Source organism: Nitrincola sp., from assembly GCF_048264025.1.
Taxonomy (GTDB): Bacteria; Pseudomonadota; Gammaproteobacteria; order Pseudomonadales; family Balneatricaceae; genus Nitrincola.
This window is the reverse complement of record NZ_JBLXDN010000029.1, coordinates 1-43,796: the sequence shown is the minus strand read 5'-3', so window position 1 is coordinate 43,796 and position 43,796 is coordinate 1. Positions and strand designations below refer to the sequence as shown.

Here is a 43,796-nt window from a genome sequence, read left to right as displayed (position 1 = left end):
GGTTCTACTGGTGATCGTACTTTAATACCTTCGGGTTGTACTGCCGATTATTGCGTTCCTCCTGAGGTCCCTAACCATTGCCCTGATTCCGGTACTTTTGCTGGTTATATCAGTGCAGCATCTGCTGTTGGCACTAGCGCATCTTTAAATGGTTGTTCTGTTACACCCAATTACGTTGATGTTGAATGTAAATCGGATGCGTATGAAACGTTCCCTGATGGTTCTATATGTCGTCAAATACAGGGTTATCAATATACTGGTGATCTATCTCAATCCGGTGATGTTGAAATTAATCCTGATGATGTAACTGAAACTGATCCTCTGGAACCTGCTGGAGTTCGTCCTTCCACTTCTAATACAGATATTTTTCAAGATTCTGAAACACTTCCTGATGGTACTCAGGTCGACACAAAAACAACTACTACAACTGAAAATCGTGGCTCTGGTCATGTTGCTGAAGAGACAACAACAACTAAAACTCACAAGTTTTCGAATGGTATTACGTATACTGAAGTTACTATAGAAACAACTGTAACCGCACCTGATGGCTCTAAAACTGTCACAACTGAAATAAACACAACTTATACCGCAAATCCTGTTACAACTGTAAATATTACTAAACCGCTTGGTCCTGTCCATGAAACCAGTTCAAATCCTGTCAGCTCGTCTACGACTGTAACAAAAACCGAAACATATGATTCTGATGGTAACCAAACTGGCAGTAGTACAACGGCCAGCGGCTCTGGTGATGGTTTGGGTGAAGATGATGGAGAAGGTTCTGAATATTGTGATGAAAATCCAGATGCTCCTTCATGTATTGAATGGGCTCCTGAAGGTGAAGGGGGTAGTTTTGATATGGAAGGCTATGATGCTGAAATAGCTGAAGCAAAGCAAAATCTAACCGATCTTATAACTGATATTAAAGCAGAAATATCAGAACAATTTTATTTTGATGCTAATGGCTCTTCTTTGTCATGTGTTGCTTTCGTGAATTTTAATGGTATGTCAAAGCAATTTTGTTTATCTGATTATGCAAATCCACTGAGTAAAATTGCTCAGGCTATTTTATTGATTGCGTTAATTATCGCTTTAGTAGTTATTTTGAAATAATGAGGTGATACATGATTGAATTTTTTAATGCTGTATACGAATGGCTTAACAGTGGTATTTATGGATTTTTTACTGAACTATCAGCCTATTTTATAAAGCAGTCAGTTTTAGGTTATTTTCAGTTTTTATATGTCATGATCCCGTTTGCATGGGGTATTGCTCAATCTATTTTAAATGATCTGAACTTATCCTCTCACTTGAATTCTGCGTTTTCGTCTCTGGGCTCTGATGTTCTTGGATATCTCACATTTTTTAATATACCTGAGGCTTTGAATACTGTTATTTCTGCCTATGTCACTAAATTTGTTCTCAAATTCATTCCAGGTGTTTAACTATGTCGATTACTATTCATCATGGTGCTAATGGATCTTTTAAAACTGCAGGTGTTATTAATGATTATTTCATACCCGCAGCTTTAGAAGGTCGCACTGTTGTTACTAACATTCGCGGCGTTTCACGCTCCCGAACTTTGCTTAATTTGCCTGATGCTTCTGAAGATTTGGATGTTATTTATATAGACACTGATACCTCCGAAGGTCGTTGGAAGATTGCTACATGGTTCCATTGGGTTCCCCTCGGTGCCTTGCTTCTTTTTGATGAAGCTGGCGTTATGTTTCCTAAAATTTGGACTAAAACCGATACTGAAAAACTGAACTATCCAGGTGGTGTCGACGCTGCATCTGATGTTGGCCGCCCTTCCAATTGGGTTGAAGCTTGGGAAATGCATAGACATTTTAACTGGGATATTGTTTTAACGGCTCCGAATATTAAATCTATACGTGATGATATTCGTCAAACAACCGAGGGCGCTTATAAGCACAAAAACAAGGCTGTTCTCGGTCCATTATTTAAAGGTTATAAAGAGGGCTATCATGATGCTCAAAAAAACGGACAAAGCGCAACCGACTTTGACAATATCGTCGATAAACGGGTTACCAATACTTGTTTCAGACTCTACGACCCAACAAAAACCGGAAAAGCAAAAAATACGCTTAATGGTTTCAACCTTTTTAAATCGCCTCGTGTCTTATTCCCGATGGTGGTTGCCCTCGGCGCTTTTTCCTTCGCTATTGGTAACGGAGGATACCAATTGCTATTCGAAAAAGCCGATTTATCAAAAATTGAAAACCTTGATGCTGAAATTAGCGATACTTCTGTTCCTGCCGATCAAGCAACTAATTCGCCTGGTGAGATGGATAGCTATCAAAGTCTTGCTGAGGCTTTCAATTCTCTTGCTGATAATGTGGACGATATCCCAAGTAATCAGGCTGGTAACATAACAATGGGCCCCTTGCAGGGCTCTGTCGTTTACATCGCTGGTGATATCCAAACCGAGAAAAGCCGGCATTATGCATTTCATTTTGTTTTTCCCGATCAAACCAAGGTGTACACGAGCCAAGATTTACTCGATATCGGCTACAAAGTCACATCTAACGGCAGTTGTTCTGCCGATATTCACTATAGCAATCAAAAAATGCCCGTTACGTGTGTTTACATTGCGCGCCGTTAGCAGCGATCGGAGGAGCAGCGAAAGGCGCGCAATGTAATTTTGATTTCAGACGTCCCTGTAGCACGTCTTTAAACTTGTAGAGAAACGTTCCGTTAGACAACTGTTAGGTACTCGTTATGGCAACCGCACTTGATCAACTCAGAGTCAATTTTGATGGTAAAGAAGATAGCCGGGGTCGCTTGTTTGTTTGTCAAAAAACAGCGGCTATTTCGGATCTGACCAAGGTCCGTATACTGCACACTGGTGTTGATACTGTCAGGCAGCTTTACCGTGGCAAGCTCCGACCAGGTCTCCTGGACACGCTAGCTGACACTGTTGGCCATGTTTCGCTTTTTGGAAAGGTTTGGTATGCCGGTCGTGTCGGTCGAGATTCCGGATACCAATACAAGCTTCAAAATCTGGACCTCGGTTTGATCTTGCTCCTGAAAAATTTCAATGCAAAACCTGATGTTGTTGGGCCCCATCTAAAAATCGAAGTCTCTCCCCACTTGATACAGAGTCAAAGCCCTGAGGATCTGCAAAAGCTCCTAGATTTGTTTGCAAATCAAGTGCTTGACGAATGCACACCGAACCAATGTGCTGTGCATATTGCTGTTGATATACAGGGGTACAGTTTACCCAGGGATCTAGTTTCGCGTATGCAATGCCGTTCAAAGGCACAACGTGAATTTTCCACTGTTGAGCGCATTGAATTTGATGATAAAGCGGCTGTTTACGGTCGTGGTCAGTCATTTCTATGGGGTGCTGCTTCCGGTCTACAGCTCGCAATTTACAACAAAACTGCTCAGGCAAAAGCCATTGATAAACTGGACTACTGGCAGAACATCTGGCGCTCACATGATAATCCGTTTGATGATGCTGATCCGCTTAACTACGATCCTGAACAACCGGTTTTACGTATTGAACTGCGCTTTCATCACTCTGTCATTGAACAGTTTGCCCAGGGCTCTGTAAACATCAACACAGGTGAGGTTATTGATACTCATACCTTTGCTGACCTTGTTCCTCATTTAACCGCTATATGGCGTTATGGCCTGACTAATTTCAAGCTCCTTGACTCACAGACCAGCTATAACGCCCTCTGGACGTTTCTCCGTCAGGATATCAACGTGACTATTCCCCCTGACTTAACGCCTGATTATTTTGAATATAAACGCAATTATAAAACCGCTTCGGGCTTTTCCGGTAAAAATGTCGAGTTGTTCATGGGTAACATGATCAGCTTGCTGGCCCGTGAGGGTGTAGGCGCAAAAAAGGCTTTTCAACGCCTCCAGGAATGGGAGTGTTGGACAGTGATCAAGGATCACTTCGAGTCTAAAGGTAAAAATGAGCGCGATATCTACAACTGGATCAGGGATAAACTGACTGAACGAACTATCAGATGGGGCGTTGCTGTCTGATGATAACTCAGAAACCTAATGGCCGATGGTTAGCTGATATAGAACCTATCAAGGGCAAACGTTTTCGTAAAACCTTTAAAACTAAAGCTGAAGCTCTACGTTTTGAGTCGTTGTGTAGAACCCGTCTTATTACCGATAGTGACTGGAATCCTCGCCCAAAGGACCGACAGACTTTTACTGACCTAATTCAACTATGGTTTGATGTTCACGGTCATACGCTACGTGATGCTGCTGCACGTCTTCGAAAACTGAATTACTTAGCGGCTGCACTGTCAGATCCGGTTGCCTCAACTTTTGATCCTACTGACTTTAACCGTTACCGCAAACAGCGCCTTGAGTCCGGTATCTCTCCAAAAACACTGAATAATGAATTGGGTTATATCAATTCTGTGTTCAATGAGCTGCACGCCCTGGGCAAGATAAAATTCCAAACTCCGCTGTCCTCTGTCAAACCGCTACGCTTACAACAACAGGAACTATCGTATTTAACACTTGATCAAATAACTGAGCTGCTGGATGCAATTCGCAATCGTCACTACAGTTCTAATTCTCATATGCTTATGATTGTCTTTATCTGCCTGGCAACTGGAGCAAGATGGTCTGAGGCTGTTAATCTCCGCCCTACTGCATTACGAAACGCTTCTATCACTTACAGTCAAACCAAATCCGGTAAGCTTCGCACTGTGCCCATTGATAAAAGTCTTTTTTTGCAAATTCATGAACACTGGAAACGTTTTGGTTTTTTTAGCTGCTCTATCACCAGTTTTCGCCGTGCTATGGCTGCCACTAACATTCAGTTACCAAAGGGCCAGGCTTCGCATGTTCTTCGACATACGTTTGCTAGTCATTTTATGATGAATGGCGGTAATATTTTGACCCTTCAGAAGATACTCGGCCACTCTTCAGTGAACATGACTATGCGCTATGCTCACCTGTCGCCTGATCATTTGCAGGACGCTATAAAGTACGGTCCATTGTCGAGAGTCGTCGATTCTTCGACACGTTTAGATAAGCCTGATTTTCAGGCATAAAAAAACCTTCAAAATGAAGGCTTTAATAAAAATGTATGGTGGAGTCTAGGGGGATCGAACCCCTGACCTCGACGCTGCCAGCGTCGCGCTCTCCCAGCTGAGCTAAGACCCCATGTCGGTAGGACGGGGCGTATCATAAGATTGCCGCCGTCCTATGTCAACAGGCTTTTGCAGAATTTTCATCTGCTTAGAGTATTCTACCCGCTTAGGTCACTCAGCCGAGCCTGAATTATTGTTTTCCAGGGCTGCAAACTCCTTTTCCCAGCGCTTGGCTTCTTTCTTGGATGGGCTACCCAACTGATCCAATGCAAAGCGAACGCGGGCACGGCTCATATCGGGTCCAAGAATCTGCATGGAATCAATCACAGACACACTCTGCGCGGTGCCGGATATAGCAACGAACAGCGGAAACAGGAAGTCGCGAATTTTGTAACCCATGTTTTCAGACAGGTTTTTCATCCCGGCAAACAGCGCATCTTTATGCCAATCGTTCTGCTTATCCAGATACCAGGAGGCAAACTGCAGAATGCGGCGGCAGTCTTCTTGTGTCAGGGATTTGTGCTCGAAGCTGCCAGCATCCACCGGCAACATCCCGGATAAGAAAAAGCCTGCCAGGGGTGCAACATCCGAGAATTTTTCCACCCGCTGCTGGATCAGTGGCACGATCTGCATCAGATACTCAGGGTTCAGCGCCCATTTCTGAAATTCAGTGGCAAAGGCATCGACCGACAGCTCTTCACGAATCCACACGCCATTCAACCAACTGAGTTTTTCCTGATCAAACACCGGACCACCCAGTGAGACACGTGTCAGATCGAAATGACTGAACATTTCTTCACGGTTGAATTTTTCCCGTTCATCCGGCATGGACCAACCCATGCGACCAAGATAGTTCAACAAAGCTTCAGGCAGATAACCCATGCGCTGATAGTACAGAATACTGGTTGGATTCTTGCGTTTGGACAGTTTGGACTTGTCAGGATTACGCAGCAGGGGCATATGGCACAGCTGAGGCATTTCCCAGCCAAAGTACTGATACAGCAGCTTGTGCTTAGGTGCTGAGTTGATCCACTCCTCACCACGAATGACATGGGTAATCTCCATCAGATGATCATCAACGATGTTGGCCAAATGGTAGGTTGGCATGCCATCTGATTTTAGTAGAATCTGGGCATCCACCTGCCCCCAGTCCAGCTCCATCGGACCACGCAGCATATCATCGATAACACAAATACCTGTCTCTGGCACCCGCATTCTGACCACAAACGGCATACCGGCCGCACGGCGTCTTTCCGCTTCTTCAGCGGGTAGCTCCAGATCACCCTGTTTCAAGGCGGTGTGCTGACCACTGGCACGGCGTGACTCACGCAACTCATTCAGCTCGTCAGGGGTACGGAAACACAGAAACGCATGCCCCTTTTCCACCAGACGCATGGCGTAGTCTTTATAGATGTGTTTGCGCTCGCTTTGACGATAAGGACCATGTGGACCACCAACATCCGGACCCTCATCCCATTCCAAGCCCAGCCAGCGCAGTGAGTCGAGAATAGCCTGTTCCGATTCAGCCGTACTGCGGGTCTGATCCGTATCTTCAATACGCAAGATAAACTGTCCGCCATGCTGACGTGCAAAAGCCAGGTTAAACAAAGCGATATAAGCGGTTCCGACGTGAGGATCACCCGTAGGTGATGGCGCGACCCGGGTACGAACTGTCATAGAATGCGGTCTCTGTAGCTGGTTAAATAAAAACGTCATTATAGCCCGACAGCGAAGCTCGGGGCTATGCCACAACCTTGAACCATAACAAAGCATATTCACTGAATTCTGCACCATCAATGAGCATAAAACTCACTAAGATTTTTTCAAAACAGCCTTTAAATAACCATATGCTATTGTTTTAAAACAAATTAAAAAAAGTGGCACGTCTTGTGCTTTAGTATAAGTAAGATTTGCCGAACCAACCGGCTAAGCAAATCGCCTTTTTTCGCACTCGAGGGGCACTGCGAGACCGCCGCATCTTAGGATGCGGCGTTTTTTTTGTCTTTTTCAACCCGTCTTCAGCCTTCAGGCTGAAACAATTTCCCACTAATAACGCCTTGCAGGGTTCTGAGCAGTAACAGGCCAATTAACAAGGTCACGAATCCCAGCGACAGGTAAGATAGCACCAGAAAGAACCATCCGCCTTGTTTCTCAAGCATAATTTGCGTGGCAATAGAGAACGCCGCCAAGGGAAAAGAGTAAGCCCACCAGGACAGGAAAAATGGGATCTTGGTAAAATAGCGCACTTGGACTAACAGCAACAACACTAGAAACAACGCACTGAAGTAGAGAATTCGCGCAAAACCATCCAGCACTCCTCCCTGCAACTGCATATAGGCGATAAATCCCACGGCAGGAGGCGCAATCAAAATAAACAGTGTGGGTAACAGCTTTTCGGGAATCGGGTCATGGAAAATGATTCGGTTGAATATTAATACCTTAAGCACAATCCAATAAACCAGCCCGATGGCAAAGAAAAACCAACTCGCTTCGACGTAACCGTGCTGCACTCCGGCAATCGGTACCAGGATATTCCCCACCACCGGAATAAACCACGCCGGGGTACTGTGCTGAATGGTGAAACGTGTCTGGTGCATCCACTGGGTAATGACATACAGGCTAAACAGCAAGTGCAAGCTCGCACCCAGTAACCAAACCACTTTTGATAGGCCCGTTGAAACAGGCAACAAAGCTGTCGCCAGCAGAATCAGGCTGATGGAAAAGGTCGGGAAGAAACTGATTTTAATTGGATGACTGATTTCAACCTTAACCGCTTCAGGGAAGCGAAGTATCTTGGTCAGATAGAAAGCGCTAATAACCAAAAACAACGCCACCGAGACCAGTAACAGTACCTGGCTAATCCAGACAGGCATATGCAGAAATACATGAGCTCTATGCCAACTCAGGGTTAACCCACCCAATCCCATGATCATTGCGAATAACGTAACCGGAAAATGCTGAAGAAAACTCGGCTTCTCCATCTGAACACCCCTGTTAATTAGAAATAACTAATATTAACACAGTATCCAGTTAGCGGGTACAGAGTTCACAGCTATTTCAGGGTTATGCCTTGTTTAATTGTTCCGCTTCACGGATCTTTTTTTGCAGTTCCCATGCTTGCTCACGCAAGGCAATAAATGTCTCATCCGCAACATCAACCTGGCAGCGTAATGCCTGCATCACCCCGGCTACCTCGCTTTCCAGTTTTTTTCCTTTTGCTGTCAGTACCACCCGTTTAACACGCTCATCAGAAGGATCAGGCTCACGCTGCAACCAGGCTTTCTGTTCCAGCTTTTTCACCAAAGGTGTCAGCGTTCCTGAATCAAACAGCGTCTTGCCACCCAACTGCCCTAATGTCACACCATCCTCCTGCCATAAGGCCAACAGAATTACATACTGAGGATAGGTAAGATCAAAAGGCTGCAACAGCGGCCGATACAAGCGCATCAGTGCATTGTTGGCACTATAGAGTGCAAAACAAACCTGCTGATCAAGCGGCTGCGTTTTTTCCATTGGTTTACCTGTCATGAAACTTTGATTAAGTCACTCACTGTACCAAAAAAGCTTACACACATAAATTAGTTCACGAAAGTATCTTGCATACAATACTTATTAAAGGTAACATTGACCTCTCTTAATCAACTAAAGGAAAGACCCATGAATCTTCTCTACACAGCCAGCGTTACAGCAACCGGCGGACGCGATGGACAAGCAATTTCCGATGACGGTCTATTACAGGTGAAACTGGCCGCTCCTAAAGCCTTAGGGGGTCAGGGTGACGCTACTAATCCAGAGCAGTTATTTGCTGCCGGTTATGCGGCTTGCTTTATTGGGGCGATGAAATTCGTTGCTCAACAGAAAAAACTTCCACTACCTGATGACCTGAGCCTTAGAGCAGAAGTCGGTATTGGAAAAATTGACGGAGGATTTGGGCTGGATGTGGACCTGTTCGTGACGCTTCCCGGTATGGACCAAACTACCGCTCAAGCGCTAATTGATGCAGCACATTTGGTCTGCCCTTACTCAAATGCTACCCGCAACAACCTGGATGTACGCTTACATTTGACTGTATAAGATCACCAGCCGGTTATGGCGATGGGACGTCTCCCCTCGCCGTTTTTTGTCGTTTGCGATGGCTGCGCTGATGTTCAAACAGATCAAGAGCTGTTTTCATTACAACCAGTAATATTAATGCAGGAACTGCAGAAGCCAGATCACCGACGAAAACGAAAAAACCACCGGCAAGGATGGCAACATGCAGGATAACGATGCGGCCATAGGGGTCAAACATGATCGAAGCCACTTTGCGTCCAGCATCTTCTTTACCGATAAAGTGATGCGTAACAGTAGAAATGCCGTGGCTGATAATAAAAGATAGCAGTGGTAGAAAAAGCAAGCCTGGATAGCGTTCAGCAATCATACTCAACACCCCCTGAATCATCACCAGTGGCAGAAACAACGCCAAAGAATCCTCTTGGCCAAAGCCTGAAAATGATTCCATCTCCTCCAGCCCACCATTTGATAACATCAGCACGAACGTGCCATGCCCGGCACAGAACATGCCATAGTGAAATAAAAAAAACAGGCTAATAAAAATTGCCTTGGGGCCACCATTATGCAACATGCGAACCAAGGTATAGCCACCAATCACCAGATTCTCCAGCCAATATAGCAATAGCAGTGCCCCGGCATCCCAATCAAAAAATAACACTCCGAAGAGTGGAATCAGATTGGCAAGTATCAACGCCTTAACGGGTAGTGTCAGCATGGTAGGCAGCAACGGATACTGTATTAGTTAGTTGGGATGTGTATGTTGATTGTATTCACTCCCCCGTAACCTGGTGATCAAGATGCGCAACCAAATCAGCAGGAAGATTCAATCGATGAGCCAGGGCTTGCAGATAAGCCCTTTCAGCAGGATGATCACCATCAGCGACCAGGCGTGAAACCAAGTAGACTTCTGATGCCTGCTCCACCCCTTGAACACTGGATGCCAGTTCCTCCAGACTAGGGGGACGTCTCAGGGTATCGAACACCAATGCCTTGCTTTCTGAATCCAGTGATAGCTTTTCAACATGATCAAAAATTACGCTCTGCTCACCCGCATCAATATGACCATCGGCATTTGCTGCCGCAATCATGGCTGTAATCAATGTTAATGCAAAATTGTTGGCGGTGTTCTGATCCACCGGCGGCAGAAAGCGAGGATCAACCTGCTTCAGATCATTTTGAGTAGCGACCGGTGCTGTAGCTACCTGCTTACCCTCCTGCCAATTTTGATAGGCCTTGAAAGCCAAAGCACCCGCTGCCGCAGCGCCACCATAGCCCACCAATCCACCTGCCATTTTCCGGGCTTTTTTATTGCCAACCAGCAGCCCAATCAATCCACCGGCTACAGCTCCACCGGTAAAATTTCCACCGGGTATATTCATTCCACTAGATGCTTTCTCTTGCTGACTGCTGTCAGAAGCTGAATTTCCCATAAACTGCTCAAGAAACTTGGTTGCATTGAACATAACGTCTGACTCCTGGTCATAAAATATTTGTATATTAACGTACTAATTTAGATTCAAGATCAGCTGATCGCTGTGTTAATGACAACAAAAATGAACAGCGGTTTCCTCATTAATCTATGCCAAAACTGCAAATGAGTAAAATAAACTATACTTTAATGCAACAATTTAACCAGATATAAGAAGGTGTTATGCAATATAGACCGCTTGGAAAAACCGACCTGTCCCTTTCGGCACTGACACTGGGAACCATGACCTGGGGCGAGCAAAACAGCGAGCAGGAAGCACATGCCCAGATAGATATGGCATTGGATGCGGGAATCAATTGCCTGGATGCTGCAGAAATGTATCCAGTGCCACCCAAGGCGGATACGCAGGGTCGCACTGAAGCCTACATCGGTTCCTGGCTGGCAAGCAAACAGCAACGGGATCGTGTGATCATTGCCACCAAAATCACTGGCCCAGGTGAAAGCTTTCACTACCTGCGCAACGGTACTCGACTCAACCGTGAGCAAATCATGGCCGCTGCCGAGTCCAGCTTGAAGCGTCTACAAACAGACTATATCGATCTGTATCAAATCCACTGGCCAGAGCGACAAACTAACTTTTTCGGTAAACTGGGTTACCGCCATGAACAGGATGAACAGGCCGTACCTATAGAAGAGACTCTTCGGGCTTGCGAAGCACTGGTCAGCAGTGGCAAGGTACGTCACATCGGCATTTCTAATGAAACGCCATGGGGATTACACGAATACTTGCGACTCAGCGAGGTACATGACCTGCCTAGAGTGGTTTCGGTGCAGAACCCTTACAACCTGCTGAACAGAACCTATGAAGTAGGACTGGCAGAAATGTCCATCCGTGAACAGGTCGGCTTGTTGGCTTACTCTCCGCTGGCCTTTGGCGTGCTAAGCGGCAAATATCTGGGTGGACAACGTCCTACTGGCGCACGCCTGACACTCTACGAACGCTTCCAACGTTACACCTCTCCCCTGGCTGATAAAGTCACTGCGGCGTATGTTGAGCTGGCACACCAACACAACCTCAATCCAACCCAGATGGCGCTGGCCTTTGTCACTCACCAGCCGTTTGTCACCAGTAACATCATCGGTGCTACATCACTTGAGCAGTTGCAGGAAAACATCGACTCCAGTGAAATCCAGCTAAGTGACGAACTCCTCAACGCCATCGAGCACATCCATACCCAACACCCCAACCCTTGTCCCTAAAACAGAAAAGGGGTCAGTACCCTTTTTTATCTTTGGCTTTGCCGAGTGCGGTTAAAAAAGCCTAAAAGGGTACTGAGCTTCCCCAAATAAAACGGACGGGTTAATTAGATGGCTGATTAAACGTGTCCGTAAACTAGGGGAGGTTCATACTGAGCTTCACCTAATAAAACGGACGAGTAAATTAAGAGGCTGATTAAAAGCATCTGTTAAACTAGGGGAGGTTCATACTGAGCCCTTTTAGGCGATGATGACGCAGAGGGCGCCTATTACAATTAGGAACAGGCCGATCAGATCCCGACGGCTCAGGGACTCACGGAACCAGCGGGCAGAAATGATCAGGGTAAACAGGATTTCGATTTGCCCCAGGGTTTTGACCAGTGCAACGGTTTCCAGGCTCATTGCGGTAAACCAGCCTAGTGAACCGAAGAAACTGCACAGGCTGATCGCACCAGTCAGCCGAGGGCGCTGCCATAAGGCTGATAAGGTAGTGGGTTCACGAATAACGACCCAACACAGCAACATAATTGTCTGTGCCAGGATCACGCACAAAAGCACCCAGGCGGCACTGTGTAGAAATGGCAGGCCCAGCATCAAACTTGCCTCGCGTACCAGAAGCGTCGTCAACGCAAAACACAGGCCGCTACCCAATCCGGTTAGCAGCGTTGGTAACGAAACCGCTTTAAGACTGGCGGGATTCGCCATCAACCAGATAGCTAATCCTCCAATCAGTACCCCCAGCCAGGCCAGCGGCGTTAGTAATGCACTGAAAAACAGCGCGCCCAGTACGGCGGCAATCACGGCCTCACTTTTTGCTAGCCCTACCCCTATGGCATAATTACGCAATCGAAACAGCATCACCATCAATACAGTGGCGGCAATCTGTGCCAGCGACGCCAGCAAAATCAATAGCCAGTAGTGCTGATTAAACACAGGTAACTCGGCCTCACCCCAATGGTAAAGCAGCAGCAAATAGACAGCGGCCAATGGCCCTGCATAAATAAAGCGCGCCAGTGTCACTCCGACACTGCTAACTTCCTGGCTTAAATGTTTCTGAAACGCATTGCGCCAAGCCTGCATAAAGGCCGCAAAGAGTGTAAAGGGTATCCAAAGCATGGTAATAAAAGATTCCTGCAGCGTATCAACACATTATTTTACGCGTTTGTTACACCTTCATGTTGTTTTGAAACAGACTTTTAGCAACGTTATTGCATAAACTATTTTTAGTCTATCAATAAAGGTCTAAAGACATGAAACGCAATCGCATAGCGGTTATAGGGCTCGGTCGTTTTGGTCACTCATTAGCTATCGAAGCCCAGAAAAATGGTATTGAAGTCTTGGCTATTGATCGCCATGAATCACTGGTAAACGATATTGCTGACCAAGTCAGTGAAGCCATGATAGCAGATTGCACCAACCCTAAAGCTATTGCTGCGGTCGACTGGCAACAGTTTTCCACTGTTATTGTTGCCATCGGCAGTGATATCAAAAATAGCATGATGGCCGTCATTCACCTGCAGGAGGCCGGTGTACAGAATCTCTGGTGCAAGGTGCAAGACCGCTATCACGCGGCGCTGGTATCCCGGATGGGTGTGCAAAAGGTGATCAGTCCTGAGGAGGAGATGGGACGCCGGGCAGGCAGGTCTCTGAGGCATCCTGACATACTGCAGCAGATGCCGCTCACCGATAATCAGTACGTTGCAGAAATAAAAATCATGAATATCGTTGAGCAACGTTCTTTTCTATCCACATTAAAATCGCAAGATCTGACACTACTCGCGCTTAAACTAAAAAAGCAGTCACAATTCGAATTGCCACGTGAGATGCCCAACCGCTTTCACCCTGGTGACAAGGTGCTAGTCATGAGCCGCACGCGTGAGGGATTTACATGGCCATCTCTACTGTAGTCAGCCGCCATCGCTTCTGGGGATCGGCTGGCGGAACGCTGCTGGTATTTTTTGTTGGCGGCTCCTTGATCGGTACCTTGCTGCTATGGCTGCCATTGAGTCAGACTCATAATGCTGATCTTATTGATCTGCTTTTTACCGCCGCTTCGGCAATCACTGTGACTGGATTGGTTACGCTTGATACAGGATCAGACTTCAGTCCATTAGGCCAGTTAGTGATTGCCTTACTCATCCAGGCTGGCGGTATAGGATATATGCTGACAGGAACCTTGCTGTTACTGGGTAGAAGCCATTTTGTCTCGTTACGGCAACAGTCCACGATGGGTGTATCATCACAGATAAGCGAAGGTGTTTCCCTGTTTGCCCTGGTTCGCTTTGTGATTCTGTTCAGCTTGGTCACAGTTTTATTAACCAGCGTGTTGCTGGCACTTTTTTGGATTCCTGAGTTCGGTTGGGTGAAAGGCATAGGTCATTCACTATTCCATGCCGTATCAGCATTTAATAACGCCGGTTTTGCGCTGTTTTCCAATTCGCTTGTGGGTGTTGCTGGAGGCAATCTAGTCATCTGGATTCATGCAATGGCCTTTATCATTGGTGGTATAGGTTTTATTGTAATTTATGAAATTTTCACACCTAAAAAGCGCTTGAGCATTCATAGCCGTCTGATGATTTATGGCACACTGGTGCTGTTAACATTAGGTTCTGCCGCCCTATTGGTGTTTGAACAGAACACATCGAGTCTGGGTACCGGCTTTGATCGGTTAACGGCCGCTTTTTTTCAAACCGCTACTACACGCACCGCAGGATTCAACTCCATAGATCTGAATGAAATGAGCCATGCCAGTCATGTGTTCATGATGATTAACATGGTCATAGGTGCCGGGCCAGGCTCCACCGCTGGCGGCATTCGGCTGACCACCTTCATCCTGTTGCTAACCGGACTGTTTGCAGTACTGCAAGGCCGGGAATCTACGCGACTGATGGGACGTACTCTGGATGTCGAGCACCTGCTTCGCGCATCAGGAATCCTTATTCTGACCCTGACCTTACTGACGGTAATCTGCCTTCTGTTGTTGGTATTTGAACCTGAACAGGAGCCTTTGATGGTTATTTTTGAGGCTGTTTCAGCCTTGGGCACCGTTGGCCTGTCATTGGGGCTGACTGGTGAGATGAATCCCTACTCGAAGCTTTTAATCATCGTTGTTATGTTGATCGGAAAAATATCTCCGGTGATGCTTTTCACCGCCCTGGCCAATCGACCGGAGAAACCTGTTCGCTATGCAGGGGGTCGTGTTGCATTGGGTTAATCCTCAACAATCAAGCGATACCCGACTCCAGGTAGGGTTTCAATCAGGCTGGGTTGATTGGCATCTTCACCCAGCCTTGCTCGAAGACGCGCAATCAGTATTCTCAGGTAATGCGTATCTTGCAGATGACTTTGCCCCCATATACGCTGCATTAACTGTGTTTGAGTGATGACCTTACCTGCATTTTCAGTCAACTGGCACAACAGGGCGTATTCCTTCCTGGATAAACGTATCTCACGCCCCTGATATGTCACACTGCGGGATAGATAATCAACACTCAGTCCACGGTGACTGTAGTCAGTCAGCACTTCGGGTCGCAAGCGTAACTGAATCCTGATTCGCGCCAACAACTCTTGCACACCAAAAGGTTTCACCACGTAATCATTAGCACCGTTATCCAGTGCTCTGACTTTATCAGATTCATGATTTCTGACAGACAGAATAATGACCGGGACCTGGCTGAATTCGCGAATGGCAAGCAATACATTCTGACCATCCAAATCCGGCAAACCCAAATCCAGAATCACCAGATCAGGAGACCCCAACGCAACTTGAGCAACAGCCTCTTTACCTGTTTTTGCCACGATCAAGTCATACCCTTGCGATCTCAAGCTGATACTTAAAAATTTTATAATCTGTGCTTCGTCATCCACGATTAATATTTTAGACATGTTCGCTTGACTCACTCAATGGCAGCATCACCCGCATGCAAGTTCCTGACTCCATATTTAATGGATCTAATATCAACAATTTTCCACCATGCGCACCAATCATACCCTTGGCTATTGCCAAGCCCAGTCCTTCACCGGCTTGATGCTGATCGCCTCGTCCCAACGTATCAAAAAAATCAAATGCGTTATCACGCAACTCTTCAGCAATACCAGGACCCTTATCTACTATATCAATCACCAACCACGGCTCCTCGGTGTGGCAGGTGATTATCACTTCGCCCCCTGGTGGAGAAAACTTAACGGCATTTTCGGTCAAATTATAGAGTGCTTGCTCGATCAGTGCGGGATGCACTTCAATCTCAGGCAGTTGTAATGGACAGCGCACTATCAATTGCGCATCGGCAAAGGTTTTCACCACACGCGTTCGAAGCACATGCAGCACTTCTTCAATTGATATTTTCTGGCGATCTATGGATAAATCACCATAACCCAGTCGCGTCATATCAAGCAGGTTCTGTATATAGCGCTCCAGACGTTGTGCTTCAGACATGACCGATTCCAGTAATGCCTGTTTGTCAGCCTCCGTCAAACTCTCTTTCAATTCGATCAAAGAGGAGGTTGCACCAATCATCGTGACTAAAGGTGTTTTCAAATCATGGGACAGAGAGCTCATCAATGAGGTCCGCAATACTTCGCGCTCTTTTTCAATCTGCGTAAGCTGAAGAGCTTTCTGGATTTCCGCTTCGTCCTCAGTACGCTTTCGAAGTTGCTGAGTTTGGTGGCCAATCATAATAGCCACCAGGAAAAAAACAGCCGCCGACAGAACATCCTCGCCATGATCCATTAACAAGGTAAACTGAGGGGCTGTAAAGAGATAATTGAAACAGATAAGACTGACCGTTGCCGTTACAACACCCAGCAACTGTCCATATTTTACCGCAACCAATAACACACACGACAACAGTAACAGCAGTGTGATGTGATGATGAAATTCTGCAAATAACAGTAACAATACTGACAAAGCTAAGGGCAGCAACACAGCCGTTAGCCATTGATAGATATTTTCAGGTCCAGAAAACATACGCTGTATCTCTATATTTGATAGACAATTAGACAGTCTCAATCAACACCTGCCATTGGGGATGGCATTGGCCTTCATCAACCAACTACCCTTTTGAGACTGTTTATTCTTGAGCCAGCCCAACTAGGGTGATACTAGCCCAACTGCGGCTATCAAGATAATAGCGATTCAATTTAATAATCGTCTGATCATTCAGGGTTCTCAGGTTAGCTTTTTCAAACGCAATAACCAGTTTCAGAATTTTTCCTAACTGACCACTTTGCTCAGTCAATACGGCTTTGACTGGGGAGCTCAATGGTATCTGCTGGCAGATCTCATCTAGACCCAGGCTTCAAAACTCCCGTAACCTTCCACTTTTTCCGCTAACAATTGGATTCCTTTCGCTTTATATTGATCAAGTTCTCCAGCTTTAGGTGGCTGCATTACAGACCCGCGCTGTCGCCATCACTGGATCATCGATGACAGCCGATTGAGCTCCAGAACTGGCACGATAAAGCAATTCATCGGCTACATGGTGTAGCTGTGTGTCACAGATGGGTTGCAGCGCGATACAATAGGCGTTTCGGCTAGGCGGATTAATTGATGCCATCTACGGAAACCTTTCGTTAGGTTTATTAGGCTTATTCGTTGGCTGGTCGTAAGCGGACCACCTGGCCTCGGGTTTCATCGGTGAGTAACCACAAGATGCCGTCGGGCGACTGACGTATGTCTCGTATGCGCTGGCCAAAACCCTGCAAAAAACGCTCTTCTTCCTGCAAGTGGTACTCGCCCTGCGCATAGCTGACAGACACACGCGAAATCAGCCGATCTTTCAGCGCCCCATTGAGTAGCTGCCCCTGCCAGGCCGGGAAGTCGTCGCCAGTATAAAACGTGATCCCACTTGGAGCGATTGATGGTGTCCAGTGCAACAAAGGAGATTCCATTCCCGGAAGCTCTGAGTGCTCAGTAATTTTTGTACCTATATAATTCACCCCATGCGTCACTTCCGGCCAGCCATAATTCAGTCCGGCCATGATCCGGTTAATCTCATCGCCCCCACGAGCGCCATGCTCACTGGACCAGATATCGCCCGTTTGTGGATGTAAAGTCATGCCCTGTGGATTACGGTTACCGAGTGTATAAATTTCATCACGCACAGCTGCATCACCAACAAAAGGATTATCTGCTGGCACGGAGCCATCATCATGCAAACGCACAATACTGCCAGCATGATCATCCCCCTGCTGTGCACGCTCCATCTCGCCACGATCACCAATCGACAGATACAGGAAACCGGCCTGATCAAACACCATGCGACCGCCAAAGTGTCGACCACCCGAGGAGCGCGGCAGAGCCTCAAAAATCATTTCGGCATCATGCAGTGCATGATCTTGAAAACGTGCTCGCATAACGCGTGTCGTCAGGCCCGCGTCCGTGGCATCAGCATATGACAGGTAGATAAGTTGGTTATTTTCAAAGTCTGGATGCAGCACCACATCCAGCAGGCCACCCTGTCCTGTCGCAGCAACCTCTGGTACACCGGCAATAGGATCGGGATGCAACTGATCCTTCTGGATCAACCGTAACCGACCATCCCGTTCGGTCACTAGCTGCTCGCCGGAGGGTAAAAATGCAATCGACCAAGGGTGGCTCAACCCTTCGGCTACAACCTCGATCTTGAGTCGATACTCTTCAGTCTGGAGCTGCATATCAGCCTGTAGAGGCGCTGATACCAGCCAACCTATCAGTACACTGAACAATCCGGCACGAGTAACACGCATACTTACCTCACAATTTAAAGCAGTTAAAACACAGCTTGGCTTTTAAAATCAGCGTCTGTCTTCTAATATGAGCGGGTCATTTACAAACAGGTAGGGGTTTAATCCGAACGCTGCCGCCACAACAATAACTGAATGCAATTATTTAAGGATAGGGAATGAAACTAAAAAAACAACTGACAGCCCTCGCTGCGGCTGCCTGCTTTTCAATGAGTGCCACCTCGTTTGCTCAGGAAACACGCGAATTCTCTGTATCGACCGTTTTGGGTGATGCCTTCCCTTGGGGACAGGCGGCCAGCAAATGGGCCGAACTGGTTGAAGAGCGTTCTGAAGGGCGAATGAAGCTGACCGTTTATCCTAACGCCCAACTGGTATCTGGTGACCAGACGCGTGAATTTTCAGCCATGCGCAGCGGGCTGATCGACATGGCAGTTGCATCAACTATCAACTGGTCCCCCCAGGTGCCTGAGCTCAATCTGTTTTCGCTGCCGTTCCTGATGCCGGATGAAGCCGCCATTGATGCCATCACCCAAGGCGAAGCCGGTGAAGCTATTTTTGCAGCCATTGAACGCCGCGGTGTCATCCCGCTTGGTTGGGGTGAGAACGGTTTTCGTGAGCTGTCCAACTCACGTTCAGCCATCACTGAACCGGCTGATATGCAAGGGTTGAAAGTGCGGGTTGTCGGCTCACCTTTGTTTCTCGACACTTTTAATACTCTGGGTGCCAATCCAACCCAGATGAGCTGGGCTGATGCAAAACCCGCTCTGACAACCGGTGCGGTCGATGGCCAGGAAAACCCCTTGTCGGTGTTTGATGTGGCACGTATTGATCAGGTAGGACAAGAATATTTGACCTTGTGGCGCTACATGGCTGACCCACTGATTTTTGGTGTAAACCAGCGCGTATGGAGCTCGTTATCAGAGGAAGACCAGCAGATTCTGCGTGAAACAGCGCAGGAAGCCGGCGCCTGGGAAATTGAAAAGTCCCGTGCCGAGTTGGCCGAAACCCTGGAGCGCATTAAAGAACGCGGGGTAGCCGTTGCTGAACTGACACCAGAACAGCATCAAGCCTTTGTTGAAGCCACCCAGGCCGTGTATGAAAAATGGGTGCCACGCATTGGTGAAGACCTTGTAGAGCAGGCTCAGGCCGCGATCAACGCGCGTTGATCTTTCTATAGGGTGTAAAACCTGTAAAGGCCGTGTCCGGTTGCAGTAGCGGACACGGTCCATTTAGTTTACTGCCGACTCGCTTGCCATGTCTAAACCTAAATCACGTCCCGAAGCCTGGCTCGCTGCCTTGGCACTGACTATTATTTGCCTGATCAGTCTGGGAAATGTTGTGGTTCGTTATACGACGAATGCGTCATTTGCCTTTACTGAAGAGTTTTCTGTATTTCTGCTGGTGGTACTGACCTTTGCTGGTGCGGCCGTGGCCGCCAGGCAACATGATCACATCCGCATTATTGTTCTTGAAGAGAACCTACCGCACAAGCTGAAGCGGCCCCTTTATCTGTTGCAGTGGCTGCTTAGCGTATTACTGCTCGGTCTGATCGCCTGGTATGGTGGTTTGCTGACCTATGAAGAATATAACTGGGAATCCCTGTCTCCGGGACTAGGCTACCCCACCTGGATCTATATCATTTGGCTGCCACTGTTAAGTCTAGCCATGATTGTGCGATTGACTCAAAGTTTGATCGAACGCTGGAAGCAAAGCCTTGCGGCTGAACGGAGTGACGTATGAGCCCTGATATATGGATGCTGGTGGTTTTCGGTATTACGATGCTGTTGGGTGTTCCGGTCGCCTTTGCGCTCGGACTGGGAGGCGCTGCTGGCATTATCGCGGGTCTGTCACCGGACATGCTGGCCACCCTGGGAACCAACACTTACAATAGTATTGCCAAATACCCCTTGATTGCGATTCCCCTGTTTATACTCACCGGCCTGATTTTTGAACGCGCCGGTGTTGCTGCCAGCCTGGTACGATTTGCCCAATCACTCATTGGTCCCCGCCATGGCGGTCTGGCACTGGTCGCAGTGCTGGTCTGTCTGATCATGGGGGGCATGAGCGGCTCAGGTCCTGCCGACGCAGCTGCTGTCGCCATGGTCATGCTCCCCAGCATGACCAAAGCAGGATACCCGAAACCTTTTTCCGCCTCCTTGATTGCGGCTTCAGCCTCCACGGCCATTCTGATTCCACCATCGATTGCCTTGATACTCTATTCTGTAGTCATGCCGGGAGTGGATCTCAGGGCACTTTTTGCTGCCGGACTTTTCCCCGGTATATTGGCAGGCCTTTCGCTGCTTTTACCCGCCTGGTGGTTATCACGCCGCTACGGCTGGGAAGGTCCTGATGACAGCGAACGTCCCAGTGTTAAAGAGAGTTTCATTAAAGCCCTCCCCGCACTCTTTGCCCCAGTATTGATTCTGGGTGGTCTGCGCTCTGGATTATTCACACCCACGGAAGCAGCGGTTGTCGCCGTAACTTATGGCCTGGTGATCGGTGTGTTTGTCTATAAACAGCTCAATCCGCGCAGTATGCTGGATATGATGGTTGAAGCCGGAAAAATTTCCGGGGTAGTGATGATCATTATCTCCCTGGCAGGTATCTTTGCCTGGGCAGGTACCACCCTGGGCACCTTCAGCTCGCTGGCCAATGCAATGCTGTCGATCTCGGATAATTCCTGGACCCTGCTGCTATTAATTATGCTGCTGGTGTTACTGGCGGGAATGCTGCTGGATGCCGTCTCGATCTACCTGATCATTACACCTATTTTGATTCCACTGATACATCACTTTGAGTGGAACCCAGTCTGGTTCGGTATTTTGCTGGCGATGAATATTGCAATAGGCCAGTTTACACCACCCGTAGCCGTTAACTTGATGGTAACCACTAAAATTGCCAACATCCGTCTGGAGAAAACCTTTCTCTGGTCGCTACTGTTTATGGTCACTATGTTTTCGGCGTTGTTACTGGTAATGCTGATACCGGGCATTGCGCTCTGGCTACCTGACAAACTGGGTTTTGTTGTCGGCCCCTGGTGACTTATAGATGTATAAGCAAACAGGGGCTTGAGGGCCATATGACGCTTCCGCTATCATCGCCGGTCATCAATACTCAAGCTAAGCAGGAACCATGGACAAGATAGCGGTACAACAACAAGCACAAGCGGCAACTGTGAAGGTTAATCCGTCCACGGAAATGAAGCTGGGCATAGTGCTGGTCACGGCCGCTGCCGTGGCCTGGAGTTTTGGTGGAGTGCTGGGACGCATTGTCACGCTGGAAGACAGCTGGGCCATTATTTTCTGGCGTTCGGTATGGGCTTGTCTGTTTTTGCTTGGCTTCATGTTGTTTCGCAACAAGCTGCGCGGCACCTATAGGATGTTTCGCTACATGGGATTTCCCGGGTTGGCTGTTGCGCTGTGCTTCGCTACCGCCTCCACCTCGTTTATCGTAGCGCTTAAATATACCAGTGTAGCCAATATCCTGCTGATTCAGGCCGGTGTACCCTTGATTGCGGCCTTGATTGCCTGGATTGTCTTTCGTGAAAAAGTCAGCGGCCCAACCTGGTTAGCAATTGCGGTGGTGATTGCAGGCGTTGGGGTAATGGTATCGGAATCCTTTACCGGCGAAGTATCACCCATTGGTGACTCGCTGGCTCTGTTGATCGCGTTTTGCTTTGCAACCGCAACAGTTATCACCCGTCGTTATGCCCATGTGCGCATGGCCCCTGCCGTGTGCACCGGAACGATCATAGCGGCTATATTCTCTGGAAGCATGGCTTCAAGCCTGGTTACCAGTAGTTATGATACCGGCCTGCTGTTCGTATTTGGTGCCCTTAATCTGGGACTGGGACTGGCCCTGTTTGTCACCGGTGCCAGACTACTGCCCTCACCGGTTGCGGCACTCATCGGTACAGCAGAACCCATGCTAGGACCCCTCTGGGTATGGATATTCCTGAACGAAGTACCCACCCGTCTCACCCTGATCGGTGGTGGTATCATCCTGGTCGCCTTGATCGCTCATCTGCTCTGGCAGATGGCCCATCACCGTCGCGTAATGGTTGCAGCAACACCTAACTAAAAACATAGGTTGTTTAAGCATGCTATTAATAAATAAGTAGCATGCCCCTTTTTGGAGAATTCGGCTAATATAGATTAGTATAAACACATAAATTGCACTGCAATAAAAGGGACCTCTCATTGCCAACGCATAAACGCAAAATTTGCGCTATCTGGCTATCAAGTCTGCTTTTGCCACTTCTAGTGCTACATACTCCAACCCTGCTTGCTCACGAGCCAGACACCTTGATGTTGGAGGCTGAGTTACAACAGCAATTATACCTGCTGACTCTGGCCCTCATAGCCGTTATGGTCATCAGCAGTATTGCCTTCTATATCTATCGCGTAAACAAAAAACTGCGCCACCTTCTGGCAGAACTGCAACGCAATGAAACCCTGCAGCAGGACCATAACCAAATACTGGCAATGATTGCTAGTGACCAGTCGCTGACAAACATATTGGCTGCCATTGCGCTGAGTGTTGAGCACTTCAAGCCGGGCAGTTATTGCAGCATTTTACTACTGGATCGCAATAGCAACACACTGAATCTGGGTGCAGCCCCAAGTCTGCCAAACAGCTACAACCAGGCCATTGCTGATACGCCGGCAATACCGGGCGCCGGGTCCTGTGGCACAGCCGCGGCCACAAAACAGCGCACCATCGTCTCCGACATCCAGACTCATCCCTACTGGGCAAACCACAAACATATCGCCGCTGCTGCGGGTTTAGCGGCTTGCTGGTCGGAACCGATTCTGGACGCACAGGGCGAGGTACTGGGCACCTTTGCTATTTACCATAAACACCCCTGTGAACCAGAACCCAGCGATATTAAGCTGATCAAGGATATCGCTCGACTTGCTGAAATCGCCATTGAACGCAACCATGCCTTTGATGCCCTGAAAAACAGTGAAGCACGACATCGCCTACTGGCAGATAATGCCAGTGATGTTATCTGGACCATGGATTTGAATGGGCGCTTTACCTATGTCAGTCCATCAGTTGAAAAACTGCGCGGCTTTAGCGTCTCAGAAGTCATGCAGCAGCTACCTGAACAACTCTTTACCGAAACCTCCGCTAAGGTAATGCGTGAACAACTGAGGTTTGCCGTAGCCCAGGTTGGTCAAGGAAACTCCTTTCCACCTTATACAGGCGAACTCGAGGAGTGTCATAAAGACGGCTCAACCGTGTGGACAGAAGTGAAAACCTCCGGCATCTATGATGCCCTAGGGCAGTTTATCGGGGTTATGGGAGTCACACGTGACCTGACTGAGCGTAAAAAGACTGAAGATATGATGCGATACCTGGCGCAACATGACCCTCTTACCGGACTGGCAAACCGCTCACTGTTTTCTGACCGTATTGACCAGGCAATCAAACTGGCATCTCGGGAACAAGGAAGCTTTGCTCTGTTACTGATCGACCTGAACGACTTCAAACCTGTGAATGATCAGTATGGTCATGCCGTAGGTGATGAACTACTCTGTGCTATTGCGCAACGTCTGCTAGAAAGCGTACGTGATTCAGATACCGTCAGCCGTCTGGGAGGTGATGAATTCACCATCCTGTTGCAAGGCATCCATCAGCGTAGTGAGGCTGAGGCCGTGAAATCAAAAATATTGGAACAGATGAAGCGGCCTTTTAAATTAGATGATGTGGAAATTGCCTCTAGCTGCTGTATCGGCATTGCCTTTTATCCCGACGACGGAGAAACAGAAATAGAGCTGACACAAGTTGCAGACCAGCAAATGTATGCACAAAAACGCCGGTTAAAATAACCGGCGTTATTTGTTGCCACAGCTGTACTACTCAGACTTTAAACTTACTCAGTTGTGCTTCCAGCGAATCGGTGATCTGGCTCATAGTTTCACTTACTTCACGCACATCACCTGCGAGTCCGGCCAAGCGCGCGCTGGCATCTTCCACCACGGTAATATTGCGGTTGATCTCCTCACTCACTTTGTCCTGCTCTTCAGCTGCGGTTGCAACCTGGGTAACATTATTAGTGATTAACTCAATATTTCTTGCGGCCGACTCCATCTGCTCATAGGCTTGGCTGGCATCAGCTACTGTTTTAGAAACTCTTTTAGTGCTGGACTCCATTTCCCGCACCGAAGCCGCCACTTCCTTCTGTAGTGTTTCTATCAGCGTATGTATCTGCTCGGTGGAATCCTGCGTACGCTTGGCCAGATTACGTACTTCATCGGCCACCACGGCAAAGCCACGTCCCTGATCACCGGCACGCGCCGCTTCAATCGCGGCATTCAGCGCCAGCAGATTAGTTTGTTCAGCAATACTCTGAATCACTTCAATCATGCCATAAATATTCTGGCTACTGGTGGCAACACTGGCGACCCGTTCACTGGCGGCATTGATTTCACTGGCCACACTACGCACTTCATCCACGGTATGGCGGAAAGCCTCTTTGGCATCAGTCAGTGCATCATTGGAATCTTCGGCTTGCTGCGCCGTACGGCTGGCAAGATCAGCCACCTCATTGGCCGTAGCCGACATTTCAGTCATTGCGGAGGCCACACTCTGCATCTCTTCCTGCTGCGAACGTGTGGCTTCGGCAGTCTGCTGTGAAGCTTGAACCAGCGATTCACTCTGTTGACGCAAAGAACGAGCTGAGCCATTCAAATCAAGAATCATCAGTCCTAATTTAGCCGTAAAAGCATTAAAGCCGTTGGCAATACCGATCAGTTCTGCATGACTGCGGACGTCCAGTTTACGGGTTAAATCCCCTTCGGCACCGGATAGATCCTCAACCAGAGTGCGCATGGTCACCATCGGCTGAGTGGTGAAGCGTAACCACAAACTCAGGAGAATCACCGCCAGCAGTAACAGCACACTACCCAGCGTCACCATGGTCAGTGCTGTACTCTGATAGCCACTGATCAAGCTGCTTTCAAGCTCACGGGTTGCCGCATGGGCAACAGCTGTAGGAATGCTCACGACCACCGTCCATTCTTGATCGAAAGCTTCGAATCGAACCGGTGCTCTTACCAGCGTAGTATTATCTTTCTCACTCAGTGGACCTTGCATCGATGATAACGCCGCATGCAGCTCTTCATTGGCCTCACTCAAGCGCTTGCCAGCCTGGTCAGGAAAGGCGCTACTGGCAATCACTAACCCTTTATTACTAATCAAATGAATATCAGAATGTCCATCAAACAGACTCTGCTGATAATCTTTAACCTGTTGCTGGATCACCGGCAGATTGATGTCTACGCCAACAACGCCTCTGAACTCCTGATCCACCACCACCGGATATACCAGTGAGGTCAACAGCTCAACATGCCCTTCTTCTATCTCATAGAGATAAGGCTCCATTAAACAGGGAACCTGCTGATCACGTGCGCAGAGGTACCATTCTGATTCACGGATACCAAAATCATTCAGGGTTTCATCGTATTTGAAACTGCTATCGGGGGTCGGGTAAAAAACTAATTCACCGCCATCACGAATCCAGTACAACTCCAACACACCTGTCTCAGAGGAGTGCTCCAGATGTGGACCGATATTGAATGCATCCTGCCAATCATACCCGTCAGGTTCAAAGTGGGCATAGGCCGAGCTGATTGATGAGTTCGCTGCCAGCGTATCCCGGACCATCTGCTTCACGGTAGCACGCTGAAAGGGTGGCGCTGCCGAACCACTGCCACTGGCGGTAGAGCTGATCATATTCCCCAGTGTGTTGGGAATATCGTAGCTTCGGTTGATAAACACTGAGACTTCAGTTGCCACTGATGCCGCGGCATCATGCAGATTACTGACCACCAATGTCTCAAAGGATGTGGAGGCCTGTTCTACCGCTTCTTTGCCATTTTTTTGCATGGCAAGCCAGCCTACCAGAATCACAGCAGCCAGTGTCAGGGTAAGACCCAGCACAGCGCCCAAAATCAACTTAAGCCTAAGCGACCAACTCTTCATTACCATTGACCTTCGTATTTTTTATTAATGTGTTAAAAATAACACATTTACTGCCTAACAAAAGGATATTAGGCGATTTTATATTCAACCTATCTAACTTTATCCATTGCAGTCTCCCCTCTTATCAGCCAGTACGAAAATATGGCATATTGAATAAAGATGTATTCAAAAACCATCAGGAGTATGCAATGAAACCTGCGGCACAAAATCCAGCACCCGCCGATGCGGCAGAACGCCGAGCAGTCAAACCAGTCATCTGCTATCCGACGGAAACCCTGCCATCACCAGACATGCCCTGCTACCTGAATGCCAGAACTCAACTCAGTTGTACCGAGACACTGCGCATACCCGCCAGAGAGGCCAGAGTGTTCCAGGTACCCGCCGGTAGTTTTTTTCGTATCCTCAGTGTTGAAGGTCCGCAGGTAGGCGATCTGAATCTGTTTAATCGCCATAACCCGGAAGAGCATTTTTACTCCGGCAAAACACGCGCCCTGCATGGCACACACCTGTCTACTGGCGATCGTCTTTGGAGTAATTTTCCTTATTTAAGGCCCCTGGCAACCATCACTCAGGACACGCTGGACTGGTATGGATTTGATCAGGACGGTGGCAGTGTTCACGACGTTATTGGTACCCGTTGCGACCCTTATACGCATCAACTGCTAAGTGGAGACGCCTACCACAACTGCTGCCATTCCAACCTATACCGTGCCTTCAGCACAGCAACCGGGATGGAGGCTTCACGTGTGGAACGGCTGGTACATGATGTGCTGAATGTATTTATGTGTACGGGCTTCACCCAGGACACCCATCAGTATTTTATGAAGGCCAGTCCGGTCAGACCAGGTGATTATCTAGAGTTTTTTGCTGAAGTGGACCTGACCGGCGTGCTCTCCGCTTGCCCAGGGGGCGATTGCGGCAGCGAACATTCCAGCGATAAAGCCGCCTGCTATCCGCTGGAAGTACAGATACTGACACCCGCCCCCGGCACACTGGAAGGCTGGCAATCCCCCCCACCGTCCAATTATTGTCATCCAGATTGATTCAATAAGGCGTAGACCAGTCGGTTAACAGGTGTGTCTATATCCGTCTGGTCTCCACGCCGAATAACGGCTCCACAAATGGCATCCAACTCCAGTGGCTTGCCCTTTTCATGATCCACCAGCATTGAGGTTTTGATCGAATCAAAATCGTTTAACAGGGCAATCATTTCATCGATATCGTCATTATTCAGACTGACGCTATCGACCTGCGCAACCGCCGCCGTCTCCAGCATCATCTGGCGGACACTTTGACCAAAATAGGGATCCTGCACCAGCTCACGGGTGGTCAGGCCGGTCAGCGCTGAGAGCGGATTGACACCGTTGTTTATTAACAGCTTTCGCCAAAGCTCATAGGCAATATCGGCAGTGACACCTGCCGGTATACCAGCCTCTGTAAACACACTATTCAGGCGCAGCAACCAGCTGTCACGATCGCCTGGAAGGCTATCCGCCTTTGGCCAAAACCCCATAATAATTTGCGCCGGACCAGCCGCTGCAACACAACCAGGCGCGGTAATATGCCCACCTATACGCACAGCCAAACCACCTAAAGTCCGTGCCGCACCAATTTGCGCTGCAATTAGTGGTTCATTATCCACACCGTTTTGTAACGACAGTACAGGCGTTGTAGCGGCTTCCAGCCAGTCAGTCATCCGCACCAGCCAGTCCAGGGTATCGAATGCCTTAAAGCACAGCAGAATCAGATCAAACTCATCAGCCCTGTAACGCGCCAGCACCTCTGACTCAGACACGGCCACAACCGGCTGGACAAAGTGCAATTCGGCATGTTCAACCTGAAGCCCTTGCTGCTGCATTACTCGAAGGTGTTCGCCGCGTGCCACAAACACTACCTCATGACCCGCCGCCTGCAAGCGCGCACCGTAATAGCAGCCGATACCACCTGCCCCCACAACCAGAAAACGCATAGCTGTCTCCTTCAACTGGTTTTTTTCTGTCGCAGATAACGACTGATCAGTTTGTCCAACTGAGCCGCAAACGCCTGCCTGTCGCGCTGATGCAAAGGCGGCGGCCCACCGGTATGTTCACCACTGCTGCGCAGGGTTTCCAGAAAGTCGCGCATATTCAGACGGGCACCAATGGAGTCTTTGGTAAACAGCTCTCCCCGTGGGCTCAGTGCCTGCACACCTTTAGCAATCAGTTCTGCAGCCAAAGGAATATCACTGGTGATCACCAGATCACCCGCATTCGACTGGCGCACGATTTCGTTATCCGCCACATCAAAACCAGCCGACACCTGCAGGGTGCTGATCCACTCGGACGCAGGGACGCGCATGGCCTGATTCGCCACCAGTATCAAGGGTAACTCTGCGCGCACGGCGGCTTTATAGAGTATCTCTTTAATCACCACCGGACAGGCGTCCGCATCAATCCAAATCTTCATAGTCAGTTCACTTTCAGTCATAACGAGTCAGGCCTGACTCTGTATCGATGCAAATACCGCACCGGTCAACGCACTCAGATCATCAGGGCTGATGGTGATTTCAAGCCCTCGGCGCCCGGCACTGACATACATAACGTCAAAGCGACAAGCCGATTCATCAATCACCGTTTTCAGGCGTTTTTTCTGCCCCAGCGGACTCACACCACCGAGCACATAACCGGTAACCTTCTCCACCTGCGCCTTATCCGCCATCTCGGCTTTTTTGCCACCCAGTGCCTTGGCCATCAACTTCAGATTGAGCATACTGGAGACCGGCAGCACAGCCACCGCCAGCTGCTTGCCATCCAGACTCACCACCAGAGTTTTAAAAACCCGATCAGCAGGCAGGTTCAGCTTCTCCACCGCCTCATTACCATAAGACGTAGCTTGGGGATCGTGCGTATAGCTAAGCACCTGATGTTCAACACCGGATTTACGCGCAAGATCTATAGCAGGAGTCATAAGCTGTGCGAGTCCAATAAGCCTTAAAAAAATCAAGTGCTAAGCTTAAACCCAAAACAGCCAGTTTTCATCCCCATCACGCCAACTCAGCATTGCGAGACCACCTTGGTGTAAAAAAGTCTTGGAAAACAGTTGCAGGAACAAGCAAAGCCTATATAATACGCGCCACAATATAGGACTATAGCTCAGTTGGTTAGAGCACCACCTTGACATGGTGGGGGTCGGCGGTTCGAGTCCGCCTAGTCCTACCAGAATTGCAAATAAAAACAGCCGCTTGAGGAATATTCCCAGTGGCTGTTTTTATTTGTCTAAATATTTTCTAAATATTATTAATATCCAGCTCACCATCAGCTAAACATTCGCTCCACCTCTTAGCCAGCCTGCATCATAGCTGTTTTGCATTGCGCGGCAATCTATATTAAGTTCTTTATGTTCCTTGGGTATGACTGGACTTTCTCAAGATGACAGCCTGCGAAAATGATCACTCTTCTATTCAACGCAGCATCTGGAATGAGCTGGAAAAAGCCATATCAAATCGTCATCACGGTTGGCTAACCCCCGTGTTGGCAACAATAGATCAAACCGGACTGCCTGATGCTCGTACCGTTGTTTTAAGTATCCAGGCGCCGAGTAGCCCTTTATATCACCAAGGCCATAAACGTGCCCGTCTAGAAAACAACCAACTGACCTGGTTGACACCCTAGCTCCCTGGCTCTCGAAGACGGGAATCAGTGACTCCAGGTATTAAACTTTTCACAATGTAAATCGCCAAGTTTGTGAGCAATCCAACGAAACAGTGTTTAGCCCTCTTTTATCAGACACGAATTACGTGTATCTATTGACTACACAAAAAAAACACTTAAACTGTATATCAAATAGATATACAGGATGGTGTTATGGCCACAAAAACAGCTCCAATCAACATGCGGGTACTGCCATCGGTGAGAGATATTATTGATGCTGCAGCAAGCCTGAAAAAAGTGGATAGAACCGTTTTCATTCAACAAGCGGCGATCAATGAAGCACATAACGTGCTGGCCGAACAGCGGGATTTTATCCTTGAAGCAAAAGCCTTTGAGGCATTCGATCTCGAACTTCGTGCAGAACCTCAGACTCTTGAAGGCATGAAAGATCTCTTTAATAGGAAAGCACCTTGGGAATAAGTGCACCGACGCTACTGACCGATCAGCACCAACTCAATCCGTTTCAATGTGGCATTGAAGAGCTAGATACCTGGTTAAGCAAACAAGCCTTGAAGAGTCAAAAGCGGGGAACCGCGAGAGTATGCGTGGTCAATGACACGAAGACTCGCCAAGTCGTTGGTTACTATGCGATTGCCATGGGCTCGGTATCAAGAGAGCATGCATTCAGTTCGCTAAGAAGAAATAGCCCAGAACCCATCCCCATGGTGATATTGGCTAGGCTTGGGGTTGATAGTGCATATCAAGGTCGAGGCATTGCCGCAGGTCTTTTAAAAGATTGTATATTGCGCTCGATACAAGCAATGAACGCTGTGGGCGGTGCAGGTATTTTGGTTCATGCTATCGATCCTAGTGCGCAGTCGTTCTACAAAAAATTTGGCTTCAAAGAATCGGCGCTTGATCCTCTGGTATTGATGGCGCGGATCTGCGATATCGAGAAAACATTGTAATCATCGGTTGATGTAACTGGGTGGTTGGATTGGCGCTTACCTTTCACAAGATGACAGCCTGCGAAAATGATCACTCTCCTATTCGTTATCACGGTTGGCGAACACCCGTGTTGGCAACCCATTGACTCACCACACTCTTTTTCTGCGTTTGTGTCTGGTAGGATAACAACCATTAGCAATCGTTAGAGCACCCAAGGTCCCATGAAAAAGTCCCCAATCTCCCGCCAGCTTTATCAACTTCATATTGAACTTGAAGGCATATCTCCTTCGATCTGGCGCAGGCTGTTAGTACCCAGCAACATCACCCTGGATCAACTGCATTTAATCATTCAAGTGACCATGGGCTGGCAGAACGGCCATTATCATGTTTTTCAAACCAAGGATAAATGTTGCTTTACTGGACCAGGAGCACTCGAAGAAGGGTTTGATAACTGGTTTGATGAAACCGATATTGCCTTAAGCGATGTACTCCACAATAAAGCAAAGCATCTGTCTTATGAGTACGACTTTGGGGATTCATGGGACCATCGTATTACGCTTGAAAAAACCTTGCCACTGATTGGCGATCAGGATGCCGATATACTCTGCTTAGCCGGAGAAAATGCCTGCCCTCCCGAAGGGAGTGGCGGCATTCCAGGTTATGAGAATCTACTTGAGGTCCTGCAAGACCCTGCCCACCCGGACTATCAGGAGTTACAGGCATGGCTGGAAGATGTGGATTTTGATCCGGCAGTCTTTAGTGTCGAAACCAGAAATGCGCGCCTGCAAATGATGCTTCATTACAGCCCTTTGCTGATTCATGACGAGATCTATGCAAGCTTTCTGAGTAGCCAAAAGGAGCTAGACACCCTGCTCTCCTCTGTTTCAAAAAAAGACGACTGGCAACGTCAGGCGATGATTGATCAGTTTTTGATGGATGCACTGGAAGAAGATATCGCCTCCAGTGGCGAGTTACCCATGACACCGGATCAACTTCACCAGTTGCTCTACAACCCGTTTGAAGCACCGGATGTCATCGGCTTTAATCCCAGTGCGGCAACAGTTAAAAACGCACCCATTCTGGCCATCTTCAAAATACTGGCAGAAGCGGCCCAACACAAAGGCATCAAGTTGACCCAACGGGAAAATCTGCCCTTAAAAGTCACGCGGCAAATGGTTGATGCCATTCCCTCACGTCTCAGCCATGGCAGCTTTATCTGGAGCAACTCTATTCGATCTGAAGAAGATGTATACCCTGTTCACATCACCCGGATACTCGCAATTCTGTCAGGGCTATGCCGGATACAGAAAGGTACACTGTTACTGACAGCCAAGGGTCGTAAAATACTGGAGAAGGATCAGTGGGATGCCTGTTTTCACGAACTGATCAAAGCCGCCTTTACTCAGTTTAACTGGGCTTATCTCGACGGCTTTCCTGAACTCAGTATGATTCGATCCACCAGTTGGATGATGCTTTACTTACTCAACCAACCTGACCTTGAAATGCCAAGCGATGTCGCTGCTGAGGCGGTCTTAACCGTTTTCCCGATGCTGGTAGATGAGATACCCGCAGATGAACTGCACTATGCGACCACAGAAGAAACAGTCATTAATGCCATGACACATCGCTGGCTGACACTGCTAGGCCTGACAGGCTTGATTGAATACAGTGAGATACATAATCAGCAATCGATCAGAGATGGGTACAGCATTAAGCTCAGCGAACTGGGAAGAGACTATCTTGTTTGGATGATAGCGCCTGAATCCTAGTTTATGCTCTGGAAAGCCATAGGATATCTGATTGGGAAAGGTGCAGCAAAAACTTACCTGGCCATTGCTGATGAAGTGAGCAAAACGGTTATGGGTTATTACACCTTAAGTACCGCTTCAATTGCCTATGAACCTACTCCCGAAGTCATCAAACGAGGCCTGGCTCGTCATGAAGTGCCGGTATTCCGGCCAGGTCGACTCGCCGTTGATGTTTCAAGGCAAAGTCAGGGACTGGGTGGCCAGTTATTACTGTCTGCAGGACGGCGCTGCCTTTTGGTTGCCATGCAGGCTGGTGGTGTTGCGCTATTGATTGATGCGAAAAATGAACGAGTGGCAAACTGGTATGAAAGCTATGGCGCAATCCCACTTCTGGATGCACCTTTATCTCTGATTTTATCCTTCAAAACGATCCATACCGCCTTGACTGCAGCAGGTAAACTGTAAGTGCCAAGTGATATTGAAGTTGAGATTAATAGCAGAAAAAAGTCCCCCTTAGCTGTACTAGCTCAGACCTGATCTGACAGTTACCCAGTTTTTAAGGTGCCGTGTCAGCCGGGTATTTGTGGCAAAGAACGCTGGCCGTCAGCGATGAGATTGCCATCTATTATTAAGCTGTTATAGTCAGTCCTAATGCTATTTAGTAATCGACTACATGTCATTTTTTGTTAAGGTAATCCTGTGTGGCTTCGTACTAGTTGTTATATTTCCTTTGATGTTAGCGTAGAAACACCATTCATTCTCATGCTGAGGCCCCGCAGTGGTCTTCAGCAGTGGATAGCGCGCGAATCCTATACGCTCAAGCCTGACAATATTATCGCGGTTGAATATACGGATCATTATGGCAATCTTTGCCAGCGTTTGACCGCTCCCGTTGGTGAGTTTTCAATACGCACGTCAGCCGATGTTTTAACATCTGACGTTATTGATGTATCACCTGGCGCGCCATTTGATGAGGTTCAGCACCTGCCAACCCATGTTCTCACTTACCTGCTGCCCACACGCTACTGTGAATCTGACTACTTTATTGATTTAGGCAAAGAGATAGTTGCGGGCATGCTACCTGGCTATGACCAGGTCGCTGCTATTGAGCGGTGGATCAGAGAAAATATTCGCTTTAACCCAGATGCTCCTCACTTTCAGCTTTCAGCCGTAGAGGTCAATCGGCAAGGGGAAGGTGTCTGTCGTGACCTGGCTCATCTGGGCATTTCACTTTGCCGTGGCCTGTGCATCCCTGCACGCATGGTGGTAGGTTATTTATACGATTTAAAGCCGATGGATTTTCATGCATGGTTTGAGGCTTATGTGGGTGGGCGCTGGTACACGTTTGACCCCACACAACAATCGCCAAAAGGCGGGCGGATTACAGTAGCCTATGGCCGTGATGCCGCCGATGTAGCAATATTTAATCAATTTGGCCCTACATTATATCCACGAGAAATGTCCGTACAGGTTGAAAAGCTAGCCACCGCACCTGAGTAATGATCACGCGTAGAATGCGGTTTTATTTCAATTCAGCACCCTATGCTTTATATCCCAAATTGGTTACCTTAACCCCACTAAATCGCACTAATGTAACCATATGGGGACTCTAAATAAATAATTGACAACTTCTTTATAAAGTCCTAAATTCTATACATTGAGCACAAAATAGCTTTTCAATATAACTGAATTAGGGCTTTGAGAGATGAGTGAAAAAACAGCATCAGCGCTTGCCGAAGAAATCGGTGAGCGCTTGAAACAAGCTCGACTCAATCAAGATCTCACTCAGTCTGAGGTAGCTAACCTTGCCGGTGTTGCGCGTAAAACCGTGTTAAATGCTGAGAAAGGAAAGGTTCAACTCGAAATATTGATCGCGATTATGATGGCTTTAGATTTGACTGACCATTTGGACTTGTTCCTTCCAATACAACAAATATCGCCTTTACAGTTGGCAAAGTTACAAGGAAAGAAACGCCAGAGAGCCTCCGGACAACGCCGCGACCCAGAAAAGGATATGCCTGAATGGTAATGGAAGCCGTCAATATCACCTATCAGCAACACGAGGTTGGAGCCGTTAGCTTTGATACCGACAGAGGGGTCGGTGCTTTCGAATACGACCCCAACTTTATAAAAACAGGGATCGAACTATCACCAATCAAAATGCCATTATCAAGACGCATCTATAGCTTTCCTGAACTCGATTTTCATACCTTCAAGGGGTTACCTGGACTCATAGCAGACTCCTTACCCGATGATTTTGGTAATGCCGTTCTCAATGCATGGATAGCCGGTCAAGGTCGCTCCCCAAATGATATTACACCGCTACAACGGCTTCAATTTACCGGAAAACGCGGAATGGGAGCTTTGGAATATGCCCCAGCAACCCAGGTACGGAGTCTTAATGCGTCACAACAAGTCGACATTCAATCCCTGGTATCAATCGCACAAGAAATATTGGATTGTCGCGGTAATTTCAAAGTAGAACTCAAGCAAAATGGCCTGGAAGACCGTGAAGCGATGATGTCTTTACTCTCAGTAGGCATGAGTGCTGGCGGAGCCAGACCTAAAGCCGTCTTAGCATTCAATAAAGACTTTACCCAGGTTCGCTCAGGCCAAACAGCCGTACCAGATAGCTTTACCCATTATTTGATGAAGTTCGATGGTGTCAGCGAGCACAATAAAAACCAGGAAACCTTCGGTGATCCCCTTGGCTATGGTGCCATGGAGTATGTGTATCACTTAATGGCGGAAAAATGCGGTATCGATATGATGCCGTGCCAATTACTTCCTGAAGGGAGCCGAAGGCATTTTATTACCCAACGTTTTGATCGCATAAAAAATAAAAAAGTACATGTGCAAACGCTAAACGGCCTGGCTCACGTGGACTATAAAAAACCCGGTTCATTTTCTTACGCTGAATTGTTTGGCATTGCTCGCCAGCTAAAACTCTCAGCAACCGATGCAGAGCAACTACTAAAACGCATGACCTTTAATATCATTGCACGGAACCATGACGACCATTCCAAGAACGTTGCTTTTATGTTAAAAAATGAACAATGGTCGCTCGCACCTGCCTATGATCTGGCTTACAGCTATAAACCAGGCAGTAAATGGGTTAACAGCCACTGGATGAGCTTAAACGGCAAACGAGACAACTTTGCACGAGCTGACTTTTACAGCCTGGAAAAACTAAGCCCATTGTTTAGTAAACACAACATTGACAAGATTATTGATACAACGATTGAGCAGGTATCAAGGTGGCCTCAACTCGCCGCTGAATGGGATGTTCCAAAATCACTGATCGAAGACATAACCTCAAATTTACGCCTTGATATTTAGCGCTTCACCGAAGTAACACTAATTTAATGACCTTGTGGTTGTCGTCGGTCGCAGCACTCCAGCTCTTTCTGAAATATTGTTATATTTCAATGCGATTTCGGCCGTTCTGTTTTGCACGATACATTTTTTGGTCTATCTCAGCGAGTATTGTTTCTAAAGTGTGGCTTGATCTAAATTCTGAAAGCCCAAGACTGACAGTGATGCTAAGATTGGCTGGAAAAGCGTGTTGTCTTATTGCCGAGCAGACCTTTTCAGCAACGTTATGTGCTGTGTTTAATTCAGTTTCTGGACAAATAAGGATAAATTCTTCTCCACCCCATCGACCCAGGGTATCGGTGCGGCGTATGGTGGATCTGACCACGCGAGCAATATCTACCAGTACTTGATCACCCAGATCGTGACCAAAAGTATCATTTACTCGTTTGAAATGGTCAACATCAAACATGAAAATACTAAAGGGAGTTTTATGTCGGTCAAAGCGATTAATTTCTGCTTGAATAATTTCCAGCATCTTTCTTCGATTAGCTATTTCGGTTAATTGATCGGTATTCGAAAGCGCATCAAGTTGTAAATTTTTTATTTTTAGTTCAACATTTTTATGAATTAATGCATTCTCGGTTAGCTGCTCAATAGCTTCTGAAATCATGCCTATTTCATTATTTGGGAAGGAGTACTCACTTATTTTATCACCCCTACCCTCGGTGATTTCTTAAACTCTATTTTGAAGTTTTTTCAGTGGTGCAATAATATGTCTACTTAGAACGAAACTCATTAACCAAGTAGCGAGTAATGACCCTGTCACAATCATCAACAATGTAAATATGATGGTCTTCATAATGGGTTGACGAATATCAGCCAAATTGACTTCGGTGACAACAATCCAGCCCAACGTCTCTATGCGATCAAAATGTGCAAGAAACTGCCTACCCTCGTCTCTGTAGTTCAAACTTCCACGAGTGACATCGGCAGATGGCAGGTGGGCGTATACGCCTTGATGAAATGTATCACGCATCCCTTCATCTGGATGAATTAACACCATGCCTTGAGTGTTCAGTACATAATTATACACAGTTGGGTAGTGTTGATCTTTGACAGAAAGCGCTTCAATAATGGTGTCCATACCGGCATCAATCGACAAGACACCGATAATCTCTTCATTTGCATTAAGGAGGGTTTTGCCAAATGAGACCAGCCACTCTTTCGAAATAATGTCCTGATAGGGCATGCCATCGGATATTAGCGGATGCATATCCAATGCGGCTTGATACCATGGGCGATCTACTGCGTTAAAATCAGCAGGTGGAGTGTAATTGTTAATCAACCGAAATAGATCCAGATATACGCCGCTTTCATGAAGCGTAGACTTAACCAATCATATACTGGACCAAGATTTATACAAACATAATAGCATGTCGAAAGATGAAAAATCAGTCTGTATATTCCCCTCGCATTGACTCTAGCCACGGTATTCAAGAATCAACACAGAAAGACCGAGCCGATTAAACTGTTCACTTAATTTTACTAACCAACAAGACCGAAATAATCCGTTGTGCGGCGCCACTCCATACATAGCGGTAATGGCCACCCTGCACAGGAATTGACGTTGCGCGTGGTGTAAACAGTGCCACACACTCCCCGCCCTGATGTCGAACGCTGTTGAACACCAGTCCATAGCGACCCGATTGACGTTGTTCAAGTGCAAATTTTTGCGAGGCTATATAGTCAATCGGATCATGGAGTGCTTGATACTGACTGCCACGAATATCACCCAAGGGTAACTGAATGCGGCTGATGTATTCACGCATCGTGATTTCAGTATCAGGTTCGCGGGTTGCTGCTAAAAATCGCTCACGATGGTAGCAAGTTTCTGCAATGGCGACATCCAAACAATTTCCCGCGTAATAGACACCATAGCGCCCATCAGTGAAGCGGCTAGGTTGCCCTATATGTGTGAATGCCGCCATCACCGGCGTTGATCCTGGACCCGATACTCTCTCTGAAGCAGGTACCAACTTTACATCCCCGGCTTCTTGCCTTAATCGGTCATTGGTCAGACCCTCAATCTCGAAAATAATCTCCAAATCCTCTGGATCTGCGACAGTCTCAAACAGGTTGATAGGCGGGAAATGACTGGGGACCAAACGATGTGCGCCGTCCCAGTCTGGGACTCGTTGCTGCATCGGCTTAACCCCTCATGTAATCGAGGTAGCGCCGAACATCAGCGAGATTGATCATGCTGCCTTTGAGCATAATGGACAGAGCTGACTCCCCATCGAAATCCCGATTGGCTTTACCTGGCCAGGCATTGGCTTGCTCCTCGGTCGGAAACAGAATCCTCAGCGCTTTATAGATCCCTAATATGTAAGAGATACGCTCCATTGTATCGCGACTGATGGGCGGACCATCTCCACTTTTCCACTTGTACATAGTGCTGCGTGGCGGGTCACCCAGCAGCACCTTTTGCTCCTGCGTGTTGAGGCCCCACTGATCGGTAATGCGAAAAAAAGTCTTCAGCGCAACATCAGACTTACGACGCTCATCTGTGTGTATGCTCGGCTGGGATGTGGTCACCATAGCGAGTACCTCATATCATTTATTACACCCCTCAGAATAGTCCACATAGAAACATAAATCAATTTACATCTCCACATAGACTATATCATTGATTATTACTTGCTCAATCCATACTGTGTACATGGCATCCAAACACCCACTACCCAGTTTTTATTGACGAAATTAACGGCTATTCTGCTAGCTTTAACAGCAATATTCTGTAGCATCAAAGACAAGTTGGATTTAAGGTTGTATTAAAAAACAAGGAGAAAAATACCAATGAGTGACCTGCTGCTGAGTGAATTGAATAATGCCGGTGTTTTGCGACTGACGTTAAATGATGCCAAGCGTCGCAACGCCTTATCTGAAGCCATGCTTGAGCAATTAGGCACAAGGTTTACCGAGGCCGCCAACGACCCCAAAGTGCGGGTCATTGTACTGGCCGCCGATGGCCCCGCATTTTGTGCTGGACACAATCTCAAAGAGATGACGGCGGGTCGTACTGACGCCGATGCGGGTAAAGCCTATTTCACCAGGATTATGGCATTGTGTTCCGGTGTGATGCAGTCGATTGTACATTGCCCCAAACCTGTTATTGCTGAAGTGGCCGGTATCGCTACCGCCGCAGGTTGTCAGCTGGTGGCTAGTTGCGACCTTGCCATTGCCGCGGATACCGCTCAATTCAGTACCCCCGGGGTGCATATTGGCCTGTTTTGCTCCACCCCCATGGTGGCGCTATCGCGTAATGTGGCCAATAAACATGCGCTGGAAATGCTGTTGACCGGTGATATGACGTCTGCCAGTCGTGCCGCTGAAATTGGTTTAATCAACCATGCCGTTAGCCCTGATGCCTTACGTGATACCACCATGGCAATGGCACATAAAATCGCGTCGAAATCCAGCATGACACTCGCCACTGGAAAGCGTGCCTTTTATGCGCAGCGCGAGATGACGCTAGCCGAGGCTTATGAATATGCGTCTCATGTGATGGTGGAGAATATGCTGGCTCAGGATGCGGTAGAAGGCATTGGTGCTTTTGTCGAAAAACGTCCGCCTCACTGGCAAGACATATAAGCACAGTTTCATCGGAATTCGCATGCATGAGCAGATTCAGATTCAGCACGCGTTCAAACTGTTTCAGGACGTGAATATCACGCCTTGATGATCTGAAACCAGCAATTCCAAGGGTTGTGGCTTCGATATCAAATAGCCTTGTATGAAGTCACACCCCACACTGCGGATCAGGTCGGCCTGCTCGACTGTCTCGACACCTTCCGCTACAACCTGAATACCCAGTTTATGGGCCATCAGCACCATTGCCTCACACAGTGCCAAGGCATCCGAATTTGCACTGAGGTTGGCGATGAAGCAGCGATCAATCTTCAGATAATCGATATCATATCGATGGATATAGGCGAGCGATGAATAGCCAGTACCGAAATCATCCAATGCCACTTGAACACCACGATCTCTGAACACCATCAGTTTTTTAATAGTCTCACAGTTGGGGTCGAGCATGACCCCTTCTGTAATTTCGATAATAATATCGCTGCACCGCAAGCCTTGCGTATCAAGACTGTGAACCCAGTCCGTCAGTTGCGTTTTTTCATGGGCAAACTGGATTGGTGAAACGTTGATGCTGACCTGAAAGCTATCATTGTATGCCTGTTTCAGAGTAGGGAGATCCTTGCACACCTGTTCAAATACTTTTTGTCCGATGGCGATGATCAGCCCATACTCTTCCGCAAGAGGGATGAACTCAGCGGGACTAATCAAACCCTTTTCCGGATGCTGCCACCGAATCAGGGCTTCGGCTTTAATGATACGCTGTGACTCGCAGTCGAGTATGGGTTGGTAGTACACAATCAGTTCGGTATCAATGGCATCGCGTAGATCACTAATGAGCTCACGTTTATGCAGAATTGCCTCTTGCATTGTTGAATCGAAATATTTGAGCCTGTTGCGACCATCATTCTTGGCAGCAAACATCGCCTGATCTGCGGATTTAAGCAACTCCTCCACGGTTCTACCATCCGCTGGATAGATAGCCACCCCAATACTGGTGGTAATGAAGAGACGGTGTGTATCCACCTGTATTGGCTCTGCAAGCAGTTGGAGAATCTGTTCGCAAAGCTCATCGATAGGTTTTGTATGCTTAAGGTCAGTGAGAACGATGGTAAACTCATCGCCACCGAGTCTAGCCAGAAGGTTTGGCTCCCGGATCACACTTTTCAGTCTTCCAGCCACTTCCCGGAGCAGTTTGTCACCGGCATCATGGCCAAGAGTGTCATTAACATCCTTGAAGTTATCCAGATCAAGCATCAACAGACTCAGTTGCTGGTCTTGCTGTTTTGCATAATCGAGTGCCTGGGATAGCTGATAGTTGAGCATATAGCGGTTCGGTAGTGCTGTCAGAGAGTCAACATTGGCCTGGAGCCATATCTGCCGCTCAGCTTCCAGCCGCGTTTCGGCCATCTGCTCAAATTGTTGTTTTAACTGTACCAGCTCAATAACACCATCATTGGCTTTGTTCGGCTCAAAAATACCCCGTTGCAGCTTACGGCTGGCGTCTGTGAGTGCTTCAATCGGTGCAAGCACTCCATTCTTAAGCAACCGACTGCTGATCCGGTAGATGCTCAGCATGACCAGCGAAAACAACAGCAGCGAGAGGTAAAAGCGCTGATTAATGCTTTGTAAGTTAGCCTCAGTCGGCACACCGATAGTCAGAACGAACAACTCTTCATCATTATTATACAGCAGTGGAATGGAATACTTCATCCGCCGAATGCCGTCCACACCCATAAACTGCTCCGCCTGGGAGTGTCCGTTGATTTCTGTGACAACCCTACCCAGTTCATTCTGATTGGCTGGGTAGTTGGCTATTATGGCGCCCTGACTATCGGTAATGAAAGCCGTACTGGACTCCGGCAGGTGGCTGGATTCAAGGTAGTGATTCCACCAATCCAGCGAGACGACGGCAACGGCAACCCCACGTACCTCATCAGTTGCTATATCAGTAACCGGGTAACCGAAATTGATACTGGTGGTATTGGCGGCACGATCAAGTTGAAAGGTGCCGATCGAGAAGCGCCTGTTGGTCAGCGCATCCTGAAAATATGGCCGATCAAACACATTGACATGACGCGTCAATGGATGGGCGTTACACAGCAGATCACCATTGGCCAAGGGAACACCGAGATTCACGAACTGCGTATTGAGATTGAGTATTTTCACCAGAAATTCACCACAGACAGGTGAAGCTGGATCCTGCACTTCAGGTAATTGCACCAGATGAGTCAAATAGGCTTCGGTATCGATGAGAATCCGGCGCTGCAAGTCAGCCAATTCATTAGCTGTCACTTCGACTTGATGCTCCAGATTTAATAACACCTGCTGTCGATACTCCAGCATATCAGCAGAGATGACCAGATAACCGGGCAGTGTTATCAGACCGACTAGCAGCGAGAGGCGATTCCGTAACGACCTTATCAATGCCTCAGACCCCCATGTTATTAATCATTAATAGGGCAAATAACTGCCGCAGGCACACTGAAGCATGTATGGAATTTAATTAAATGTACTTATCAACAATAATAGAAAGGTTATGACTCATTCATAAGCTTGCCAAATTAGACCCCTCAAGCGTCACACACCCGATTGCGTCCCAGACTTTTGGCACGATACAACGCCTCATCAGCATTTTTGATCAGATCGTGTACAGTCAGTGCTTCACTAGGTATAAGACAAGCAACACCAACACTGATGGTCAGGTGTCCATGATAATCGCTGCGAGCATGCTCAATCCTTTCGGCCTCAACACTGCTCATCAGGTTCAACCCCATCTGATGGGCTTCTTCACGCTCGATTCCTGGAAGAATCAGTATAAATTCCTCCCCACCATAACGAGCCACCATATCTGAGGCACGTTGAGCGATGGAAGAGAAGATAATAGCGACGTGGCGCAGACAATCGTCGCCAGCCTGATGACCATAAAGGTCGTTGTATTCCTTGAACCGATCAATATCGATCATAATCACAGAAAGCGGCTCTTTCTTCCGACGCATGATATTCCATTCTTGCGTCAACTTGCGCTCCATCGCCATTCTATTGTGCAGACCGGTTAGTGCATCCATCTCAGAGAGAGTTTTAAGAGCCGCATTGGCGTGCTCCAAGTCGGCTTGCAAGTTTTTCAGGCGCCGTTGTTCTTTCTGGAGTTGCTCATTAGTATGCTTCAGCACTTGGGTTCTTTGCTCAACAGTGTCCAACAGATCATTAAAGGTCACGGCCAAGGCACCAACCTCATCTGAACTGGTTACGACCATGCGCTGCTTATAATCCTTATTGCCAGCAATCGCTACAATACTGTTTTTCAAGTGTTTAATAGGCAAAATAGTCGTTCGTTGCAACCACCACCAGGTAGCCAAAATAACCAGCAAGCCTATAACGATGAACATCAGTATCACGGCCCGGGTGGAGGCTAAACCTATCTGGGTAAAGCGTTCATCAACCTCGGTCGTTATCAAAAAACCACCCGTCTCGCTGATCAGAAAAGGCTGGCGAATACGCATCGGAGCTGATTCGGAAACTACAGTGTCGTACTGGGGCAGACCCCTTAGAGAAGCCTGATCCATTACCCCACTGATCTCGAATTTTAAAGCAACATCTGCCTGCAGTTGAGCTAGCATGTCTTCCGACAAGGTTTTTCCAAAAAGTAAGTAACCCCTGGCCTCCCCCTCACTGAAGCTGTTGTAGATGGGCCGCATGGAAAACAGCACCGGCCAGCCATCAAAGGTAAACAAACCACGATGAGCCTGCTCGATGACGTCTGCATTCAGATCGATGTGCTCGGCCAGCTCCATTGCTTTGGGTAACAGCGTATCGAGTAAGCCACTGGTTTGATCGACGACCTCGGAATCCGGTTGGAACTCATAAATGCCAGCCCAGAGAGGTTCCCCCTGCAGGTAAGCGTCCATTCCAAGACGTCCTAGAGCCAGCCTATTTTTAAATTTACAGTAGCCTCAGACTTTAAAAAACGAGG

Annotated in this window: 45 protein-coding genes and 2 tRNA genes; 25 read left to right on the top strand and 22 right to left on the bottom strand. The window is 47.8% G+C overall.

The genetic code is table 11. From position 1 onward, the window contains the following. From ACN0R1_RS16585 to ACN0R1_RS16565, 5 genes are all read left to right on the top strand, one after another. Window positions 1-1,110 (top strand): hypothetical protein (locus ACN0R1_RS16585; protein WP_417584876.1); only part of this gene is annotated, 1,110 nt, incomplete at its 5' end. A gap of 11 nt (window positions 1,111-1,121) precedes the next feature. After that, window positions 1,122-1,442: a DUF2523 family protein gene (locus ACN0R1_RS16580; protein ID WP_417584874.1), complete on the top strand. Its 321-nt coding sequence runs from the start codon at window positions 1,122-1,124 to the stop codon at window positions 1,440-1,442. A gap of 2 nt (window positions 1,443-1,444) precedes the next feature. Then, window positions 1,445-2,620, top strand: a complete 1,176-nt coding sequence (locus ACN0R1_RS16575; RefSeq protein ID WP_417584872.1) for a zonular occludens toxin domain-containing protein — start codon at window positions 1,445-1,447, stop codon at window positions 2,618-2,620. Window positions 2,621-2,736: 116 nt separating this feature from the next. After that, window positions 2,737-4,020: a hypothetical protein gene (locus ACN0R1_RS16570; protein WP_417584870.1), complete on the top strand. Its 1,284-nt coding sequence runs from the start codon at window positions 2,737-2,739 to the stop codon at window positions 4,018-4,020. Next, window positions 4,020-5,051, top strand: a complete 1,032-nt coding sequence (locus tag ACN0R1_RS16565) for a tyrosine-type recombinase/integrase (protein ID WP_417584868.1) — start codon at window positions 4,020-4,022, stop codon at window positions 5,049-5,051. The genes ACN0R1_RS16570 and ACN0R1_RS16565 overlap by 1 nt, the downstream gene beginning before the upstream one ends. Window positions 5,052-5,087: 36 nt before the next feature. Here the strand turns inward: ACN0R1_RS16565 and ACN0R1_RS16560 are convergent. From ACN0R1_RS16560 to ACN0R1_RS16545, 4 genes are all read right to left on the bottom strand, one after another. After that, window positions 5,088-5,163 (bottom strand) — tRNA-Ala (locus ACN0R1_RS16560). 98 nt (window positions 5,164-5,261) lie between these two features. Then, on the bottom strand, window positions 5,262-6,767 hold the full coding sequence (gltX, locus tag ACN0R1_RS16555; protein ID WP_417584866.1) for a glutamate--tRNA ligase: 1,506 nt from the start codon (window positions 6,765-6,767) through the stop codon (window positions 5,262-5,264). A 341-nt stretch (window positions 6,768-7,108) separates the two neighbouring features. Further along, window positions 7,109-8,071: an SLAC1 anion channel family protein gene (locus tag ACN0R1_RS16550; RefSeq protein ID WP_417584864.1), complete on the bottom strand. Its 963-nt coding sequence runs from the start codon at window positions 8,069-8,071 to the stop codon at window positions 7,109-7,111. 82 nt (window positions 8,072-8,153) lie between these two features. Then, a complete protein-coding gene (locus ACN0R1_RS16545) occupies window positions 8,154-8,603 on the bottom strand; it encodes a MarR family winged helix-turn-helix transcriptional regulator (RefSeq protein WP_417584862.1) in 450 nt (149 codons plus the stop codon). Window positions 8,604-8,747: 144 nt separating this feature from the next. On the opposite strand from ACN0R1_RS16545, the gene ACN0R1_RS16540 reads away from it, so the two are divergent. Further along, entirely contained in the window at window positions 8,748-9,164 is a 417-nt protein-coding gene (locus ACN0R1_RS16540; RefSeq protein ID WP_417584860.1) for an organic hydroperoxide resistance protein, read from the top strand. 13 nt (window positions 9,165-9,177) lie between these two features. On the opposite strand, the gene ACN0R1_RS16535 is transcribed toward ACN0R1_RS16540, so the two are convergent. Continuing rightward, window positions 9,178-9,858 carry a DUF6498-containing protein gene (locus tag ACN0R1_RS16535; protein ID WP_417584858.1) on the bottom strand — a complete coding sequence of 227 codons (681 nt, stop codon included), beginning with the start codon at window positions 9,856-9,858 and terminating at the stop codon, window positions 9,178-9,180. Between the two features lie 55 nt (window positions 9,859-9,913). Next, window positions 9,914-10,606, bottom strand: coding sequence for a tellurite resistance TerB family protein (locus ACN0R1_RS16530; RefSeq protein ID WP_417584856.1), 693 nt, complete (start codon window positions 10,604-10,606; stop codon window positions 9,914-9,916). Between the two features lie 188 nt (window positions 10,607-10,794). Between ACN0R1_RS16530 and ACN0R1_RS16525 the strand changes: the two genes are divergently transcribed. After that, window positions 10,795-11,832 (top strand): NADP(H)-dependent aldo-keto reductase, encoded by a 1,038-nt coding sequence (locus tag ACN0R1_RS16525; protein ID WP_417584854.1) that lies wholly within the window; start codon window positions 10,795-10,797, stop codon window positions 11,830-11,832. A gap of 237 nt (window positions 11,833-12,069) precedes the next feature. On the opposite strand, the gene ACN0R1_RS16520 is transcribed toward ACN0R1_RS16525, so the two are convergent. Then, window positions 12,070-12,945: an EamA family transporter gene (locus tag ACN0R1_RS16520; protein ID WP_417584852.1), complete on the bottom strand. Its 876-nt coding sequence runs from the start codon at window positions 12,943-12,945 to the stop codon at window positions 12,070-12,072. A 134-nt stretch (window positions 12,946-13,079) separates the two neighbouring features. On the opposite strand from ACN0R1_RS16520, the gene ACN0R1_RS16515 reads away from it, so the two are divergent. Continuing rightward, the gene (locus ACN0R1_RS16515) at window positions 13,080-13,736 is read left to right on the top strand and encodes a potassium channel family protein (protein ID WP_417584850.1); all 657 of its coding nucleotides are present in this window, start codon (window positions 13,080-13,082) and stop codon (window positions 13,734-13,736) included. Continuing rightward, a complete protein-coding gene (locus ACN0R1_RS16510) occupies window positions 13,718-15,043 on the top strand; it encodes a TrkH family potassium uptake protein (protein WP_417584848.1) in 1,326 nt (441 codons plus the stop codon). The genes ACN0R1_RS16515 and ACN0R1_RS16510 overlap by 19 nt, the downstream gene beginning before the upstream one ends. Here ACN0R1_RS16510 and ACN0R1_RS16505 read toward each other — a convergent pair. From ACN0R1_RS16505 to ACN0R1_RS16485, 5 genes are all read right to left on the bottom strand, one after another. After that, window positions 15,040-15,714 (bottom strand): response regulator, encoded by a 675-nt coding sequence (locus ACN0R1_RS16505; protein WP_417584845.1) that lies wholly within the window; start codon window positions 15,712-15,714, stop codon window positions 15,040-15,042. The two genes, ACN0R1_RS16510 and ACN0R1_RS16505, sit on opposite strands and share 4 nt — an antisense overlap. Next, window positions 15,707-16,795, bottom strand: coding sequence for a DUF4118 domain-containing protein (locus ACN0R1_RS16500; RefSeq protein WP_417584843.1), 1,089 nt, complete (start codon window positions 16,793-16,795; stop codon window positions 15,707-15,709). Before ACN0R1_RS16500 ends, ACN0R1_RS16505 begins: the two co-directional genes overlap by 8 nt. 103 nt (window positions 16,796-16,898) lie before the next feature. Further along, window positions 16,899-17,090 carry a hypothetical protein gene (locus ACN0R1_RS16495; RefSeq protein WP_417584841.1) on the bottom strand — a complete coding sequence of 64 codons (192 nt, stop codon included), beginning with the start codon at window positions 17,088-17,090 and terminating at the stop codon, window positions 16,899-16,901. A gap of 114 nt (window positions 17,091-17,204) precedes the next feature. After that, window positions 17,205-17,384: a hypothetical protein gene (locus ACN0R1_RS16490; RefSeq protein WP_417584839.1), complete on the bottom strand. Its 180-nt coding sequence runs from the start codon at window positions 17,382-17,384 to the stop codon at window positions 17,205-17,207. A gap of 31 nt (window positions 17,385-17,415) precedes the next feature. Next, entirely contained in the window at window positions 17,416-18,555 is a 1,140-nt protein-coding gene (locus tag ACN0R1_RS16485; protein ID WP_417584837.1) for a PQQ-dependent sugar dehydrogenase, read from the bottom strand. Window positions 18,556-18,710: 155 nt separating this feature from the next. Here ACN0R1_RS16485 and ACN0R1_RS16480 point away from each other — a divergent pair, with 155 nt between their 5' ends. From ACN0R1_RS16480 to ACN0R1_RS16460, 5 genes are all read left to right on the top strand, one after another. Continuing rightward, on the top strand, window positions 18,711-19,718 hold the full coding sequence (locus ACN0R1_RS16480) for a DctP family TRAP transporter solute-binding subunit (RefSeq protein ID WP_417584835.1): 1,008 nt from the start codon (window positions 18,711-18,713) through the stop codon (window positions 19,716-19,718). Window positions 19,719-19,806: 88 nt separating this feature from the next. Then, a complete protein-coding gene (locus ACN0R1_RS16475; RefSeq protein ID WP_417584833.1) occupies window positions 19,807-20,292 on the top strand; it encodes a TRAP transporter small permease in 486 nt (161 codons plus the stop codon). Then, window positions 20,289-21,593 carry a TRAP transporter large permease gene (locus ACN0R1_RS16470; RefSeq protein ID WP_417584831.1) on the top strand — a complete coding sequence of 435 codons (1,305 nt, stop codon included), beginning with the start codon at window positions 20,289-20,291 and terminating at the stop codon, window positions 21,591-21,593. Before ACN0R1_RS16475 ends, ACN0R1_RS16470 begins: the two co-directional genes overlap by 4 nt. A 91-nt stretch (window positions 21,594-21,684) precedes the next feature. Further along, entirely contained in the window at window positions 21,685-22,632 is a 948-nt protein-coding gene (locus ACN0R1_RS16465; protein WP_417584829.1) for a DMT family transporter, read from the top strand. 119 nt (window positions 22,633-22,751) lie between these two features. Then, entirely contained in the window at window positions 22,752-24,386 is a 1,635-nt protein-coding gene (locus ACN0R1_RS16460) for a diguanylate cyclase domain-containing protein (RefSeq protein ID WP_417584827.1), read from the top strand. A 31-nt stretch (window positions 24,387-24,417) separates the two neighbouring features. Here the strand turns inward: ACN0R1_RS16460 and ACN0R1_RS16455 are convergent, their stop codons facing one another. Beyond that, a complete protein-coding gene (locus ACN0R1_RS16455) occupies window positions 24,418-26,541 on the bottom strand; it encodes a methyl-accepting chemotaxis protein (protein WP_417584826.1) in 2,124 nt (707 codons plus the stop codon). Between the two features lie 188 nt (window positions 26,542-26,729). Between ACN0R1_RS16455 and ACN0R1_RS16450 the strand changes: the two genes are divergently transcribed. After that, the gene (locus ACN0R1_RS16450) at window positions 26,730-27,584 is read left to right on the top strand and encodes an urea carboxylase-associated family protein (protein WP_417584824.1); all 855 of its coding nucleotides are present in this window, start codon (window positions 26,730-26,732) and stop codon (window positions 27,582-27,584) included. Here ACN0R1_RS16450 and ACN0R1_RS16445 read toward each other — a convergent pair. The 3 genes from ACN0R1_RS16445 to ybaK are packed head-to-tail and all read right to left on the bottom strand — an operon-like array spanning window position 27,572 to window position 29,487. Next, a complete protein-coding gene (locus ACN0R1_RS16445) occupies window positions 27,572-28,510 on the bottom strand; it encodes a ketopantoate reductase family protein (protein ID WP_417584822.1) in 939 nt (312 codons plus the stop codon). The two genes, ACN0R1_RS16450 and ACN0R1_RS16445, sit on opposite strands and share 13 nt — an antisense overlap. 11 nt (window positions 28,511-28,521) lie before the next feature. Beyond that, on the bottom strand, window positions 28,522-28,986 hold the full coding sequence (locus ACN0R1_RS16440) for a YaiI/YqxD family protein (protein ID WP_417584820.1): 465 nt from the start codon (window positions 28,984-28,986) through the stop codon (window positions 28,522-28,524). A gap of 27 nt (window positions 28,987-29,013) precedes the next feature. Next, window positions 29,014-29,487, bottom strand: a complete 474-nt coding sequence (ybaK, locus tag ACN0R1_RS16435) for a Cys-tRNA(Pro) deacylase (protein WP_417584818.1) — start codon at window positions 29,485-29,487, stop codon at window positions 29,014-29,016. Between the two features lie 174 nt (window positions 29,488-29,661). Here ybaK and ACN0R1_RS16430 point away from each other — a divergent pair. From ACN0R1_RS16430 to ACN0R1_RS16390, 9 genes are all read left to right on the top strand, one after another. Next, window positions 29,662-29,738 (top strand) — tRNA-Val (locus tag ACN0R1_RS16430). Between the two features lie 210 nt (window positions 29,739-29,948). Then, window positions 29,949-30,191 carry a hypothetical protein gene (locus ACN0R1_RS16425; RefSeq protein ID WP_417584816.1) on the top strand — a complete coding sequence of 81 codons (243 nt, stop codon included), beginning with the start codon at window positions 29,949-29,951 and terminating at the stop codon, window positions 30,189-30,191. A gap of 192 nt (window positions 30,192-30,383) precedes the next feature. Continuing rightward, window positions 30,384-30,650, top strand: coding sequence for a DUF1778 domain-containing protein (locus ACN0R1_RS16420; RefSeq protein WP_417584814.1), 267 nt, complete (start codon window positions 30,384-30,386; stop codon window positions 30,648-30,650). Next, a complete protein-coding gene (locus ACN0R1_RS16415; RefSeq protein WP_417584812.1) occupies window positions 30,641-31,138 on the top strand; it encodes a GNAT family N-acetyltransferase in 498 nt (165 codons plus the stop codon). The genes ACN0R1_RS16420 and ACN0R1_RS16415 overlap by 10 nt, the downstream gene beginning before the upstream one ends. 201 nt (window positions 31,139-31,339) lie before the next feature. Next, window positions 31,340-32,887: an IS1096 element passenger TnpR family protein gene (locus ACN0R1_RS16410; protein WP_417584810.1), complete on the top strand. Its 1,548-nt coding sequence runs from the start codon at window positions 31,340-31,342 to the stop codon at window positions 32,885-32,887. A gap of 3 nt (window positions 32,888-32,890) precedes the next feature. Further along, window positions 32,891-33,331 (top strand): GNAT family N-acetyltransferase, encoded by a 441-nt coding sequence (locus ACN0R1_RS16405; RefSeq protein ID WP_417584808.1) that lies wholly within the window; start codon window positions 32,891-32,893, stop codon window positions 33,329-33,331. A gap of 234 nt (window positions 33,332-33,565) precedes the next feature. Next, window positions 33,566-34,366 carry a transglutaminase domain-containing protein gene (locus ACN0R1_RS16400; protein WP_417584806.1) on the top strand — a complete coding sequence of 267 codons (801 nt, stop codon included), beginning with the start codon at window positions 33,566-33,568 and terminating at the stop codon, window positions 34,364-34,366. Between the two features lie 205 nt (window positions 34,367-34,571). Beyond that, a complete protein-coding gene (locus ACN0R1_RS16395; protein ID WP_417584804.1) occupies window positions 34,572-34,895 on the top strand; it encodes a helix-turn-helix transcriptional regulator in 324 nt (107 codons plus the stop codon). Then, on the top strand, window positions 34,889-36,205 hold the full coding sequence (locus ACN0R1_RS16390; protein WP_417584802.1) for a type II toxin-antitoxin system HipA family toxin: 1,317 nt from the start codon (window positions 34,889-34,891) through the stop codon (window positions 36,203-36,205). Before ACN0R1_RS16395 ends, ACN0R1_RS16390 begins: the two co-directional genes overlap by 7 nt. Before the next feature lie 79 nt (window positions 36,206-36,284). On the opposite strand, the gene ACN0R1_RS16385 is transcribed toward ACN0R1_RS16390, so the two are convergent. The 4 genes from ACN0R1_RS16385 to ACN0R1_RS16370 all read right to left on the bottom strand — a co-directional run bounded on the left by ACN0R1_RS16385 (window position 36,285) and on the right by ACN0R1_RS16370 (window position 38,779). Continuing rightward, on the bottom strand, window positions 36,285-36,851 hold the full coding sequence (locus tag ACN0R1_RS16385) for a GGDEF domain-containing protein (RefSeq protein WP_417584800.1): 567 nt from the start codon (window positions 36,849-36,851) through the stop codon (window positions 36,285-36,287). Window positions 36,852-36,914: 63 nt separating this feature from the next. Continuing rightward, window positions 36,915-37,526 carry a cache domain-containing protein gene (locus tag ACN0R1_RS16380; protein WP_417584798.1) on the bottom strand — a complete coding sequence of 204 codons (612 nt, stop codon included), beginning with the start codon at window positions 37,524-37,526 and terminating at the stop codon, window positions 36,915-36,917. 187 nt (window positions 37,527-37,713) lie between these two features. Next, window positions 37,714-38,385 carry an RES family NAD+ phosphorylase gene (locus ACN0R1_RS16375; protein ID WP_417584796.1) on the bottom strand — a complete coding sequence of 224 codons (672 nt, stop codon included), beginning with the start codon at window positions 38,383-38,385 and terminating at the stop codon, window positions 37,714-37,716. 4 nt (window positions 38,386-38,389) lie between these two features. After that, complete coding sequence (locus tag ACN0R1_RS16370) at window positions 38,390-38,779, bottom strand: MbcA/ParS/Xre antitoxin family protein (protein ID WP_417584794.1); 390 nt, start codon at window positions 38,777-38,779, stop codon at window positions 38,390-38,392. Between the two features lie 258 nt (window positions 38,780-39,037). Between ACN0R1_RS16370 and ACN0R1_RS16365 the strand changes: the two genes are divergently transcribed. Continuing rightward, window positions 39,038-39,832 (top strand): enoyl-CoA hydratase, encoded by a 795-nt coding sequence (locus ACN0R1_RS16365; protein ID WP_417584792.1) that lies wholly within the window; start codon window positions 39,038-39,040, stop codon window positions 39,830-39,832. A gap of 63 nt (window positions 39,833-39,895) precedes the next feature. Here ACN0R1_RS16365 and ACN0R1_RS16360 read toward each other — a convergent pair whose 3' ends face one another. Continuing rightward, window positions 39,896-42,250, bottom strand: a complete 2,355-nt coding sequence (locus ACN0R1_RS16360; protein WP_417584790.1) for an EAL domain-containing protein — start codon at window positions 42,248-42,250, stop codon at window positions 39,896-39,898. 146 nt (window positions 42,251-42,396) lie between these two features. Continuing rightward, window positions 42,397-43,731, bottom strand: coding sequence for a diguanylate cyclase (locus ACN0R1_RS16355; RefSeq protein WP_417584788.1), 1,335 nt, complete (start codon window positions 43,729-43,731; stop codon window positions 42,397-42,399). Between the last annotated feature and the right edge of the window lie 65 nt (window positions 43,732-43,796).

Bases quoted from the DNA above. Each gene is read 5' to 3' on its own strand.
- ACN0R1_RS16520 (WP_417584852.1), bottom strand. From the start codon at position 12,945: ATGCTTTGGATACCCTTTACACTCTTTGCGGCCTTTATGCAGGCTTGG.
- ACN0R1_RS16395 (WP_417584804.1), top strand. From the start codon at position 34,572: ATGAGTGAAAAAACAGCATCAGCGCTTGCCGAAGAAATCGGTGAGCGC.
- ACN0R1_RS16355 (WP_417584788.1), bottom strand. From the start codon at position 43,731: ATGGACGCTTACCTGCAGGGGGAACCTCTCTGGGCTGGCATTTATGAG.
- ACN0R1_RS16500 (WP_417584843.1), bottom strand. From the start codon at position 16,795: ATGTTTTCTGGACCTGAAAATATCTATCAATGGCTAACGGCTGTGTTG.
- ACN0R1_RS16420 (WP_417584814.1), top strand. From the start codon at position 30,384: ATGGCCACAAAAACAGCTCCAATCAACATGCGGGTACTGCCATCGGTG.
- gltX (WP_417584866.1), bottom strand. From the start codon at position 6,767: ATGACAGTTCGTACCCGGGTCGCGCCATCACCTACGGGTGATCCTCAC.
- ACN0R1_RS16465 (WP_417584829.1), top strand. From the start codon at position 21,685: ATGGACAAGATAGCGGTACAACAACAAGCACAAGCGGCAACTGTGAAG.
- ACN0R1_RS16490 (WP_417584839.1), bottom strand. From the start codon at position 17,384: ATGGCATCAATTAATCCGCCTAGCCGAAACGCCTATTGTATCGCGCTG.
- ybaK (WP_417584818.1), bottom strand. From the start codon at position 29,487: ATGACTCCTGCTATAGATCTTGCGCGTAAATCCGGTGTTGAACATCAG.
- ACN0R1_RS16525 (WP_417584854.1), top strand. From the start codon at position 10,795: ATGCAATATAGACCGCTTGGAAAAACCGACCTGTCCCTTTCGGCACTG.
- ACN0R1_RS16510 (WP_417584848.1), top strand. From the start codon at position 13,718: ATGGCCATCTCTACTGTAGTCAGCCGCCATCGCTTCTGGGGATCGGCT.
- ACN0R1_RS16515 (WP_417584850.1), top strand. From the start codon at position 13,080: ATGAAACGCAATCGCATAGCGGTTATAGGGCTCGGTCGTTTTGGTCAC.
- ACN0R1_RS16455 (WP_417584826.1), bottom strand. From the start codon at position 26,541: ATGAAGAGTTGGTCGCTTAGGCTTAAGTTGATTTTGGGCGCTGTGCTG.
- ACN0R1_RS16550 (WP_417584864.1), bottom strand. From the start codon at position 8,071: ATGGAGAAGCCGAGTTTTCTTCAGCATTTTCCGGTTACGTTATTCGCA.
- ACN0R1_RS16570 (WP_417584870.1), top strand. From the start codon at position 2,737: ATGGCAACCGCACTTGATCAACTCAGAGTCAATTTTGATGGTAAAGAA.
- ACN0R1_RS16485 (WP_417584837.1), bottom strand. From the start codon at position 18,555: ATGCGTGTTACTCGTGCCGGATTGTTCAGTGTACTGATAGGTTGGCTG.
- ACN0R1_RS16545 (WP_417584862.1), bottom strand. From the start codon at position 8,603: ATGGAAAAAACGCAGCCGCTTGATCAGCAGGTTTGTTTTGCACTCTAT.
- ACN0R1_RS16440 (WP_417584820.1), bottom strand. From the start codon at position 28,986: ATGAAGATTTGGATTGATGCGGACGCCTGTCCGGTGGTGATTAAAGAG.
- ACN0R1_RS16530 (WP_417584856.1), bottom strand. From the start codon at position 10,606: ATGTTCAATGCAACCAAGTTTCTTGAGCAGTTTATGGGAAATTCAGCT.
- ACN0R1_RS16390 (WP_417584802.1), top strand. From the start codon at position 34,889: ATGGTAATGGAAGCCGTCAATATCACCTATCAGCAACACGAGGTTGGA.
- ACN0R1_RS16580 (WP_417584874.1), top strand. From the start codon at position 1,122: ATGATTGAATTTTTTAATGCTGTATACGAATGGCTTAACAGTGGTATT.
- ACN0R1_RS16480 (WP_417584835.1), top strand. From the start codon at position 18,711: ATGAAACTAAAAAAACAACTGACAGCCCTCGCTGCGGCTGCCTGCTTT.
- ACN0R1_RS16565 (WP_417584868.1), top strand. From the start codon at position 4,020: ATGATAACTCAGAAACCTAATGGCCGATGGTTAGCTGATATAGAACCT.
- ACN0R1_RS16575 (WP_417584872.1), top strand. From the start codon at position 1,445: ATGTCGATTACTATTCATCATGGTGCTAATGGATCTTTTAAAACTGCA.
- ACN0R1_RS16470 (WP_417584831.1), top strand. From the start codon at position 20,289: ATGAGCCCTGATATATGGATGCTGGTGGTTTTCGGTATTACGATGCTG.
- ACN0R1_RS16405 (WP_417584808.1), top strand. From the start codon at position 32,891: ATGCTCTGGAAAGCCATAGGATATCTGATTGGGAAAGGTGCAGCAAAA.
- ACN0R1_RS16540 (WP_417584860.1), top strand. From the start codon at position 8,748: ATGAATCTTCTCTACACAGCCAGCGTTACAGCAACCGGCGGACGCGAT.
- ACN0R1_RS16445 (WP_417584822.1), bottom strand. From the start codon at position 28,510: ATGCGTTTTCTGGTTGTGGGGGCAGGTGGTATCGGCTGCTATTACGGT.
- ACN0R1_RS16475 (WP_417584833.1), top strand. From the start codon at position 19,807: ATGTCTAAACCTAAATCACGTCCCGAAGCCTGGCTCGCTGCCTTGGCA.
- ACN0R1_RS16425 (WP_417584816.1), top strand. From the start codon at position 29,949: ATGACAGCCTGCGAAAATGATCACTCTTCTATTCAACGCAGCATCTGG.
- ACN0R1_RS16410 (WP_417584810.1), top strand. From the start codon at position 31,340: ATGAAAAAGTCCCCAATCTCCCGCCAGCTTTATCAACTTCATATTGAA.
- ACN0R1_RS16535 (WP_417584858.1), bottom strand. From the start codon at position 9,858: ATGCTGACACTACCCGTTAAGGCGTTGATACTTGCCAATCTGATTCCA.
- ACN0R1_RS16375 (WP_417584796.1), bottom strand. From the start codon at position 38,385: ATGCAGCAACGAGTCCCAGACTGGGACGGCGCACATCGTTTGGTCCCC.
- ACN0R1_RS16505 (WP_417584845.1), bottom strand. From the start codon at position 15,714: ATGTCTAAAATATTAATCGTGGATGACGAAGCACAGATTATAAAATTT.
- ACN0R1_RS16385 (WP_417584800.1), bottom strand. From the start codon at position 36,851: ATGATTTCAGAAGCTATTGAGCAGCTAACCGAGAATGCATTAATTCAT.
- ACN0R1_RS16365 (WP_417584792.1), top strand. From the start codon at position 39,038: ATGAGTGACCTGCTGCTGAGTGAATTGAATAATGCCGGTGTTTTGCGA.
- ACN0R1_RS16370 (WP_417584794.1), bottom strand. From the start codon at position 38,779: ATGGTGACCACATCCCAGCCGAGCATACACACAGATGAGCGTCGTAAG.
- ACN0R1_RS16450 (WP_417584824.1), top strand. From the start codon at position 26,730: ATGAAACCTGCGGCACAAAATCCAGCACCCGCCGATGCGGCAGAACGC.